Annotated in this window: 50 protein-coding genes and 1 riboswitch (1 of these 51 running past the window's edge); of the genes, 10 read left to right on the top strand and 40 right to left on the bottom strand. The window is 72.9% G+C overall.

Features of this window, described 5'->3' with window-relative positions; genetic code table 11:
• Together ACP4IX_RS25755 and ACP4IX_RS25750 are read left to right on the top strand one after the other, a co-directional pair.
• Window positions 1–126 carry the end of a hypothetical protein gene (locus ACP4IX_RS25755; protein ID WP_426556794.1) on the top strand. It extends 312 nt beyond the left edge of the window, so 126 of the gene's 438 nt are visible here — the last part of the coding sequence; its start codon lies beyond the left edge, outside the window; the stop codon is at window positions 124–126.
• A 238-nt stretch (window positions 127–364) separates the two neighbouring features.
• The gene (locus tag ACP4IX_RS25750) at window positions 365–646 is read left to right on the top strand and encodes a hypothetical protein (RefSeq protein WP_426523103.1); all 282 of its coding nucleotides are present in this window, start codon (window positions 365–367) and stop codon (window positions 644–646) included.
• On the opposite strand, the gene ACP4IX_RS25745 is transcribed toward ACP4IX_RS25750, so the two are convergent.
• The 4 genes from ACP4IX_RS25745 to ACP4IX_RS25730 all read right to left on the bottom strand — a co-directional run bounded on the left by ACP4IX_RS25745 (window position 609) and on the right by ACP4IX_RS25730 (window position 4,577).
• Window positions 609–1,823: an acyl-CoA dehydrogenase family protein gene (locus ACP4IX_RS25745; RefSeq protein WP_426523104.1), complete on the bottom strand. Its 1,215-nt coding sequence runs from the start codon at window positions 1,821–1,823 to the stop codon at window positions 609–611. The two genes, ACP4IX_RS25750 and ACP4IX_RS25745, sit on opposite strands and share 38 nt — an antisense overlap.
• A gap of 312 nt (window positions 1,824–2,135) precedes the next feature.
• Window positions 2,136–2,795, bottom strand: coding sequence for a TetR/AcrR family transcriptional regulator (locus tag ACP4IX_RS25740; RefSeq protein ID WP_426523105.1), 660 nt, complete (start codon window positions 2,793–2,795; stop codon window positions 2,136–2,138).
• An 82-nt stretch (window positions 2,796–2,877) separates the two neighbouring features.
• Window positions 2,878–3,018, bottom strand: a complete 141-nt coding sequence (locus ACP4IX_RS25735) for an SCO1431 family membrane protein (RefSeq protein WP_426556792.1) — start codon at window positions 3,016–3,018, stop codon at window positions 2,878–2,880.
• 185 nt (window positions 3,019–3,203) lie between these two features.
• The gene (locus ACP4IX_RS25730) at window positions 3,204–4,577 is read right to left on the bottom strand and encodes a peptidase C39 family protein (protein ID WP_426556790.1); all 1,374 of its coding nucleotides are present in this window, start codon (window positions 4,575–4,577) and stop codon (window positions 3,204–3,206) included.
• 210 nt (window positions 4,578–4,787) lie between these two features.
• Between ACP4IX_RS25730 and ACP4IX_RS25725 the strand changes: the two genes are divergently transcribed.
• The gene (locus tag ACP4IX_RS25725) at window positions 4,788–5,408 is read left to right on the top strand and encodes a uridine kinase family protein (protein ID WP_426556848.1); all 621 of its coding nucleotides are present in this window, start codon (window positions 4,788–4,790) and stop codon (window positions 5,406–5,408) included.
• Between the two features lie 430 nt (window positions 5,409–5,838).
• Window positions 5,839–7,704, top strand: coding sequence for an AAA family ATPase (locus ACP4IX_RS25720; RefSeq protein ID WP_426556789.1), 1,866 nt, complete (start codon window positions 5,839–5,841; stop codon window positions 7,702–7,704).
• Between the two features lie 69 nt (window positions 7,705–7,773).
• On the opposite strand, the gene ACP4IX_RS25715 is transcribed toward ACP4IX_RS25720, so the two are convergent.
• From ACP4IX_RS25715 to ACP4IX_RS25675, 9 genes are all read right to left on the bottom strand, one after another.
• Window positions 7,774–8,811: a hemolysin family protein gene (locus tag ACP4IX_RS25715; protein WP_426556787.1), complete on the bottom strand. Its 1,038-nt coding sequence runs from the start codon at window positions 8,809–8,811 to the stop codon at window positions 7,774–7,776.
• Window positions 8,808–10,133, bottom strand: a complete 1,326-nt coding sequence (locus tag ACP4IX_RS25710; protein ID WP_426523108.1) for a hemolysin family protein — start codon at window positions 10,131–10,133, stop codon at window positions 8,808–8,810. The genes ACP4IX_RS25715 and ACP4IX_RS25710 overlap by 4 nt, the downstream gene beginning before the upstream one ends.
• 204 nt (window positions 10,134–10,337) lie before the next feature.
• Complete coding sequence (locus ACP4IX_RS25705) at window positions 10,338–10,817, bottom strand: PH domain-containing protein (RefSeq protein ID WP_426523109.1); 480 nt, start codon at window positions 10,815–10,817, stop codon at window positions 10,338–10,340.
• 20 nt (window positions 10,818–10,837) lie between these two features.
• A complete protein-coding gene (hisG, locus tag ACP4IX_RS25700) occupies window positions 10,838–11,713 on the bottom strand; it encodes an ATP phosphoribosyltransferase (protein WP_426556785.1) in 876 nt (291 codons plus the stop codon).
• A 47-nt stretch (window positions 11,714–11,760) separates the two neighbouring features.
• Window positions 11,761–12,033, bottom strand: a complete 273-nt coding sequence (locus ACP4IX_RS25695) for a phosphoribosyl-ATP diphosphatase (protein ID WP_030951748.1) — start codon at window positions 12,031–12,033, stop codon at window positions 11,761–11,763.
• Between the two features lie 34 nt (window positions 12,034–12,067).
• Complete coding sequence (ribH, locus tag ACP4IX_RS25690; RefSeq protein WP_398132049.1) at window positions 12,068–12,553, bottom strand: 6,7-dimethyl-8-ribityllumazine synthase; 486 nt, start codon at window positions 12,551–12,553, stop codon at window positions 12,068–12,070.
• 57 nt (window positions 12,554–12,610) lie between these two features.
• Entirely contained in the window at window positions 12,611–13,900 is a 1,290-nt protein-coding gene (locus ACP4IX_RS25685) for a bifunctional 3,4-dihydroxy-2-butanone-4-phosphate synthase/GTP cyclohydrolase II (protein ID WP_426556783.1), read from the bottom strand.
• Complete coding sequence (locus ACP4IX_RS25680; protein ID WP_426523112.1) at window positions 13,897–14,541, bottom strand: nicotinamide mononucleotide transporter family protein; 645 nt, start codon at window positions 14,539–14,541, stop codon at window positions 13,897–13,899. Before ACP4IX_RS25680 ends, ACP4IX_RS25685 begins: the two co-directional genes overlap by 4 nt.
• A complete protein-coding gene (locus ACP4IX_RS25675; RefSeq protein ID WP_426523113.1) occupies window positions 14,538–15,140 on the bottom strand; it encodes a riboflavin synthase in 603 nt (200 codons plus the stop codon). Before ACP4IX_RS25675 ends, ACP4IX_RS25680 begins: the two co-directional genes overlap by 4 nt.
• Before the next feature lie 149 nt (window positions 15,141–15,289).
• Window positions 15,290–15,420, bottom strand: a riboswitch (FMN riboswitch).
• 214 nt (window positions 15,421–15,634) lie between these two features.
• On the opposite strand from ACP4IX_RS25675, the gene ACP4IX_RS25670 reads away from it, so the two are divergent.
• Window positions 15,635–18,010: a chitinase C-terminal domain-containing protein gene (locus ACP4IX_RS25670; protein ID WP_426556781.1), complete on the top strand. Its 2,376-nt coding sequence runs from the start codon at window positions 15,635–15,637 to the stop codon at window positions 18,008–18,010.
• 259 nt (window positions 18,011–18,269) lie between these two features.
• Here the strand turns inward: ACP4IX_RS25670 and ACP4IX_RS25665 are convergent, their stop codons facing one another.
• Window positions 18,270–19,487 carry an ROK family transcriptional regulator gene (locus ACP4IX_RS25665; protein ID WP_426523115.1) on the bottom strand — a complete coding sequence of 406 codons (1,218 nt, stop codon included), beginning with the start codon at window positions 19,485–19,487 and terminating at the stop codon, window positions 18,270–18,272.
• 154 nt (window positions 19,488–19,641) lie between these two features.
• Between ACP4IX_RS25665 and ACP4IX_RS25660 the strand changes: the two genes are divergently transcribed.
• Window positions 19,642–20,853: an MFS transporter gene (locus tag ACP4IX_RS25660; protein ID WP_426523116.1), complete on the top strand. Its 1,212-nt coding sequence runs from the start codon at window positions 19,642–19,644 to the stop codon at window positions 20,851–20,853.
• Here the strand turns inward: ACP4IX_RS25660 and ACP4IX_RS25655 are convergent.
• Complete coding sequence (locus ACP4IX_RS25655; protein WP_426556779.1) at window positions 20,813–21,271, bottom strand: acyl-CoA thioesterase; 459 nt, start codon at window positions 21,269–21,271, stop codon at window positions 20,813–20,815. The two genes, ACP4IX_RS25660 and ACP4IX_RS25655, sit on opposite strands and share 41 nt — an antisense overlap.
• A gap of 185 nt (window positions 21,272–21,456) precedes the next feature.
• On the opposite strand from ACP4IX_RS25655, the gene ACP4IX_RS25650 reads away from it, so the two are divergent.
• Window positions 21,457–22,869 (top strand): uracil-xanthine permease family protein, encoded by a 1,413-nt coding sequence (locus ACP4IX_RS25650; protein ID WP_426556777.1) that lies wholly within the window; start codon window positions 21,457–21,459, stop codon window positions 22,867–22,869.
• On the opposite strand, the gene ACP4IX_RS25645 is transcribed toward ACP4IX_RS25650, so the two are convergent.
• The gene (locus tag ACP4IX_RS25645; protein WP_426556846.1) at window positions 22,851–24,008 is read right to left on the bottom strand and encodes a glycoside hydrolase family 6 protein; all 1,158 of its coding nucleotides are present in this window, start codon (window positions 24,006–24,008) and stop codon (window positions 22,851–22,853) included. The two genes, ACP4IX_RS25650 and ACP4IX_RS25645, sit on opposite strands and share 19 nt — an antisense overlap.
• Window positions 24,009–24,182: 174 nt before the next feature.
• Between ACP4IX_RS25645 and ACP4IX_RS25640 the strand changes: the two genes are divergently transcribed.
• Window positions 24,183–24,878, top strand: coding sequence for a DUF5995 family protein (locus ACP4IX_RS25640; RefSeq protein WP_426556775.1), 696 nt, complete (start codon window positions 24,183–24,185; stop codon window positions 24,876–24,878).
• 13 nt (window positions 24,879–24,891) lie between these two features.
• Here the strand turns inward: ACP4IX_RS25640 and ACP4IX_RS25635 are convergent, their stop codons facing one another.
• From ACP4IX_RS25635 to ACP4IX_RS25570, 14 genes are all read right to left on the bottom strand, one after another.
• On the bottom strand, window positions 24,892–26,589 hold the full coding sequence (locus tag ACP4IX_RS25635; protein WP_426556773.1) for a flavin monoamine oxidase family protein: 1,698 nt from the start codon (window positions 26,587–26,589) through the stop codon (window positions 24,892–24,894).
• A 57-nt stretch (window positions 26,590–26,646) separates the two neighbouring features.
• Window positions 26,647–27,435 (bottom strand): carbon-nitrogen hydrolase family protein, encoded by a 789-nt coding sequence (locus tag ACP4IX_RS25630; protein WP_426556771.1) that lies wholly within the window; start codon window positions 27,433–27,435, stop codon window positions 26,647–26,649.
• 654 nt (window positions 27,436–28,089) lie between these two features.
• Window positions 28,090–29,301, bottom strand: coding sequence for an MFS transporter (locus tag ACP4IX_RS25625; protein WP_426556769.1), 1,212 nt, complete (start codon window positions 29,299–29,301; stop codon window positions 28,090–28,092).
• A 264-nt stretch (window positions 29,302–29,565) separates the two neighbouring features.
• Window positions 29,566–30,018, bottom strand: a complete 453-nt coding sequence (locus ACP4IX_RS25620; RefSeq protein ID WP_393593030.1) for an Lrp/AsnC family transcriptional regulator — start codon at window positions 30,016–30,018, stop codon at window positions 29,566–29,568.
• Window positions 30,019–30,033: 15 nt separating this feature from the next.
• A complete protein-coding gene (locus ACP4IX_RS25615; RefSeq protein WP_426523123.1) occupies window positions 30,034–31,524 on the bottom strand; it encodes an amino acid permease in 1,491 nt (496 codons plus the stop codon).
• A 488-nt stretch (window positions 31,525–32,012) separates the two neighbouring features.
• Complete coding sequence (locus ACP4IX_RS25610) at window positions 32,013–33,455, bottom strand: GuaB1 family IMP dehydrogenase-related protein (protein ID WP_426556767.1); 1,443 nt, start codon at window positions 33,453–33,455, stop codon at window positions 32,013–32,015.
• A 108-nt stretch (window positions 33,456–33,563) separates the two neighbouring features.
• On the bottom strand, window positions 33,564–33,917 hold the full coding sequence (locus ACP4IX_RS25605; protein ID WP_426523125.1) for a barstar family protein: 354 nt from the start codon (window positions 33,915–33,917) through the stop codon (window positions 33,564–33,566).
• 120 nt (window positions 33,918–34,037) lie between these two features.
• Window positions 34,038–35,081, bottom strand: coding sequence for a sugar-binding transcriptional regulator (locus ACP4IX_RS25600; RefSeq protein WP_426523126.1), 1,044 nt, complete (start codon window positions 35,079–35,081; stop codon window positions 34,038–34,040).
• A gap of 76 nt (window positions 35,082–35,157) precedes the next feature.
• Window positions 35,158–35,844, bottom strand: a complete 687-nt coding sequence (rpe, locus tag ACP4IX_RS25595) for a ribulose-phosphate 3-epimerase (RefSeq protein ID WP_426523127.1) — start codon at window positions 35,842–35,844, stop codon at window positions 35,158–35,160.
• A gap of 215 nt (window positions 35,845–36,059) precedes the next feature.
• Window positions 36,060–37,265 carry an ABC transporter substrate-binding protein gene (locus ACP4IX_RS25590; protein ID WP_426523128.1) on the bottom strand — a complete coding sequence of 402 codons (1,206 nt, stop codon included), beginning with the start codon at window positions 37,263–37,265 and terminating at the stop codon, window positions 36,060–36,062.
• Window positions 37,262–38,200 (bottom strand): hypothetical protein, encoded by a 939-nt coding sequence (locus tag ACP4IX_RS25585; protein ID WP_426556765.1) that lies wholly within the window; start codon window positions 38,198–38,200, stop codon window positions 37,262–37,264. The genes ACP4IX_RS25590 and ACP4IX_RS25585 overlap by 4 nt, the downstream gene beginning before the upstream one ends.
• Complete coding sequence (locus ACP4IX_RS25580; RefSeq protein ID WP_426523130.1) at window positions 38,197–39,654, bottom strand: VWA domain-containing protein; 1,458 nt, start codon at window positions 39,652–39,654, stop codon at window positions 38,197–38,199. Before ACP4IX_RS25580 ends, ACP4IX_RS25585 begins: the two co-directional genes overlap by 4 nt.
• Window positions 39,655–39,705: 51 nt before the next feature.
• On the bottom strand, window positions 39,706–42,159 hold the full coding sequence (locus ACP4IX_RS25575; protein WP_426556763.1) for a tetratricopeptide repeat protein: 2,454 nt from the start codon (window positions 42,157–42,159) through the stop codon (window positions 39,706–39,708).
• Window positions 42,160–42,333: 174 nt separating this feature from the next.
• On the bottom strand, window positions 42,334–44,019 hold the full coding sequence (locus ACP4IX_RS25570; RefSeq protein ID WP_426556761.1) for a trypsin-like serine peptidase: 1,686 nt from the start codon (window positions 44,017–44,019) through the stop codon (window positions 42,334–42,336).
• Between the two features lie 77 nt (window positions 44,020–44,096).
• Between ACP4IX_RS25570 and ACP4IX_RS25565 the strand changes: the two genes are divergently transcribed.
• A complete protein-coding gene (locus ACP4IX_RS25565) occupies window positions 44,097–44,393 on the top strand; it encodes a trypco2 family protein (RefSeq protein ID WP_426523133.1) in 297 nt (98 codons plus the stop codon).
• A 31-nt stretch (window positions 44,394–44,424) separates the two neighbouring features.
• Here ACP4IX_RS25565 and ACP4IX_RS25560 read toward each other — a convergent pair whose 3' ends face one another.
• A complete protein-coding gene (locus ACP4IX_RS25560) occupies window positions 44,425–45,852 on the bottom strand; it encodes an RsmB/NOP family class I SAM-dependent RNA methyltransferase (RefSeq protein WP_426523134.1) in 1,428 nt (475 codons plus the stop codon).
• Between the two features lie 80 nt (window positions 45,853–45,932).
• Window positions 45,933–46,865 (bottom strand): methionyl-tRNA formyltransferase, encoded by a 933-nt coding sequence (gene fmt / locus ACP4IX_RS25555; RefSeq protein ID WP_426523135.1) that lies wholly within the window; start codon window positions 46,863–46,865, stop codon window positions 45,933–45,935.
• A 457-nt stretch (window positions 46,866–47,322) separates the two neighbouring features.
• Between fmt and ACP4IX_RS25550 the strand changes: the two genes are divergently transcribed.
• Window positions 47,323–47,877: a hypothetical protein gene (locus ACP4IX_RS25550; protein WP_426523136.1), complete on the top strand. Its 555-nt coding sequence runs from the start codon at window positions 47,323–47,325 to the stop codon at window positions 47,875–47,877.
• Window positions 47,878–47,952: 75 nt separating this feature from the next.
• On the opposite strand, the gene ACP4IX_RS25545 is transcribed toward ACP4IX_RS25550, so the two are convergent.
• The 8 genes from ACP4IX_RS25545 to ACP4IX_RS25510 all read right to left on the bottom strand — a co-directional run bounded on the left by ACP4IX_RS25545 (window position 47,953) and on the right by ACP4IX_RS25510 (window position 56,629).
• The gene (locus ACP4IX_RS25545; protein WP_426556759.1) at window positions 47,953–50,103 is read right to left on the bottom strand and encodes a primosomal protein N'; all 2,151 of its coding nucleotides are present in this window, start codon (window positions 50,101–50,103) and stop codon (window positions 47,953–47,955) included.
• Window positions 50,104–50,356: 253 nt separating this feature from the next.
• Entirely contained in the window at window positions 50,357–51,565 is a 1,209-nt protein-coding gene (metK, locus tag ACP4IX_RS25540; RefSeq protein WP_398136641.1) for a methionine adenosyltransferase, read from the bottom strand.
• A gap of 240 nt (window positions 51,566–51,805) precedes the next feature.
• On the bottom strand, window positions 51,806–53,008 hold the full coding sequence (gene coaBC / locus ACP4IX_RS25535; protein WP_426556757.1) for a bifunctional phosphopantothenoylcysteine decarboxylase/phosphopantothenate--cysteine ligase CoaBC: 1,203 nt from the start codon (window positions 53,006–53,008) through the stop codon (window positions 51,806–51,808).
• A 132-nt stretch (window positions 53,009–53,140) separates the two neighbouring features.
• Window positions 53,141–53,413, bottom strand: coding sequence for a DNA-directed RNA polymerase subunit omega (rpoZ, locus tag ACP4IX_RS25530; RefSeq protein WP_003977348.1), 273 nt, complete (start codon window positions 53,411–53,413; stop codon window positions 53,141–53,143).
• Window positions 53,414–53,493: 80 nt separating this feature from the next.
• Window positions 53,494–54,087, bottom strand: a complete 594-nt coding sequence (gmk, locus tag ACP4IX_RS25525) for a guanylate kinase (protein ID WP_426523139.1) — start codon at window positions 54,085–54,087, stop codon at window positions 53,494–53,496.
• Window positions 54,088–54,124: 37 nt separating this feature from the next.
• The gene (locus ACP4IX_RS25520) at window positions 54,125–54,448 is read right to left on the bottom strand and encodes an integration host factor (protein WP_003977346.1); all 324 of its coding nucleotides are present in this window, start codon (window positions 54,446–54,448) and stop codon (window positions 54,125–54,127) included.
• 223 nt (window positions 54,449–54,671) lie between these two features.
• Window positions 54,672–55,517, bottom strand: a complete 846-nt coding sequence (pyrF, locus tag ACP4IX_RS25515; RefSeq protein ID WP_426556844.1) for an orotidine-5'-phosphate decarboxylase — start codon at window positions 55,515–55,517, stop codon at window positions 54,672–54,674.
• 5 nt (window positions 55,518–55,522) lie between these two features.
• The gene (locus ACP4IX_RS25510) at window positions 55,523–56,629 is read right to left on the bottom strand and encodes a quinone-dependent dihydroorotate dehydrogenase (RefSeq protein WP_426556755.1); all 1,107 of its coding nucleotides are present in this window, start codon (window positions 56,627–56,629) and stop codon (window positions 55,523–55,525) included.
• Window positions 56,630–56,822 lie beyond the last annotated feature (193 nt).

The following is a 56,822-nucleotide window of genomic DNA, read 5'->3' as shown; positions in this document are numbered from 1 at the left end:
CAGGACACCGCCCTGCTGTTGACGCTCCCCCGGGGCCTCGACTGGCGGACCCAGCCCTTCTCCCACGTCGGCGGGCCGGGCTCGCGCCCGATGCGTGTGCCGAGGATGCGGCGCGAGGCGGCCTGAACCGCCCCGGGCGCCCGCCGTCCGGGGGCGTGGCCCGAACCCGTCGACCAGCCGTGCCACGGCTCGCAGGCCGCCGTGGCGCGGGTCGGCGTGTGCTGTTCCGGGCATCGTGCGGGCCGGTACGGGTGACGCCGTGTCAGGCCCGGTTCGGCAACGGTGACCCGGTGGCGTGCGTCCGCGAACTCACTCTCGATTCCGCGGGCCGGTGTCCAGTCCGCCGTCGCCGCGTTGCCCGGGTATGACCCCCACGTACTCGGCGGCCGGGCGTCGGCCCGGCGTGTTCGTCCCGGTGCCCGCGGGACCGGTTCCGCAAGTCCCGGACCCGCCGATCTACCGTGAGCTGATGCGGGCCTGGGCCGACCGCGGCCGCACCCTGCCCGGGCGCCACGACCCGGAGTGGGTCAGGCTCGCGGCGCCTCCGCGCGGGCAGGAGGACTTCTTCGCCACCGGCGACTTCCGCGTCACCGGCGGCTCCGGCGACTTCAGCGCCCCTCGGGCCCCGCGAGGTGACGGGCGATGACCATCCGCTGGATCTGGTTGGTGCCCTCGACGATCTGCAGCACCTTGGCCTCGCGCATGTACCGCTCCGCCGGGAAGTCCGCGGTGTAGCCGTAGCCGCCGAGGATCTGCACGGCGTCGGTGGTGACCCGCATCGCCGTGTCGGTGCAGTGCAGTTTGGCCATCGCGGCCTGTTTGGCGAACGGCAGGCCGGCGTCGCGCAGCCGTGCCGCCGTCAGGTACAGCGCGCGGCCGGCCTCGATCTGGGTCGCCATGTCGGCGAGCATGAAGCGCAGCCCCTGGAAGTCGGAGACCGGCCTGCCGAACTGCCGCCGCTCGCCCGAGTAGGACACCGCCTCGTCCAGCGCCGCCTGGGCCACGCCGATCGCGCAGGCGGCGATGCCGAGCCGCCCGGAGTCGAGCGCGGACAGCGCGATCGCGAAGCCCTGGCCTTCCTCGCCCAGACGCCGGGCGTCGGAGACCCGCACGCCGTCGAGGTGGACCTGTGCGGTGGGTGAGCCCTTGAGGCCCATCTTCTTCTCCGGCACCGCGGCGCTCAGCCCTTCGGCGTCGCCGGGGACCAGGAAGGCGGTGATCCCCCGCGGGCCGTCCTCACCGGTACGCGCCATCACGGTGTAGAAGTCGGCGATGCCGCCGTGCGTGATCCACGCCTTGGTCCCGGTGAGCACCCAGTCCTCCCCGGTCCCTGCCCCGGCTCCGCTCGAGCGGGAGACGCCCCCGCCGTCCCGAACGGCCTTGGTGCGCAGGGACGCGGCGTCCGATCCCGAGGCGGGTTCGGAGAGGCAGTAGGCGCCGAGCAGGCCGCCGCCGAGCATCGCGGGCAGGTACTCGGCCTGCTGCTCCTTGGTGCCGTAGGCGGCGAGCGCGTAGGAGGCGAGCGTGTGCACGCTGACACCGAGACCGACGGTGAGCCGTGCCGCGGCGAGCTCTTCGAGGACCTGGAGGTACACCTCGTACGGCTGCTCGCCGCCGCCGTACTCGGCGTCGTAGGGCAGACCGAGCAGGCCGGAGTCGGAGAGCAGGGTGAAGACCTCGCGCGGGAACCTGCCGGCGTCCTCCTCCTCGGCCGCGCTCGGGGCGATCTCGCGCTGCGCGATGTCACGGACGAGCGAGATCAGATCCCGTGCCTCGTCCGTGGGCAGTTGCCGGTCCACCGGCTGCGGGGCGCGGTCGGGCATGGCGACGCTCTCCTCCCTGTCGGGCACATCGGCGGATGTGCGCCTTGGGTGGAGGCGGTTCCGCCGGGTCGTTCGGGCCTGGCCGATGCTCGCACTCCCGGGTCGCGGAAGCGGCTGACCAGCGGCTGTGCGCTGTGAGTATGCCCGATCGGAGGCATGGAGTCACCAGTTAACGACCGCTTACTTCGAGAAATGTTCCAGCCGGCACTCCCTGCCGGGAGCCGCACGGTGACACCGCGGACGACGAGCCGACCCGGTGCGCGGAAGCATGCGCGGGACGAAGGGGCCGAGGCCGGCTCGTCTCCTCCGCCGTCAGGCGTCCCGGCGGGCGGGAGCCGGGGCCGGGCACGCGGGGTCGAGCTCCTCGATGGCGCGCAGGGTGCCGCCGAGCGACTTCACCAGCAGGTCGCGCATGGTCTCGCGGGGCAGTTCGGGGCGGCCGATCCAGTCGAGGGTGGCGCCCTCGACGCCGCACACCCAGGAGAGCAGTCCCGTACGGGCCAGCGGTCCGACGTCGGAACGCCCGTACGCCCCTTCTGCGATGGTGACGACGATCGCCTGACGCACCCCGTCGCGGATGGCGTGCACCTCGGCGTCGAAGCCGACTCCGCCGCTGACGATCGTGCGATAGGCGGCCTGGTTGTGTTCGGCGTAGCGCAGATAGCCGTCGACGGCGCGGTGGACACGGTCCACCCGCGACAGCTCGCTGCCGCCCGCCGCGGTGGTGACGAGGTCGGCGACCGAGTCCTGGATGATCGCCAGGTAGTAGCCCCGCTTGGAACGGAAGTAGTAGTAGATCAGCCCTTTGGCGACCTGCGCCTGGCGGGCGATGTCATCCATCGAGAGAGCGTCGTACGACGTGTCGGCGAACAACCGCCGCCCGATGGTGATGAGTTCGGCGCGGCGGGTCAGTGAGCGCTCGGTGCCGCGCGCCCGGGGACGGGCGTCGGCACGCTGTTGACTGATATTCAATTTCGGCCCTGGTCTCCTGCGGGGGGCGGGACATCCGCAGTATGGCAGGCCGGGTCGTGGGGCAGGTCACACGAGTGTCACGTCACAGCAGCCCCAACTGGACCACGAACATCGCGACGACCACGACGAGGGTCCAGCCCATGACGTGCTCGAGGATCTTCGGACCGTCGTCCTTGGGGCCGCCGGTACGGACACGGGCGGCGGTGGCGGTGTGTGCGCTCATGGCCTCTCACTGATCTCGACTGCGTGGACTCCCCCGGCTCCCCTGGCGGTAGCCGCCCTGTCCACCTTGCCACCGCGCGTGGCTTTTGCGGCGGAGACGTCGGTCACAGCGGGCCGGTGGGCCACAGCGGACGGCCCCCGGCCGCGGTGGAGCGGTGCCGGGGGCCGTCGCCGGGTGCGGTGCGGTCAGCGCACGCCCACCGCGGCGAGGGCCTTGCGCTGGCGCGGGCTGGGGTGTGCCGGGAAGTACAGGTAGCAGACACCGCCGGTGCCGGAGGCGACCTTGCCACTGGCGTTGTACCGCTTGGTCCTGAGCCAGATGTTCTCCCACTCGCGCCGCTTGTAGACGCGGCGCACGGCCTCGTTGTCGTCCGAGGCCGGGTCGTTGGCGATCACGTCGCCGTCGGCGGTGAAGCCGATCACGGTCATCAGGTGGCCCGCGGTGCCGTAGCCCGCCCCGGTCAGCTCCTCCTCCAGGAAGGACTGGGACGTGATGGCCGGGATGCCCGCCGCGATCAGCGTCTCCAGGTCGGTGAGGGAGCCGAGGCGGGTGACCACACCCTGGAGGCCCTCGAAGGTGGCCGCGTAGGCGGCGTTGAAGGGCCAGTTGCCGCAGCCCTCGTACTGGTGGTCGTACGTGTACCGGGCCGCGTGGCAGACCTGCGGGTCGGCGTAGGAGGGGTCGACCCAGGCGAGCTGCTCCTCGGTGAGCCGGCCGCCCCAGTACTCGATGATCATCTGGGAGGAGGTGGGGCTGCACCAGGCCTCGCCGCCGTTGTCGTACTCGGGGTACTGGCCCTTGTGGATCTCCTGCGAGTAGCGCGGGACGCGCAGTTCCTGGGCGAGCCCCGGGGTGGAGGCCGGGACGGTGAAGCGGTCGGGCACGTCGGAGCCCATCGCGCCGAGCCGCCACACGGTGGGGGTGGCCTTCGTCCCGGGGCGGCGGTACAGGGTGAGCCGGAGCCGGTAGGAGGCCAGGCGCAGGCCGGTGGAGGCGTCGTCGATGGCGAAGGTGTCCGTCCAGACACTGCTCCGGCCGTCACCCTGGTCGTCGACCGAGGTCCGCTTGATGTCCTGGTCACCGGCCGCCCAGCGGCCCATCACGTACCAGGGGGTGTCCGTGCCGTCGGAGTAGGTGCCCTTGAGCTCGACCTGGAGCCAGGTGCCGCTCGGGGTGTGCGCGTTCCAGGAGGCGATGACCTCCGTCGAGGGCACGGCGAGCCGGTGGACGGGCGAGGTCCAGGTCGCGTACTCCCAGGTCCCGGCCCTGCCGGTGTGCGGGTCGGTGTAGTCGGTGGTGCCGGCCGCGACGCCGATCGCGACACCGGGCCGGGCGCCGGCGACGGGGCGGGCCCCCCGCGCGGTACCGCACCGCCAGTCGCGGAACGTGGTCCAGGCGTGGTGGTCGACCTGCCGGGCGGTCGCGCGGCCCGGCTCCGCGCCGGCGGCGCCCGTACCGGATGCCGCTTCGGCGGTGGCCGGGATCGCGCTGCCCGCCACGGCGGCCGCGACGGCGGCGGTCAGGACGGTTCTGCGGGACGGCTGTTCGGCTCTGCTCATGGGCGGGAGACCCCCAGGTGTCCGAGTCGGGCGGGTCCGTTGCACGGTCGTGCGCCAACTATGACCTCAGGCGCCCGCTCCTGCCAGCACTTCCCCGCACGCCGCGCCACGAATATTGGTGTCGACCAATGGCGTGGGCGGGGACCGGAACGGCGCGGCTAGAGTGCGGGGCGAACGCCGTCCGCCCCTTCGCGCCGCCCAGGACCCGCCATCAACGCCCTCGCAGCCCGGCTCCGCCGGCTTCCCCCCTCCTGCGGGCCCGTGCGCCTGATCGGCGTCGACGGGTACGCCGGCTCCGGAAAGTCCACGTTCGCCGGCCGGCTGGCCACCGAGCTGGACGGCGCACCGGTGCTGCACCTCGACGACATCGCCAGCCACGGCGAACTGTTCGACTGGACGGGGCGGCTGCTGAGCCAGGTGATCGAGCCCCTGCGGCGCGGCGACACCGCGTGGTACGCCCCCTACGACTGGCGGGCCCGGTCCTTCGGAGCGCCCCGCCCCCTGCCGCCGGCCCCGGTGGTCCTGCTGGAGGGGGTCGGCGCCGGCCGCGAGGCGCTGCGTCCGCACCTGGCCCAGCTGCTCTGGATGGAGCTCCCGCGCGAGGAGGCGTGGGCCCGCGGACGGGCGCGCGACGGAGCGGAGCAGCGGGCGTTCTGGGACGGGTGGATCCCGGCGGAGCGCCGGCACTTCGCCGACGACCCCTCGCGCCCCTACGCGCATCTTCTGGTGCGGCAGGGAGAGGAGGGATACGAGGTGCTCCCGGGACCCGCGGGAGCCGCCTCTTCCGCCCTCTTCCTCACGCAGGGTGACGGACCCTCCGCAATGTGCTGAACTCGTGAAGATCACTTCCGGACAGCCGGCCGGAGTGCCTCAACTCCGCTTGACCCGGGGGCCGTACAGGTCTTACGTTCTGAATGTGCGGCCGTGCGAAGCCGCCGACAGACGCGAAGCCCCCCGGTTGTTCCCCCGTGACCGGGGGCTTCGTTCTGCCCTGAGCGCGCTTTCCTGCTGCTCCGTGACGCGATCCGCTCACTTTCGGTGACCGTCCCGGGTGTGCCCCGCTGCCCCCACCTCGCGGAACAGCCCGTCCCGGCACCCTTCGGAGGACCGACCGCCGCGGGTACGATGCCCTCGGTGCGACCTACGGGCGGTTGCCGCGCGCACCTTGCAACTCCGGTCCACGGCAAAGCCGTTGACCGAGGCGGTCGGCGGGCGACGGCTCGCCGGCATACCGACGGGGGCACGGTACGTGGGGGACGGGATGGACTTCGGCGCGCGGGGCCCGCAGGCCCCGGCCGACCTCGCCTGGCTGCGCGGCGTGGACGCCTACACGATGGGGGCCTATCCGCAGGCGGAGGAGGAGTTCCGGGCCGCGGTACGCATCGATCCGGCGATGGCCGACGGCTGGCTGGGGCTGCACGCGCTGCGCGTCGACACCACCAACGCGCTGCTCAGGATGTTCCGGCACCGGGAGCGCTTCGGCGAGCAGCGCGCCCGCCACCGCCGTACGCTCAACTCCTGGTACTGGCTGGGCTGGTGGGTACAGCCGGTACTGGAGAGTCCTCGCGATCTGCTGCTGGCCCACGCCTCCCACTGGCTGGACGGCCGTCACGTCCCCGAACTCGACCGGGCGCTGGCCGGACTGCCGCCCGTGGACACCGACGCCCAGGTCCGTTTCCTGCACGCCTGCCGCGCCTACCTGGTCAAGGACTGGGAACAGCTGGTCCGGCACACCGACCCGCTGCTCGGCGATCCCCTGCTGGGCATCGAGGCCGGCCTGTTCAGCGGCATGGCCCGGGTACGCCTGGAGATGTACGGACAGGCCGAGCCGCTGCTGTCGGCGGCCCTCATGCGGTGCCGCAGCGAGCAGCCGCAGCGCAAGGAACTGCGGTACTGGCTGGCGCGGGCACACGAGGGAACGGGGCGCAGCGCCGCCGCGCTGCCGCTGTACCGGGCCGTGCACCGCGTCGACCCGGCCTTCATGGACACCTCGGCCCGGTTGGCGGCGATCGCCGAGAGCGACGGGTACGACGACTCCACCGACCTCGCGGGGCTCCAGCAGGCCGGTACGGGAGTGGACGGCCTGGACGGCGCCGCCGGACTCGACCCTCTGTTCGGCGCCGAGGAACGCGGCCTCAAGCTGTCCGCCCCCGAGCCCCCGCTGACCACCCCGCTGCCCTCACTGACCGGACCGTCGGTACGCGAGAGGGCGGGCAGGCCGGACCCGTCCCTGCCCACCGGGCCCACCGACCCCGCGTTACTGGAGGAGGCACTCGCCGAGCTGGAGCGCATGGTGGGCCTGGAGCCGGTCAAGCGGCAGGTCAAGGCCTTGTCCGCACAGCTGAACATGGCGCGGCTGCGGGCCGGTCAGGGCCTGCCGGTCCAGCCGCCCAAACGGCACTTCGTCTTCTCCGGCCCCTCCGGCACCGGCAAGACCACCGTGGCCCGCATCCTGGGCCGCGTCTTCTACGCCCTCGGTCTGCTCGGCGGCGACCACCTCGTGGAGGCGCAGCGGGCCGACCTGGTCGGCGAGTACCTGGGCCAGACCGCCGTGAAGGCCAACGAACTGATCGACTCCGCACTCGGCGGCGTCCTGTTCGTCGACGAGGCGTACTCCCTGTCCAACTCCGGGTACGGCAAGGGCGACGCGTACGGCGACGAGGCACTCCAGGTGCTGCTGAAGCGGGCCGAGGACAACCGCGACCACCTGGTGGTGATCCTGGCCGGCTACCCGGAGGGCATGGACCGGCTGCTGGCCGCCAACCCGGGGCTGTCCTCCCGCTTCACCACCCGGGTCGACTTCCCGTCGTACCGGCCGTTGGAACTGACCTCGATCGGTGAGGTCCTCGCGGCCGAGAACGGGGACGCGTGGGACGAGGAGGCGCGTGAGGAACTGCGCTCGATCGCCGGGCACGTGGTGGACCAGGGGTGGATCGACGAGCTGGGGAACGGGCGGTTCCTGCGGACGCTGTACGAGAAGAGCTGTGCGTACAGGGATCTGCGGTTGTCCGTGTGTCCCGGAGTGCTGACCCGGGACGATTTGGCGACGTTGCGGTTGCCGGATCTGATGCAGGCGTACGGCGAGGTGCTGTCGGGGAGGGGGCCGCAGGCCCCTCCGGGGCTGTGAGGCGCCGGCGTTCGGGACCGGCGCCCCAGAAGATCCGCGGACCGCGCCGACGGGTGGGCGCGGCCGGGGCTAGGTAGCCAGCGTCACCTCTCTGTGGGCCGGGTCCTTCACCTCGCCCACCAGCAGCTCCAGTACGTCCTCCAGGGCGACCAGTCCCAGCACCTTTCCGGACGCGTCCGTGATCTGGGCCAGGTGGGTCGCTGCCCGCCGCATCACGGTGAGGGCGTCGGAGAGCGGGAGTTCGGGGCGGAGCGTCGTCATCGGGCGCCAGAGGTGCTGCGGGACTGCCCGGTCGGAGTCCTCCAGGTCGAGGACGTCCTTGACGTGGAGGTACCCCATGAACGCCCCCTTCCCCACCGCGACCGGGAAGCGCGAGTACCCGGTGCGGGCCGTGAGCCCGACGACCTCGCCCGGCGTGACCGAGGGACTGACCGTGATCAGGGACTCGCGTCCGAGGAGTACGTCGGTGACCGGACGGGAGCCCAGTTCCAGGGCGTCCTCCAGGCGTTCCTGCTCCTCCGGGTCGAGCAGGCCCGCCTGACCGGCGTCCTCCACCAGCCGGTTGAGCTGCTCACTGGTGAAGACGGCCTCCACCTCGTCCTTGGGTTCGACGTGGAACAGCCGCAGAATGCCCTGGGCGCAGGCGCCGAGCGCGGCGGTGATCGGCCTGCAGAGGCGGGCGAAGGCGACCAGGCCGGGGCTCAGCCACAGCGCGGTCCTCTCGGGGGCGGCCATCGCGAGGTTCTTCGGGACCATCTCGCCGATGACGAGGTGGCAGAAGACCACGGCGGCCAGCGCGATCACGTAGCCGAGGGGGTGGATGACGCCGTGCGGCAGGTGGATCCACTCGAAGAACGGCTCCAGCAGACGGGCGACCGTCGGCTCGGCGACCGCGCCGAGCGTCAGCGAGCAGACGGTGATGCCGAACTGGGCCGCGGCCATCATCTGCGGAAGCCGTTCCAGTCCGTACAGCACCTGCCGGGACCGGGCGGTGCCGACCGGTTCGATCTGGCTGCGGCGCACCGAGACGAGCGCGAACTCGGCGCCGACGAAGAAGCCGTTGGCCAGCACGAGCAGTGCGGCGAAGAGGAGTTGCAGGACGCTCATCGGGCGGCCTCCGGCACGGGCGCCGTCCGCACCAGTCGTATCCGTTCGGCGCGGTAGTGGCCGACCTGCCGGACGGAGAGCCGCCAGCCGGGCAGTTCCGCCCGGTCACCGACGGCGGGGATGCGGCCGAGCAGGTCGGCGACGAGCCCGGCCACGGTCTCGTACGGCCCCTCGGGCGTCTGGAGGCCGATGTGCCGCAGGGCGTCGACGCGGCAGCTGCCGTCGACGTCCCAGGCGGGCCGGCCCTCCTCGGGCGGGGCGGGGGCCAGTTCGGGAAGGTCCAGGCCGTCGTGCTCGTCGCGGACCTCGCCGACGATCTCCTCGACGATGTCCTCCAGGGTGACGACGCCCGCCGTGCCGCCGTACTCGTCGACGACGACCGCGATGGGCTGCTCGCTGCGCAGGCGGGTGAGCAGCGGCCGGACGGGCAGCGTCTCGGGGACGAGCAGCGCCGGACGGGCGATCCGGCCGGCGGAGGTCCGCAGCCGGTCGTGCGCGGGGACCGCGAGGGCGTCCTTGAGGTGGACGATGCCGACGATCTCGTCGATCTTCTCCCGGTAGACGGGGAAGCGGGACAGGCCGGTGGCGCGGGTCAGGTTGACGACGTCCTGGGCGGTGGCCGAGGCATGCAGGGCGCTGACCTTCACGCGCGGGGTCATGACGTGCTGCGCGGTCAGTCCGCCCAGGGACAGGGTCCGCACGAAGAGCTCGGCGGTGTCCTGTTCCAGGGCGCCGGCCCGGGCGGAGTGCCGGGCCAGGGAGACCAGTTCGCCGGGGGTGCGGGCGGAGGCCAGCTCTTCGGTGGGTTCGATGCCGAGCGCGCGGACGAGGCGGTTGGCCACCGCGTTCAGCGCGGCGATCACCGGGTGGAACAGCCGGGCGAAGGCGTGCTGCGGGCCCGCGACGAAGCGCGCGACCTGCAGGGGCTTGGACACCGCCCAGTTCTTGGGCACGAGCTCGCCGATCACCATCTGCACCGCCGAGGCCAGCAGCATGCCCACGACGACACAGACACCGGGGACCGCGCCGTCGGGGATGCCGGTCGCCGTGAACGGGCCGTCCAGGAGCTGGGCGAGTGCCGGTTCGGCGAGCATGCCGACCACCAGGGAGGTGATGGTGATGCCGAGCTGGGTGCCGGAGAGCTGGAAGGACAGCTCCTTGAGGGACTCGACGACCCGGCGGGCACGCCGGTCGCCGTCGGCGGCGGCCCGCTCGGCGTCCGCCCGTTCGACGGTCACCAGACCGAACTCGGCGGCGACGAAGAACCCGTTGGCGAGAATCAGCAGGAACGCGGCTGCCAGGAGCAGCAGGGGGAGGGTCATGATGCCGCCGCCTGCGGGGTGTCGCGGCAGGGGGCGGCGCAGGTACTGCAGGACGGTCCGTCCATCGCCGGAGGGAGTCACTCCTCGGGTAGCGGGAACCCCCGCGCACCGGGCGGAGCGACAGGGGCGAGGACGCGACGGCCGCGTCCTCGTTCCCAGATTAATCACGACAAGGGTGCCCGCGGCAGGGTCGCCGCACCCGCGTCAGGAGCGGGGCGCCTCGGGGGCGGCGGCGGAACGGGCCTCGACGAGCGCGCGCAGAGCACGCGCGTCCTGGATGGCGCGCTGCCGGGCGATGCCCGGCTGGATCCCGAGCGCGGGGAGGCTGGTGCCGTCACTGAGGTCCAGGAAGGCCCAGGGGTCGCCCTGCCGGAGGTTGACCCGGAGAACCTCGGCCCAGGCGAGGCGCCGCTTGGTGGTGAGGTTGACGACGGTGACGCCCGCCTCGTCGGCGGTGACCCGGGGCCGGGCCAGCACGAGCAGGACCCCGGCGAGGAGGAGGGCCGTCAGCACGAAGCTGAGGCGCTCCCCCGTGCCGAGGCCGCCCAACAGCATCCCGACCGCCGAGATGGTCACGAACGTGCCGGCGGCGAGGACGGACAGGACCACCCGGGTGCGGCCCGGCCGGAAGGTCACGGGCAGTGCGGGCAGCTCCGGTGTGGCGTCCGGCGTGGTGTCGGGCATGGCGTCGCTCCGGGTCGTGCTCAGAGACGGCAGGCGTGGATGGCGGTGGTCAGGATGGCCCGCGCGCCGATCTCGTACAGATCGTCCATGATCCGCTGGGCCTCCTTGGCCGGGACCATCGCGCGGACGGCGACCCAGCCCTCGTTGTGCAGCGGGGAGACGGTCGGGGACTCCAGGCCGGGCGTGAGCGCGACGGCCTTCTCCAACTGCTCCACACGGCAGTCGTAGTCCATCATCACGTACGTCCGGGCCACCAGGACACCCTGGAGGCGGCGCAGGAACTGCTGCACCTTGGGCTCCTCCGCGTCCGCGCCGGAGCTGGGGGCACCCCCGGACGGAGTCTGGGGGAGGATCACGATGGCCTCGGACTTCATGATGGGCTCGCCGAAGACCTCCAGGCCCGCGTTGCGCAGGGAGGTCCCGGTCTCGACGACGTCCGCGATGACCTCGGCGACGCCGAGCTCGATGGCGGTCTCGACGGCGCCGTCGAGGTGGACGACGGAGGCGTCGACACCCCGGTCGGCCAGGTGCGCCGCGACGATGCCCTCGTAGGAGGTGGCCACGGTCCGGCCCTTGAGGTCCTCGATGCCGTTCGCGGTGCCCGGCTTGGCGGCGAAGCGGAAGGTGGAGCGGGCGAAGCCGAGCGGGAGGATCTCCTCGGCGTCGGCGCCGGAGTCGATCAGCAGGTCGCGGCCGGTGATGCCGATGTCGAGCTTGCCGGAGGAGACGTAGATCGCGATGTCGCGGGGGCGGAGGTAGAAGAACTCGACCTCGTTCGTCGGGTCGACGATCCGCAGTTCCTTGGACTCGCGGCGCTGCTGGTAGCCGGCCTCATGCAGCATCTCCCCCGCGGGGCCTGACAGGGAACCCTTGTTGGGGACGGCGATGCGCAGCATGAGATCGGCTTCCTTCGTGTGGAGGGGTGAGAAAACGGGTCTGGGTTTTACAGGTGGGCGTAGACGTCGTCCAGGGAGATCCCTCGGGCGACCATCATCACCTGGACGTGGTACAGCAGCTGGGAGATCTCCTCGGCCGCCGCCTCCTTGCCCTCGTACTCGGCGGCCATCCAGACCTCGGCGGCCTCCTCGACGACCTTCTTGCCGATGGCATGGACGCCCTTGTCGACCAGCTCGGCGGTGCGGGAGGTGGCGGGGTCGCCGTTCGCGGCCTTGTGCTGGAGCTCGGTGAAGAGCTCCTCGAAAGTCTTCTTGGACATGGTGGCGCCCACTTTACGCGTAGTGCCGGGCGGGCTAACGCCACGGTTCGGATACCGAGCGGAGCGTGGCCGCCGTGGCGACGGCCGCGGTCACCGCCTCGTGGCCCTTGTCCTCGCTGGAACCCTCGATGCCGGCCCGGTCCAGGGCCTGCTCCTCGGTGTCGCAGGTGAGCACGCCGAAGCCGATGGGGACGCCGGTGTCGACCGAGACCTGGGTGAGGCCCTGGGTCACTCCCTGGCACACGTAGTCGAAGTGGGGGGTGCCGCCGCGGATGACGACGCCGAGGGCGACGATCGCGTCGTAGCCGCGGCCCGCGAGGACCTTGGCGACCACCGGGAGCTCGAAACTGCCGGGGACCCGGAGCAGGGTCGGCTCGTCGATGCCCAGCTCGTGCAGGGCGCGCAGGGCGCCGTCCACGAGTCCGTCCATCACCTTGTCGTGCCACTGTGCCGCGATGACGGCGACCCGCAGGTCCCCCACGTTGCGTACGGACAGCTCCGGTGCACCCTTGCCGCTCACGTCTCTCCTCGGATTCCTTGCCTACTGGGCTAGCTGGGTTTGCTGGGTCTACTGCGTCTACTGGTTGCCGCAGGTGGACACGGGCGTCGTGTCCAGCCAGGGCAGGTCGTGTCCCATCCGGTCCCGCTTGGTGCGCAGGTAGCGGAGGTTGTGCTCGCCGGCCTGGACGGGCATCGGCTCGCGGCCGGTGACCTCGATGCCGTGCCGGACGAGGGCGTCGCTCTTGTCCGGGTTGTTGGTCATCAGGCGGACCGTGCGCACGCCGAGGTCGCCCAGGATCCGGGCGCCGGCGCCGTAGTCGCGGGCGTCGGCGGGCAGGCCGAGTTCCAGGTTGGCGTCGAGGGTGTCCCGGCCGCGCTCCTGCAGTTCGTAGGCGCGGAGCTTGGACATCAGGCCGATGCCGCGTCCCTCGTGGCCGCGCAGGTAGACGACCACGCCCCGGCCCTCGGCCTGGATGCGGTCCAGGGAGGCGTCCAGCTGGGGGCCGCAGTCGCAGCGCTGGGAGCCGAAGACGTCGCCGGTGAGGCACTCGGAGTGGATGCGGACCAGAACGCCGGTGCCGTCGCCGATCTCGCCGTGCACGAGGGCGACGTGTTCGACGCCGTCGACGGTGGAGCGGTAGCCGTACGCCGTGAACTCGCCGTGCCGGGTGGGCAGGTGGACCTCGGCCTCGCGGCGGACGGTGGGCTCGGCGCTGCGGCGGTAGGCGATCAGGTCCTCGATGGAGATGATCGTCAGGCCGTGCTTGCGGGCGAACGGGATCAGCTCGGGCAGGCGGAGCATGCGCCCGTCCTCACCGGCGATCTCGACGATGGCGCCGGCCGGGCGCAGGCCCGCGAGGCGGGCGAGGTCGACGGCGGCCTCGGTGTGGCCGTTGCGCACGAGCACGCCGCCGGAGCGGGCGCGCAGCGGGAAGATGTGGCCGGGCCGGACCAGGTCGGCGGGCTCGGCGGTGCCGCCGGCCAGGAGCTGGAGGGTGGTGGCCCGGTCGGAGGCGGAGATACCGGTGGTCACGCCGTGAGCGGCGGCGGCGTCGACGGAGACCGTGAACGCGGTCTTCATCGACTCGGTGTTGTCGCCGACCATCTGCGGGAGCTGGAGGCGGTCGAGTTCGTCGCCCTCCATGGGGGCGCAGATCAGGCCGCGGCACTCGCTCATCATGAAGGCGACGATCTCCTCGGTCGCCTTCTCGGCGGCGATGACGAGGTCGCCCTCGTTCTCGCGGTTCTCGTCGTCGACGACGACGACCGGGCGTCCGGCGGCGATGTCCGCGATCGCCTGCTCGACGGGGTCGAGGCCGAGGTCGTCGATGCCCTCGGTGCTGTAGAGGATCGGTGCCGTGCTCATGCCGGCGCTCCTTCCGGGACGGGCCGCGCCGCGGTGCGGGAGCGCAGCCACCAGTCGCGCAGGCCCCACAGGACGAGCGCGCCGTAGATGACGTAGACGAAGCCGGAGAAGGCGAAGCCGTTGGCGAAGTTCAGCGGGACGCCGACCAGGTCGACCAGCAGCCAGGCGAACCAGAACTCGACCATGCCGCGGGCCTGGGCGTACATGGCGACGACGGTGCCGACGAAGATGTACGCGTCCGGCCAGGGGTCCCAGGACAGGGTCGGGAAGGCGGTGAACAGGCCGCCGACCGCGAGGGTGCCGACGGCGGCCGCGGCGAGCAGGGCGCCGCGTTCGCGCCAGGTGGCGAACCGGACGGCGATGGAGCCGTCCTGGGTCTGCCGCCGGCCGCGGTTCCACTGCCAGAAGCCCCAGGCGGCGACGACCATGACGACGATCTGCTTGCCCGCGCTGCCGGAGAGGTGGGCGGTGGCGAAGGCCGTGAAGAGGACGAGCCCGGAGACGAACTGCACGGGCCAGGTCCAGATGGAGCGTCGCCAGCCGAGCGCGAGGCCGAGCAGACCGATGACGTTGCCGATCATGTCCGACCACTTGATGTGCTGGTCGAAGAGCGTGAACGCCTCGGAGTTGAGCCAGTTCACCGGGTGCCTCCCTGGGCGCCGAGCAGCCGCTCGACGTACTTGGCGATGACGTCCACCTCGAGGTTGACCGGGTCGCCGGGCTGCTTCCGGCCGAGCGTGGTCAGGGCGAGGGTGGTGGGGATGAGGCTGACGGTGAAGAAGTCGGGGCCGGCGTCGACGACGGTGAGGCTGATGCCGTCGACGGTGATGGAGCCCTTCTCCACGACGTACCGGGTGAGGTCGGCGGGGAGGGAGATCTTCACGAGCTCCCAGTGCTCGGAGGGCTTGCGCTCCAGGATCTCTCCGGTGCCGTCGACGTGGCCCTGCACGATGTGCCCGCCGAGTCGGGCGCCGACGGCGGTGGGGCGCTCCAGGTTGACGCGGGAGCCGGTGGTGAGGGCGCCGAGGCTGGAGCGGTTCAGGGTCTCGGCCATCACGTCCGCGGTGAACTCGTCACCCTCGTGGTCGACGACCGTGAGGCAGACACCGTTGACGGCGATGGAGTCGCCGTGCCGTGCCCCTTCGGTGACCACGGGGCCGCGCACGCGGAAGCGACAGGCGTCGTCGAGGGTCTCGACGGCGGTGATCTCGCCCAGCTCTTCGACGATTCCGGTGAACACTTCCCGGGTCCTCCTGCCTCTTCGGGCACGGACTCCGGGGCTGTCGAGAACGACAGAGATCGCGAACGAGGGCACCGGGAACGACGCCGGACGGGCCCACCCGTGACGGGCGGGCCCAGAGATCGGCGGCGCGCACGTGTGCTCGCCCGCGGCGCACTGCCTCCCATCCGGACTTTAACCGTCGGTCCAGGAATTTCACCTGGTCAACCGGTCGCTGGAGGCGACCGGGTCGCGGACTGTAACCGCCGGTTCGGACTTTCACCGACCCCGGAGTGCGCTGCTTCTGGTACACGGCCAGTGTGCCACGACTGATCCCGGTCCATGCGGACGCAGTGTGTGGAGTGGCTCACAGAGCGCTCGCTTCGGGGCCGCTCGCGCCGCGACCGCCCCCAACCGAGGTGCCGCCACCCCGCCTTGAGATTGGTCCATACCTATTGACTCACTGGTCTAGTCCTCTCTAGGGTCTGCGCAACTTCCGTGGAGAGGAACCGACTGTGCCTTCCCCGTCACGCTCCAGAACCCGCCACAGAGCGGGACCGGCCCTGTTCGCGGCGGCGGCCGCCGTCGCCGGCCTCCTGCTGGCCGGCCTGCCGGCGACCGCGTCGCAGGCCGCCGACCAGGAGACCTGTCGTCCCGACGGGCTCTACCGGACCCCGGGCGTCGATGTCCCCTACTGCTCGGCCTACGACTCGGCGGGCCGGGAGAAGATGGGCGCGGACCACCCGCGCCGGGTGATCGGCTACTTCACGGGCTGGCGCACCGGCAAGGACGGCAAGCCTGCGTACCTGGCCTCGGACATCCCGTGGAACAAGATCACACACATCAACTACGCCTTCGCCCACGTCGACGGCGGCAACAGGCTCTCCGTCGGCCCGGACAGCGCGACGAACCCGGCGACCGGCATGACGTGGCCGGGGGTCGAGGGCGCCGAGATGGACCCGGACCTCCCCTACAAGGGCCACTTCAACCAGCTGAACAAGTTCAAGAAGCAGCACCCGGACGTCAAGACGATGATCTCCGTGGGCGGCTGGGCCGAGACCGGCGGCTACTTCGCCGACGACGGCACCCGCGTGGACTCGGGCGGCTTCTACTCGATGGCCACCAACGCCGACGGCTCGGTCAACCAGGCCGGCATCGACACCTTCGCCGACTCGGCGGTCGACTTCGTGCGGAAGTACGGCTTCAACGGCGTCGACATCGACTACGAGTACCCGACGACGATGAAGGACGCGGGCAACCCGCTCGACTGGTCCTTCGCGAACGGCCGCCGGGCCGGGCTGGTCAAGGGCTACGCGGCCCTGATGAAGACGCTGCGCGAGAGGCTCGACCGCGCCGGCGCCGCGGACGGCAGGCACTACCTCCTCTCCGTCGCCGCGCCCTCCTCCGGCTACCTGCTGCGCGGCATGGAGACCTTCCAGGTCCAGAAGTACCTGGACTACGTCAACATCATGTCCTACGACCTGCACGGCGCCTGGAACGAGCACGTCGGCCCGAACGCCTCCCTCTTCGACGACGGCAAGGACTCCGAACTCGCCGCCGCCAACGTCTACGGAAGCGCCCAGTACGGCGGCATCGGCTACCTCAACACCGACTGGGCCTACCACTACTTCCGCGGCTCCATGCCGGCCGGCCGCATCAACATCGGCCTGCCGTACTACACCCGCGGCCACAAGAACGTCCAGGGCGGAACCGACGGCCTGTGGGGCAAGGCGTCCGCCTCCTCCTGCCCGGCGGGCTCCGGCCTGACCAAGTGCGGTGACGGCGCCGTCGGCATCGACAACCTCTGGCACGACCTCGACGCCAACGGCAAGGAGTCCCCGGCGGGCTCCAACCCGATGTGGCACGCCAAGAACCTCGAGAAGGGCATCGTCGGCGACTACGTCACCGACTACGGCTTCCCGGCGGACACGAAGCTGACGGGCACCTATGCCCGCGCCTACGACCCGACGCTGGTCGCGCCCTGGCTGTGGAACGCCGAGAAGAAGGTCTTCCTCTCCACCGAGGACGAGCAGTCGGTCGGGGCCAAGGCCGACTACGTGGTGGACCGCGGCATCGGCGGCACCATGATCTGGGAGCTGGCCGGCGACTACGGCTGGAACGCCGCCAAGGGCCAGTACGAGACGGGCGACACGCTCACCTCGCTGATGTACGACACGTTCAAGTCGGCCGCGCCGTACGGCGCGAAGAAGTCGAACGCGGACCTGCCGGCGGAGGCCGTGGACGTGGACGTGGAGTTCACGGACTTCAAGCTGGGCGACTCCAACTACCCGATCACGCCCAAGCTGCGGATCACGAACAACACGAAGACCGCGCTGCCGGGCGGTACGGAGTTCCAGTTCGACTACGCCACCTCGGCCCCGGGGAACGCCTCCGACCAGTCCGGTTTCGGCACCAAGGTCATCAGCAGCGACCACACGGGGGGCAACGTGGGCGGCCTGAAGGGTGACTTCCACCGGGTGTCGCTGAAGCTGCCGGCGTGGCAGTCGCTGGCGCCGGGCGCGACCGTCGACCTGTCGTTCAACTACTACCTGCCGGTGTCGACCCCGTCGAACTGGACGGTGACGATCGGCGGCAAGGCCTATGCCCTGGCCGGCGACCTCGCACGGGGCACGACCGTGGTGGACCCGGGAACGCAGACACCGACCCCCACGCCGACGCCCACGGGCACGGAGACTCCCGGCCCGAGCCCGAGCCCGACGGACGGCACCGGGCAGTGCGCGGCCCCGGCCTGGGAAGCGGCCACGGCGTACGGCGCCGGCGTCACGGTGTCCCACGAGGGGCGCTCGTGGAAGTCCAAGTGGTGGACGAAGGGCGAGGAGCCCGGCACCACCGGTGAGTGGGGTGTCTGGCAGGACCTCGGCGCCTGCTGACCCCGACGAGACCGGCCCGGCGGCGGTGACGAAGGCCCTTGCCCGCCGCCGGGCCTCCCAGCGCGCCCGCCACGTGTCGCCGACGGGAGCGACCGGCCCGGCGGCACGCCGCCCGCAGACCGTCCTGCCGGGATGTCCGCTTCCCTCACGGGGCCGGGGCGACGGGCCACGCCGGACTGCCGGGAGCGGATGACGCGCGGCCCGGCGCCACGGGGCGCGACCGCCCGTCGTCACGGAGATGGCGTCGAGCGCGCCGCGGCTACCGCTCCGGCGGGGCGAACAGCTCGTCCTGGGCGCGGTCGCGGGCGGTCAGCAGGGCCCCGCGCAGTACGGCACCGCCGCCCAGCGTGCTGGGCCGTACCTCGGTGGCGAGCGGTGACATCCGGGCGAGGCGGTGCTGGACACGGGCGGCGAGCGTGTCGGCGCCGGCCCGGCCGACCTCGCCGGCCAGCACCAGGCAGCCGGGGTCCAGGACGGAAACGACGGCGGCGGCTCCGAGGGCGACCCGGTCGGCGAGCTCGTCGAGGAACCGCTCCGCGGCGGGGTCCGGGGCCGGGCGCCGGTCCTGGGACGTATCCGCCCGGCGCACCGCCTCCCGCACCAGCGCGGCGGCGTGCGGCTCGGGCCCCTCGGGCACTGCCGTCACCCCGTGCCGCGCCGCCAGGGCGGTCACCGCCGCCGCACCGGCCACGGAATGGAAGCCGCCGTCGCAGTCGGTGGCCGACGGCAGGCCCCGGGTGCCCGGCACCGGCATGAAGCCGATCTCGCCGGCGCCGCCGGAGACACCCCGCCGTAGCGTGCCGTCGAGGACGACCGCGGCGCCGATGCCCAGGCCGAGCCAGAGCAGGACGAACGTGTCCCGGTCCCGGGCCGCCCCGTCGCGCTGCTCGGCCAGGGCGGCGAGGTTGGTCTCGTTCTCGACGCCGATCCGCGCCTCGGGGAACTTCTCCTGCAACGCGACCATCAGCCGGCGGTGCCACTCGGGCAGTCCGGTGGAGTCGCGCAGCTCACCACTGGCCGGGTCGATCAGGCCGGGCGCGCCGATACCGACGCTGTGCAGCCGGTCGGCCCCGGCCTCCTTCGCCGCGCCCACGACCAGGCCCACCGCCTGTTCCACCGCGGGGCCCGTCCCGGTGTCGTCGCCGATCGGCACGGACGCCTCGGCGAGCACCCGGCCGAGCAGGTCGGACACCAGCACGGCGACGCCCTCGGTGCGTACGTCGAGGGCGGCGAGGTGGGCGCGTCCGGCGACGATGCCGTACAGCTTGGCGTTCGGCCCCCGGCGCTGCTCGCCCGACTCTCCCGCCACCTCGACCAGGCCGGAGGCGGTGAGGCGTTCGACGAGGTCGGCCACGGTGGGCCGGGACAGGCCGGTCAGTTGCTTCAGCTGCCCTGCCGTCAACGGGCCCTCCTGCTGGAGCAGGTGCAGGGCGAGCCGGTCGTTGATGGCCCGGGCGGTGCTCGGGGATGCGGGCATGCCGGGATCCTTCCAGATCGGCGGCGCGGGGGCCCGCGCCCCTATTTCCCTATCTATCAGGCAGGGTTCCTGATAGTTTACGCGACGCGGTGAGCGCAGTGAGCGCAAGGACGCCGGGCAGTCGAACCGGTGCAGACCCGACGGAGGGCAGGGAATGAGCGCAGTGGTCTACGAGCAGCACACGGTGAGGCGCGCCCGGTACGCCGTGGCGGCCGTGTTCGCCGTGCACGGCGCCGTCACCGGCTCGTTCGCGACACGCGTGCCGTGGATCCAGGACCATGCCGGGGTGAGCGCGGGCCAGTTGGGTCTGGCGCTCGCGTTCCCGGCGATCGGCGCGTCGGTCGCCATGCCGCTGGCCGGCAGCGTCAGCCACCGCCTCGGCGCCCGCACCGCGCTGCGCGGTCTGCTGGCCCTGTGGACGCTGGCGCTCGTCCTGCCTTCCCTCGCCCCGAACCTGCTCACCCTCTGCCTCGCCCTGTTCGTCTACGGCGCCACGGCGGGCATGTCGGACGTGGCGATGAACGCGCTCGGCGTCGAGGTCGAGAACCGGCTCGACAAGTCGATCATGTCCGGGCTGCACGGCATGTGGAGCGCGGGCGCCCTGATCGGCTCGGCGGCCGGCACGCTCGCCGCCCACCTGGGCTCGGACGCCCGGCTGCACCACGCCCTCGCCGCCGCGGTGCTGACCGTGGCGGGCCTGGTGGCCTGCACCTGGGTGCTGGATCTCCAGCCCGCCGAGGACGAGGACCCGCCCCCGAGGTTCGCGCTGCCGCCCAGGTCGGCGCTGCTGATCGGCGCGGTCGGGTTCTGCGCGGTGTTCGCGGAGGGTGCGAGCCTGGACTGGTCGGCGGTCTACCTCCGGGACCAGTTGGAGGCCTCGGCCGGTCTGGCGGCGGCGTGCACGACGGGCTTCACACTCACCATGGCGCTGGCCCGGTTCGCCGGTGACAGGGTGGTGGACCGGTTCGGCGCGGTGCGCACGGTCCGGGTGAGCGGGGTGCTGGCCACCCTCGGCGGTCTGCTCATCGTCCTCGGGAGCCACCCGGCGGTGGCGATGACCGGCTTCGCGCTGATGGGCCTCGGCATAGCCGTCGTCATCCCGCTGTGCTTCGCCGCGGCCGGCCGTGCCGGCTCCAACCCCAGCCTGGCCATCGCGGGCGTCGCCACCATCACGTACACCTCCGGACTGGTCGCCCCGAGCGCGATCGGCGGTCTGGCCCAGGCGACCAGCCTGGTGGTGTCGTTCGGTCTGGTGACGGTGCTGGCCTGCTGCCTGGTGGTGTTCGCGAAGGTGCTGCGCGCCGGGGACCGGGAGCGCCCGAAGATCAGTCCGTCGAGCGCAGGAGTTCCCGACCGGCAGCCCTGAAGGCGTCGCTCCACGGCGCCGGGCGCAGCGTCCGGGAGTCCAACCGGACCAGCACCCGGCTGCCGTGGGCGTACGTGGTGGTGCCGTCCGCCGAGCAGAAGCGGAAGCCGTACGTCAGCCCGGTCGTGCCGAGCCGGTCCAGCCAGAGGTGGACGGCGTACGCGCCCGGCCGGGTGACCGGCGCCTCATAGGTGATCGTCAGTTCCCTGACCGCGTTGCAGGCGTCGCCGGCCGCCGCCCAGTCGCCCTCGAACCGGAAGCCGTGCTCGGTCCACAGCTCGGCCCAGGCCCGCTCGGCCATCACCGGGTAGCGGGCGTTGTGCAGCAGGCCGAGCGCGTCCAGGTCGTCGAAGTGGACGGTGACGGGGACGAGGCGGCCGTAGGAGAGGGCGGGGGCGGCGGGGGCTTCGGCGGTCACGGGCGGGCTCCTGGTCCTGCTCGGCTGTGCTCACGTACGGCGGATCCCCTCCATCCTAAGCGGACGCTCAGCAGCTACGGCCGGGGGAAGGCGCTGGTCAGCGGGGGGCGCGGGACGGAGGACCGTCCGGTACCCCTGACAATGGTCCGGACAGTCCTCACGTACAGAGAAAGCGAAACCTCACCATGGACCTCGGCGTGCGCTGGAAGCTGCACGGTGACGGGCGCACGCCCGCACCCGGAGCGGTGGTCCGCCCCGACGAACGGCTCTCGTGGCCCCGCACGGCCGGGCTCGGCGCCCAGCACGTGGTGGCCATGTTCGGGGCGTCCTTCGTGGCTCCGGTCCTGATGGGCCTGGACCCCAACCTCGCGATCATGATGTCGGGCGTGGCGACCGTCATCTTCCTGCTCGCCACCCGCGGCCGGGTGCCCAGCTACCTCGGCTGCTCGCTCTCCTTCGTCGGCGTCGCCGCGGTGATCCGGGCGCAGGGCGGCACGAGCGCCACGGTGACCGGCGCGGTGCTGGTCGTCGGTGCCGCGCTGTTCCTGGTGGGTCTCGCCGTGCAGCGGTTCGGGGCACGGATCATCCACGCCGCGATGCCGCCGATCGTCACCGGCGCGGTGGTGATGCTGATCGGCTTCAACCTGGCCCCCGTCACCGCGTCCACCTACTGGCCGCAGGACCAGTGGACGGCGCTGCTGGTGATGCTGTTCACCGGTCTGGCCGTGGTGTGCCTGCGCGGTTTCTGGTCCCGGATCGCGATCTTCCTGGGCCTGGTCTTCGGCTACGTGCTCTCCTGGGTCCTCGACCAGGTCTTCGGCAAGATCCACTCGGTGGACGGCAGCGGCAAGCTCACCGACCACTGGCGGCTGGACTTCTCCGCGGTGGGCCGGACCGACTGGATCGGCCTGCCGTCCTTCCACGGGCCGAGCTTCGAGTGGTCGGCGATCCTGGTCGCCCTGCCGGTCGTCATCGCGCTGGTCGCGGAGAACGCCGGGCACGTCAAGGCGGTCGGTGAGATGACCGGCGACAACCTCGACGACAAGCTCGGTACGGCGATCTCCGCGGACGGCGTCGGCTCGATGCTGTCCACCGCGGTCGGCGGCCCGCCGAACACGACGTACTCCGAGAACATCGGCGTGATGGCCGCCACCCGGGTCTACTCGACGGCCGCGTACTGGGCCGCCGCGGGCTTCGCCCTCCTCTTCGGCCTCTGCCCGAAGTTCGGCGCGGTCGTGGCCGCGATCCCCGGCGGGGTGCTGGGCGGCATCACGGTCATCCTCTACGGCATGATCGGCCTGCTCGGCGCGCAGATCTGGATCAACGCCAAGGTGGACCTGCGCAATCCGCTGAACCTGGTGCCGGCCGCCGCGGGCATCATCATCGGCGTCGGCAACGTCAGCATGGAGTTCACCGACACCTTCTCCCTCAGCGGCATCGCGCTCGGCACCGTGGTCGTCATCACCGGCTACCACGCCCTGCGGGTCTTCGCCCCGGCCCACCTCAAGACGCAAGCGCCGCTGCTGGACGAGGGCACGTCGTCGTACGACGAGCAGGCCGAGGACGGTGACGACGGAGTTCAGCGCGCCAAGTCGTAGGCGTAGGACGGCGTGAACGTGCCCGGCTTCCCCTTGCAGCCGTCCGACTCCCCGGGCAGCTTGACCCAGAGGTAGGCGTCGATGCGCCCCATGCCGGTGCTCAGGGTCGGTGCACGGCCGAGCGTGCGGCCCTCCGGGTCGCACCACTCGCCGTCGGCCGGGGCGCCGCTGCCGTTGCGGCTGGTGTCGATGACGGCGCCCAGGCCCGGGGGGCCGCCGAGGGCGTCGAGGACCGCGCGGTCGTAGGCGACCTCGTCGGCGGTGACGTGGAAGTTGGAGACGTTGCTGAAGATGCCGTCGGAGGAGTCGGCCGAGGCGGCGCCCGCCTGCCTCAGCCAGCCCGCCTGCTTGGCGGGCGCGTGCCAGCCGGAGTGCCCCGCGTCGTAGTAGACCCGGGCCTTGGGGTTGGCATCCTTCAGGACCCGGCCGGCGCGGGCCAGGGAGGCGAAGCGGTCGGCGCGCGCGCCGGCGGAGAGGCAGTCGGCCTGGGCGACCGAGTCGGGCTCCAGGACGACGATGACGTCGCCCGAGCCGAGCCCGGCGGCGAAGCGGTCGATCCAGGCGTCGTACGCGTCGAGGTCGGGCGCCCCGCCCTGGGAGTGGCCGCCGCAGTCGCGGTCGGGTATCGCGTACGGCACGACGACGGGCACCCGGCCCGCCTCGGCACCGCCCGAGGTGACGGCGCGGACCCGGGAGGTGATCGTCCCGGGCGCGTAGTCGGCGAACCACACGGCGGCCGGGTGATCGGCGATGCGGGACTGGATGAGGTCCTGGCGCGGGTCGTCGGGGTGGGCCCGGACCCAGTCGAGGACCTGGGACTCGGGGTGCCGGTAGAGCAGGGTCGAGGCCGGGGCCGTCCGGGGCTCCTTCTTCTGGGACTTCTCGGGCTCCTCGGACGTGTCGGGCCTCTTCGTCGGCGAAGGGCCGGGACTCTCCTTCTGCACCGGGGCGGAGGCCGAGGCGGAGGCGGACGGTGTCGCCGCCGACGGGGACGGCCGGACGGGCAGGGACTGCAGCCGCGGCGACCACGTCACGTCCGGACGGGCCTCGTCCGCACTGCCGCCGTCCTCGTCGCCGAACGCGGACAGCATGCCGGTCGCGGTGCCCACCGCGACCACGACGGACGCCGCCGCGACCATCGCGTTGCGGCGGGCGGCACGCCTGCGCTCGGCCCTGCGAGCGGCCAGGCGCCGGGCACGAAGGCCTGACACGTGTGGTTCCCCCTCCCCCGCACGGCGGGCGCGTTCCCCCGTTCTGGGGAAGCGTCGGGCCCGCCGGCACTCCCGCCAGCCTAAAGCTGCGACGCTGCCGCCATGGCGCACAGCGAACAAGTCACAGCGGCCGTCCGGACGGTGGACGCGGTCCTCTCCCGGATGCGTGCCCTCGGCACGACGCTGCCGGCCCGGGACGGGGTGGCGGTCTTCAACCGCGTCTACCTGACCGTCACCGAGGCGGTCGACCGGCACATCGACGGCGGTCGCTTCACGGACTCCCGGGCCGCGATCGCGCTGGATGTGCGGTTCGCGGAGCGCTATCTGGCCGCCGTCGACGCGCTGGAGGACGGGCACCGTCCGCCCGCGTGCTGGCGGCCCCTGTTCCAGTTCCGCCGCCATCCCGGCGTACGGCCGTTGCAGTTCGCGCTGGCGGGCATCAATGCGCACATCGGCCACGATCTCGCGCTCGCCGTGGTGGACACGTGCCGTACGCTCGGCTGCGAACCCGTCGACCTGGAGGATGAGTTCGACCGGGTGGGTGATCTCCTCGTGTCGCTGGAGGAGCGCGTCCGCGACGAGCTGATGCCGGGTCCCGACCTCCTGAGGATCACCGACCCGCTGGCCCATCTGCTCGGCTCCTGGAGCCTGGAGCGTGCCCGCGACGCCGCCTGGGCGGCGGCCCGCGCGCTGTGGGCGCTGCGCCGGCTGCCCGACGTCGCCGGGGAGTTCACCGAACGGCTGGACGAGGCGGTGGGCTTCGCGGGCCGCATGCTGCTCACGCCGCTACCGGACTGATCCGCCGGGTGTTCTAGTCCTCGGGGAGCTCGACCGGTGCGATCTCGTCGTAGACGTCACCCGGGCCGGGGTTGGCCGCGTCGGTCTCACCGCCGAAGTGGTGCATGACGCCCCAGACCGCGTTGAGCGCGGTCTGGACGGCTCCCTCGGCCCAGCCGGCCGTCCAGGAGATGTCGTCGCCGGCGAGGAAGATGCCCCGCTTGTCCTCGGGCAGTTCCTCCTGCATGAAGTGCGTGAACAGGCGCCGCTGGTAGCGGTAGTGGCCGGGGAGGTTGGCCTTGAACGCGCCCATGAAGTAGGGCTCGTTCTCCCAGGAGACGGTCACCGGGTTGCCGATGACGTGCTTCCTGATGTCGACCTTGGGGTAGATCTCGCCGAGCGACTTCAGCATGACCTCCATCCGCTCGTTCGCGGACAGCGGCAGCCACTTCAGGCTGTCGTCGCACCAGGTGTAGGAGAGGCAGATGACAGCGGGCTTGTCGGGGCCGTCGTCCAGGAGGTAGGTGCCGCGGGTCATGCGGTCGGTGAGCGTCATCGACATGACGTCCCGCCCCGTGTCCTCGTCCTTGTCCAGCCAGAAGGGCCGGTCGACGGGCACGAAGAGCTTGGAGCTCTCCATGTAGTGGGTGCGCTCGATCGCGGTCCAGTGGTCGATCGGGAAGAGCGAGTCGTCGCACGCGATCTTCGACAGCAGCATCCAGGACTGGGCGGTGAAGACCGCCGCCCGGTACGTGCGGATGTCGCCGTCGGCGTCGGTCACGGTGATGCGGTTGCCGGCGGTGCGGGTGAGACGGGTCACCGCCGGGCGCGGGTCGCCGCCCACGTGCAGGGACTTCAGCGAGGTGCCGTGGGGCCAGTGGACGATCTTCTCCGGCTCGCGCTCCCAGAGCCTCAGCGGCAGTTGCTGGGAGCCGCCGACGATGCCGCGGTGGTGGTCGTCGGCCTCGGTGTAGACGACGCGGAGGATCTCCAGGATGGAGTTGGGGAAGTCGGTGTCCCAGCCGCCGGTGCCGAAGCCGACCTGACCGAAGATCTCGCGGTGCCGGAAGGACTTGAAGGCCTCGGAGTCGCAGAGGAAGCCGTAGAAGGTCTGGTTGTCGAGCTTCTCGACCAGCTTCGCCCAGATCTCGCGGATGCGCGGGACGTCGCGCTCGCGCAGGGCGCGGTTCATGTCGGAGAAGTCGGCGCCCTCTTCGAGGCACTTCGCCCAGGCGTCCGCGACGTCGCGGTAGACCTGGGGGAGGTCGTCCAGGGTCTCGGCGTAGTGCGACTCGCCCTTGAGGTCGACGACGGTGGAGGGCGTGGCCTCGGCGAGCGGGTTGGGGAAGGGGCGGGTCTTCAGGCCGACCAGGTCGATGTAGTGCTGGAGGGCGGTGGAGGAGGGCGGGAAGCGCATCGCGCCCATCTCGGCGGTCAGGGACTCGTCGCAGCCGTCGAAGCCGACGGTCCGCAGCCGCCCGCCGATCTTGTCGGCCTCGTGGACGACGGGCTTGAGGCCCATCTTCATCAGCTCGTAGGCGGCGACGATGCCGGACAGGCCGCCGCCGATGACGGCGACCTCGGTGCCGTGCTCGGTCGCGGGTATCTGGCCGAGGCCGGCGGGGTGCGCGAGGAAGTCGTCGTACGCGTACGGGAAGTCCGGCCCGAACATGGTGATCGGCGGCTGCTGCTGGTCTGCGTGCTCGATCGCGTTGGGCACGGTGGACGTCATGGGGTACGGACTCCTTGCACAGGTGGAACGGGGGGGGCGTGGCGGTGAGGGGGGAGGTCAGGCGAGGGACCCGTACAGGCCCGGCCGGCGGTCCTCCAGGTACGGATTGGTCTCGCGGGACGCGGCGAGGAAGGCGGAGTCGACGTCGGCGAGGACGAGTTCCTCGGCACGCCCGGCGCGGGCGCGGGCGGTCCCGTCGGGACCGGCGAGGGTGGAGAGCCCGACGAACTCGAACTCGCCTTCCCGGCCGACGCGGTTGACGTACGCCACGTACATCTGGTTCTCGAAGGCCCGCACCGGCACGACGGACTCGGCGACGAACTGGAACGGGTGCATCTGCGCGGTCGGGACGAGCAGCAGGTCGGTGCCGGCCAGCGCGTGCGCGCGGACGTTCTCCGGGAACTCCACGTCGTAGCAGATCATCAGGCCGACGGTCAGCCCGTCGAGCTCCGCCTGGACGACCGGCTGTTCGCCCGGCGTGAAGTGGTCGCGCTCGAAGCAGCCGAAGAGGTGGGTCTTGCGGTAGCCCGCGAGGCGGGTGCCGTCGGCGGAGATCAGCTGGACGGAGTTGAAGACGCTGGCGCCGGCCCGCTCCGGGTAGCCGTACGCGACGGCGAGGCCGTGCCGCCCGGCGATCTCCGCGACGGCGTCGGCCGAGTCGCCGTCGGCGGGCTCGGCGAGGACGGCGATGTCGTCGCCGATCGCGTACCCGGTCAGGAACAGCTCGGCGGTGACCAGGAGCCCGGCACCCGCTGCGGCGGCCCGGCCGGCGGCCTCGTCGAGGACCTTGAGGTTCTCGACGGGGGAGCCGGGCCGGCCGGAGCTCTGGAGCAGGGCGGTGCGCATGCGTGTTCCTCACCGGGTGGGAAGGGGGCTGGGGGGTCAGATAGACGGTACGGTCGGCGCCCCGGCCGGACAAGAAGGACCCGTTGCGCGTCCGTGGGCGGATCGTTGCGTCCGGGGCGCTTCCTGCGGCGATTCGTTGTCCGTCCGGGCCCGCTCCGGCGGCCCGGTGGCACGCCGTCGGTCAGGGGTCGAGCCGTGCACGCGGTACGGAGGCGCCGCGGTGGCGGACGGCGGGTCGGTCTGCCGCCCGCATCCACCCGGCGATTCGTTGCGCGCTCGCGCCCCGGTCCTGTGCCCGGCTCCTCCCTGGGGGCACGCACGCGGCCCTGCCCCGGCCGGCGGCCGAGGACGACGACGCGCTCGGGGCCACCGGTCCGTTCGGACTCGGCCACTGCGTGAACGGCCGGGCGCCAGGGGGACGCCGAGCGTCGACTCCCTGGCGCCCGGCGGTGCCGTGGCCGTCGTCTCCGCCGTCATCACCGGCTCCGACCCGCCCGGCGCCGGGGGCGGGCGGGCCGGCGTCACGGTCCACGGCCGCGGCCGCCACGACCGGGCCGGCCACGGCTGGGCGCGTCGGGCAGCGCCGCGGAGGGCGGGGAGCTGCCCCGGTGCGTGAGTCCGGCGGCCTTCGGGGGGCGAGAAGGGGACCGGCGGCTATCGGGGTCGTGCCCTGTCAGCCGCCGCGGTACGGGCGACGGTGACCAGCAGCAGGGCCGTCAGCAGGTACGGCACCGCGGACCACACGAAGGCGGTGCCGTGCCCCGTCACCGTGGCCGCCGCCGCGTAGGCGCCGAAGGTGACGAGGGTGCCCAGCTCCGTGCCCAGGCCCGCGACCGAGGTCAGCGTCGCCCGCCTGGCGTCGTCGATACGCCGCTGGAGGCGCGCGTCGGCCAGCACGGTCGCCAGCTGGAAGCCGCCGAAGGCCAACGCGACCAGGACCAGGGCGACCGGGGTGCCCGCCGCGGCACCGACCGCCAGTGCGAGCGCGGAGCCGGTGAGCAGGGCGGCGAACCCGGTCGTGGTCAGGCGTTCGGCCGTGCCGGCGAGCAGGCTGCCGACCGTGGCGCCGGCCCAGATCACCAGCAGCAGCCAGGGGACGGTCTCCTGCGCGACGCCGGTGTCGCGCACCAGCAGCGGCGTGTACTCGTCGAGCGCGCCCCACACCGCCGTCACGGCCGGTACGAGCAGCAGCGCGCCGCGCACGGAGCGGTCGTCGCGGGCCTCGGCGAGTCCGGCGCGCAGAGTCGCGGTCCAGCCGTCGCCGGCGGCGGACGGTTCGCGGTGCTCGGGGAACCGTGTCGCCACGGCCGCCCCGGCCAGGCAGACCAGCACGCTCGCCGCGCCCACCGTCTCGTAGCCGCCCCGGTCGAACACCGGACCGGCCAGGCCCATCGCGGTCATCGTCGCGGCGATCCCGATCGCCCGCGCCCGGCCCATGACGCGGGCGTACCGGTCGGCCGCGCCGGCCCGGTCCAGTTCGTCGTGGACCAGCGCCTCCAGCGCACCCGAGCCGAGCGCTCCGCCGGCGCCCCACAGCACGAAGCCGAGAGCGAAGGCACCGTAGGAGGGCACGAGCACCCACAGGGCGAAGCCGGCGGCGGTGAGCAGCGGGCCGAGCACCAGCAGCAGTCGCCGGGAGACGGCGTCGGCCCAGACGCCGGAGGGCACCTCCAGAACCACGTTGGTCAACGACCACAGGGCGAACAGGGAGGAGATCTGCCAGACCGACAGGCCGGTGTCGCTGAACAGCAGCGCGTACACCGGGTAGAGCAGGACGAACTCGTCGCAGAACGCGGAGGCGTACAGCGTGCGCGTCAGCCGCCGGGTACCGGCGGTGGCGGGGGCACGCTCGGGTGAAAGAGTCATGAGGCCTTCCCGAGGGGGCGGATCGGACACCGGTGGTACGGCGTCCGCGGCGGCCCTCGGGAGGAGGCACGGCTGGTGGATCAATGTCGCCAGGTCATGCCCCGATGCTAGCCGGGAGACCGTGTCCCGGTCTCCCGGTTGCGGGGACCGGCCCGAACGCGGGGGCGGCCCGATCGCGGGAGACGGGCCCGACCGCCGGAGACGGGCCCGACCGCGAGGAACGACCCGATCGCGAGGCGGTCCCGCGTGTGCAGGCGGCCCCGTTTACGTGGGCGACCCCGACGAGAAGCGGCGCAGCAGCGGCGAGAGCACCAGCACCGACTTGGTCCGCTCCACGAACGGCTCCCCCGCGATGCGCTCCAGGACCCGCTCGAAGTGCCGCATGTCGGAGGCGAAGACCTGGGCGACCGCGTCCGCGTCCCCGGTGACGGTGGACGCGGCCACGATCTCCTGGTAGCGCTCCAGGCCCCGCTGGATGGTCTCCGGCGAGGTGTTGCGGCGGCAGAAGATCTCGACGAACCCCTCGGTCTCCCAGCCGAGCGCGGCGGGGTCGACCCGTACGGTGAATCCGGTGATGGCTCCGGTGGCGCGCAGCCTGTCCACGCGCCGTTTCACGGCGGGGGCGGACAGGCCGACCGACTGCCCGATGTCCGCGTAGGAGCGGCGGGCGTCCTCGGCGAGGGCGTGCACGATGCGTTCGTCGAGATCGTTCAGCACTGCGGGTCGTTCACTTCACTTCTGGTGCGTCTGGACTGCTGAGCTGTCCGGCGTGGCGAGCCGGGAACGGCGGTGGCCGTATACGAAGTAGAACACGAGCCCGACCGCCATCCAGACACCGAAGACCACCCAGGTGACGGTGGACAGGCTGCCCATCATCCAGACGCAGAAGGCGAAGCCCAGCGCCGGCAGGACCGGCGACAGCGGCACCCGGAAGGTGCGGCGCATGTCCGGACGGGTCCGGCGCAGCACCACGACGGCCACGTTGACCAGGGCGAAGGCGAAGAGGGTGCCGATGCTGGTGGCGTCGGCGAGCTGCCCGAGCGGGATGGCGGCGGCGAGGACGCCGCAGAACAGGGAGACGATCAGCGTGTTGGCGCGGGGCGCGCCGGTCTTCGGGTGGACCCGGGAGAACACCTTGGGCACCAGCCCGTCGCGGGACATGGCGAACAGGACGCGGGTCTGGCCGTACAGCACGGTCAGGACGACGCTCGCGATGGCGACGACCGCGCAGAAGGCGAGCAGGGTGCCCCAGAAGTCCTGGCCGGTGACGTCGGTCATGATCTGGGCGAGGGAGGCCTCGGAGTCGGTGAAGGTCCGCCAGGGCCTGGCGCCGACGGCGACGGCCGCCACGAGGACGTACAGCACCGTGACGATGACCAGGGACAGCATGATCGCGCGGGGCAGGTCGCGCTGGGCGTTCTTGGCCTCCTCGCCGGCGGTGGAGGCGGCGTCGAAGCCGATGTACGAGAAGAAGAGCGTCGCGCCGGCCGCGCTGACGCCGGCCATGCCGAGCGGCATGAAGTTCTCGTAGTTGCCGGAGCGGAAGCCCTGCACGCCGATCGCGCAGAACAGCACCAGTGCGGCGATCTTGACGACGACCATGACGGTGTTGGCCCGGGCGGACTCGCGGGCGCCGCCCAGCAGGAAGGTCATGGCGAGGAGCACCACGATCAGCGCGGGCAGGTTGAAGATGCCGCCGTCACCGGGCGGGGCCGACAGGGCGGCCGGGATGGTGACGCCGATGGTGCCGTCGAGGAGCTCGTTGAGGTACTCGCCCCAGCCGACGGCGACGGCGGCCACCGACACGCCGTACTCCAGGACCAGGCACCAGCCGCAGACCCAGGCGACCAGCTCGCCCATCGTCGCGTAGGCGTAGGAGTAGGAGGACCCGGCGACCGGGATGGTGCCCGCCAGTTCGGCGTAGGACAGCGCCGAGAAGAGCGCCGTCAGGCCGGCGATGACGAAGGAGAGCGTGACGGCCGGGCCGGCCTTGGGGACGGCTTCGCCGAGGACGACGAAGATGCCGGTGCCGAGCGTGGCGCCGATGCTGATCATCGTGAGCTGCCACAGGCCGAGGGAGCGACGGAGGGTGCCGCCCTCGCCCTGGCCGCCCTCCGCCACCAGGCGTTCGACGGGCTTGCGGCGCATGAGGCGCGCGGCCAGGCCCGGGGACGTCGGGGTGGCCGATGTGTCGTGGTGCGAGGGTGCGCCTGGGTCGAGCACGCGTTGACTCCTTTGTCGCTGCCGGTCGCCGCCGGTGGTGGTGAGCGGACGGGCTCCCGGCGGGCTTCTGGAGCGGCGGGGACCGGCGGCGTTCCTCGCGGAAGCGGGAACCCACCGAGCGGGGTCCCCGCCACGCCACGTACAGCGCAGAACACTACGAGCGGGGCGGTGCCCCGGTAATGCAGCAACCTTGCGCGTGTCCGCACGATCGTTGCGTTGACCGGGGCCGGGCGCGTATTCGTTGCGCGGAGGCTGCGCAGCGTTGCGTACGGGGTCGGCGAGCGGTGGATCGCCCTGGTCAGCGGCTGTCCGGCCGGCCCGCGACGGCTCGCGCCCCGGCGGCCTCCCGCCGGGTCGGGCCCGGTCTCTCCGGGCCGGCCCGGGCGGGATCCGGTGGTCCCGGCGCGGTGCGCCGCCGGGAACGGCGCACGGCCCCTGGCCCTCCCGGGGGACGGGACGGTCAGGGGCCGTGCGGAAGGGGTGGGGGCTCAGATCCAGCTGGCGTGCAGCGGCTTGCCCTCGGCGTAGCCGGCGGCGCTCTGGATGCCGACGACGGCCTTCTCGGCGAATTCCTCCAGGGAGGCGGCACCGGCGTAGGTGCAGGAGGAGCGGACACCGGCGATGATCGAGTCGATCAGGTCCTCGACGCCGGGGCGGGTCGGGTCGAGGAACATCCGTGAGGTGGAGATGCCCTCCTCGAAGAGCCCCTTGCGGGCCCGGTCGTAGGCCGACTCCTCGGAGGTGCGGTTGCGCACCGCACGGGCGGAGGCCATGCCGAACGACTCCTTGTAGGGGCGCCCGTCGGCGTCGTGCTGGAGGTCGCCCGGAGACTCGTAGGTCCCGGCGAACCAGGAGCCGACCATCACGTTGGACGCGCCGGCCGCGAGGGCCATCGCCACGTCGCGCGGGTGCCGGATGCCGCCGTCGGCCCACACGTGCTTGCCGTACTTCTTCGCCTCGGCGGCACACTCCAGGACCGCGGAGAACTGCGGCCGGCCCACGCCGGTCATCATGCGGGTGGTGCACATCGCACCGGGGCCGACACCGACCTTGACGATGTCGGCGCCCGCCTCGATCAGGTCGCGCACGCCCTCTGCGGAGACGATGTTGCCCGCGACGATCGGGACCTGCGGGTCGAGGTCGCGCACCAGCTTGACGGCGCTGATCATCGACTCCTGGTGGCCGTGCGCGGTGTCGATGACGAGGGTGTCCACGCCCGCGGCCAGCAGCTGCTCGGCCTTGCCGGCCACGTCGCCGTTGATACCGACGGCGGCGGCGATGCGGAGCCGGCCCCGCGCGTCGACGGCCGGGGTGTACAGCGTGGCACGCAGGGCGCCCTTGCGGGTGAGGATGCCGGCCAGGCGGCCGTCCTCGTCCACGGCGGGCGCGTAGCGGCGGTTGGCGGCGTCGAGGGTGTTGAAGGCCTCGCGCGGGTCCATGTCCGCGTCGATGAGGATGAGGTCCTTGGACATGACCTCTTCGAGCTGGGTGAAGCGGTCCACGCCGCTCAGGTCGGCGTCGGTGACCACGCCGACCGGCTTGTGGTCCCCGTCGACGACGACACCGGCGTTGTGCGCGCGCTTGGGCAGCAGGGACAGCGCGTCGGCGACGGTCTGGTGCGGGGCGAGCACGATCGGGGTGTCGAGGACGTGGTGGCGGCTCTTCACCCAGGAGACGACGTCGGTGACGACCTCGATCGGGATGTCCTGCGGGATGACCACGAGGCCGCCGCGGCGGGCCACCGTCTCGGCCATGCGGCGCCCTGCGATGGCGGTCATGTTGGCGACGACGAGCGGGATGGTGGTGCCCGTGCCGTCCGGGGAGCCGAGGTCCACGCCCTGCCGGGAGCCCACGGCGGAGCGGCTCGGCACCATGAACACGTCGTCGTACGTCAGGTCGTACGAGGGCTGGATGTCATTCAGGAAACGCACGTGCTGCACATCCCAGTCGATCAGAGGTGGCCCCCGGACAGGTCAGCCAGGGGGAAAGAGCACGTACTTCATTCTCCCATGACCGATGGCCGGTAGGCCCCGGGCAGATCATCCAGGCCGGTCGGCGCCCTGCTTGGAGGATCCTCCAGGGCCGAGGGTCACGAAGAGCCCCGGACCGCGGTCCGTCGCCTCGGCGAAGACCTCCTCGGCGACGGCCCACTCCTCCGGCCGCTCCCGCGCGTACGCGCCCCATCCCCGCACGACGAGCAGCAGCCCCTGGTCCGCCGCGCCCTCGGGCCAGACGGAGGGGTCGGCGAGGGAGTCGGCGAGCGCGTCCCAGTTGCGGCCGAACCAGTCGGGCAGCGCCAGGTCACGGGCGCAGCGGTCCATCAGGCCCGCCTTGTCCGTGACCCCGTCGAGGTCCAGCGTGATCACGAGCCGCCCTGCGGGGTCCTCGGTCATGTCGCCCTCTTCTCTTCCTCTCCTGCCCCCCGACAGTGCCCCGGCGGTTCCCCCTCGCGCCCCCGATGGCCCGATCCGGTTGCCCGATCCGGTTGCCCGATCCGGTTGCCCGATCCGCCGTCAGATGCCGTCCGGATCGGTCCGGTTGAGCGTCGACTTCGGTGCCGAGCCGACCGTCATCAGGTAGTCCGCGGCCGACGTGTCCGTCACCAGGCTGGTGACCAGCCCGGAGCGCAGCACCGCGTCGATGGCCGCCGCCTTGCGCTGCCCGCCCGCGATCGCCACGACCTCGGGGATACGGCGGAGCTGGTCGGCCTTGACCGTGATGCACCGCTCCCCCAGGTCCCGCCCGACCCGGCGCCCCTCGGCGTCGAAGAGGTGCGCGGACATCTCGGCGGCGACGCCGAGCGAGGCGTAGTGCGCGCGCTCCTCGTCGCTGAGCATGTCGTGCACCGTCGAGATGCCCGGCTCCCAGGAGCCGATGGAGACGCAGGCGACCGTGACCTTGTCGAAGTACTCGAAGGCCCGGGCGATCCCGGTCTGGTGGCGCAGCGCCTGCGCGGTGGCCGCGTCCGGCAGCAGCATCGGCGCGTAGATGGGGTGGGCGTCGCCGCCCGACACCTGGGCGGCGCGGCGCACGGCCTCCACCGAGCCGCGCTCGGCGGTCCCGGCGTCGTACACGCCCGTCAGCTGCACCACCGTGCACGGCGGCAGCCGGTCGAGCGCCGCCGCCATGTGGATGGTGGACCGGCCCCAGGCCAGCCCCAGCACGTCACCCTCGTCGACCAGCTCGCCGAGCAGGTCGGCGGCCACCTCTCCCAGGTTCTCCGGGTCGGGCGTCTCCTCGGCGTCGGCCGGGGACTCCACCACGACGGCGTGCCTGAGGCCGTAGCGGGCCCGCAGGGCGTCCGAGCGCTCGGCGTCCAGCTCGGCCGGCACCCGGATCTCGATTCGTACAAGGTCTCGCTCGAGGGCTGTCTCAAGGACCCGGGCCACCTTGAAGCGGCTGACGCCGAACTCCTCGGCGATCTGGATCTTGGACTTGCCCTCGAGGTAGAAGCGGCGGGCCATGGCCGCCGCCTGGACCAGCTCAGCGGGTCCCATCCGCATGGCTGAGCGGCCCGCCGACATACCCGACACGGCGATCTCCTCACTGCTGTTCACACTCTGGATTCGCCGTCATCCTTGCAGATTCGGCGGACTTGATCAGCCCTGATGGGAGCCGTTCACGTTCTGTTCCTCAGTGGGCACACACCCAGGACGCCTTGGCGGTCGCCGCCTCGGCCTGCGTGCGCAGTGCACGTACCGCCTCGGCCGGGTCGGACGCCCCGTACACGGCGGAACCCGCGACGAAGACGTCCGCGCCGGCGTCGGCGCACTGCTCGATCGTCGACGCCGACACCCCGCCGTCGACCTGGAGCCACAGCTCCAGACCGTGCTTCTTGATCAGCTCACGGGTGCGCCGGATCTTCGGCAGCATGATGTCGAGGAACGCCTGCCCGCCGAAGCCCGGTTCAACCGTCATGATCAGCAGCATGTCGAGTTCGGGGAGGAGATCCTCGTACGGCTCGATGGGCGTCGCGGGCCGCAGCGCCATGGACGCGCGGGCCCCCTTGGCCCGGATCTCCCGTGCGAGCCGCACCGGCGCGGCGGCCGCCTCGACGTGGAAGGTGACGGAACCGGCGCCCGCCTCCACGTACTGGGGCGCCCAGCGGTCGGGGGCCTCGATCATCAGGTGGCAGTCCAGCGGGGTGTCCGTCGCCCGGGCCAGGGACTCCACGACCGGCACGCCGAGCGTGAGGTTCGGGACGAAGTGGTTGTCCATGACGTCGACGTGGAGCCAGTCGGCTCCCTCGACCGCCTTGGCCTCGTCCGCGAGGCGGGCGAAGTCGGCGGACAGGATGCTGGGGTTGATCTGCGCGGCCATGCCCCAAGACTGCCATGCCCCGCGGGGCGGGGCGGCAGGGGTCCCGGATGGTCGGGGTCGTTCGTCGACCGCGGGCCGGTCGTGGGGTGCCCGCGCCCCGGCGGAGCCGCGTAGGTCACCGGCCCCGCGGCGTGGCACCACCCCGCGGCACGGCACCGCCCGGCGCACCTCCGGGGCGCGTCCGGCGGACGTGGGCAGCGGGTGCCCCAACCGGTTCAGTCGGTGCCGCACACCGGTAGGTCCTGTTCCTCGCGGAGGCGTTCCAGTTCCGCCAGTCGCTCGTCGAGCTCCTCAGGAGCCGCGAAGTGACGCAGCACCGCCTGGTGGAAGGCGTCCCGGGTGGTACGCGGCATCGCGTCGGAGGCGTCCCAGCAGCGGGCCCGGCCGGGCTCGCGCAGGACGGCCCCGATCGCACGCTCGGTCGGGTCCTGCTCACCGTCCGTCTTCGCGGCCCTGTTCGCCGTGTACTCCGGCAGAACGGTGCCGGGGTCGGCCAGGTAGCGGATCAGCCGCTCGGCCTCCGGGGTGGGGTTCAGGACGGCCGCGAGGTCACCGGAGACCTCCCAGGCGCCGGCGTCCGGCCCGGCCCCGGGCACGACCTCGGAGAAGTGGACGTGGTCGCCGCCCGCCTGCCGCCAGTGCCCGGCCCGGAACGATCCCTGGTGCTCCAGGCGGCCCGGCGCGCAGTCGGCGCCGAACCCGGTGGTCAGCGCCTGCTCCACACGCTCGCCGGAGCCCGCGCCCACCATGTCGGCCCAGGTCGTCCAGGCCTTGCGCACGGCGTCGTCGGTCCACGGCAGCCTGCCGTTGGCCCACTCCTCGTACACCCGCGGTCCGGCCTGCTGGAGCAGGATGTCCTCCACCCAGTCGGTGCCGGGCCAGCCGGAGGTCGCGCCGGACTCCATGCCGAGGCACCAGCGGCCGGGAGACGCCGCCGACTGCACGGTGGGCCGTTGCCCCGTGTACCACACCATGCTCTTCAGGCCGGTCTTCACGGGCAGCCAGTACGTGTGGGGGGCCTGCCCCGGCACGGTGACCTCGGGGGCCCAGAACCGGTCGTAGTGCCCGGGGTCGAACAGCCCGTCCAGCGGGTGGAGCCGGTCGTCGACGGCGTAGGCGAGCAGTTCGCCGGGCCCGGGCAGCACCGCCACGTCGGGCGGGTTGCCGGCCGCTATGTCGGCGGCCAGCACCTGGCTGAGCGCGGAGCTGCCCTGGTAGACGACGTCGATCCGGTACTCCTCCTCGAACGGCTCGATGACCTGCTCCTCGAACTGCTCACGCTCCTCACCGCTCCAGTTGGCGAGCAGGGTGACGGAGCCCTGCCAGTCGCGCGCCCAGCGCACCCCGGCGAACACTCCGGCACCGAACAGGACCAGACAGGCGCAGAGGATGCCGAGCGTCCGGGCCCCGGGGCGGGTCATCGCTGCCCCCGGAACCGGTACTCGGCGATACGCGGCCACAGTCCCCACACCGTCAGCGCCACCACCACGGCTCCTCCCAGCAGTATCCAGTCGGACAGCGAGGCCCAGAACCCGGCGTCCGCGAGCGCGCCCTGCACCTCGTCGGCCACGTCGGGGATGGTGTCCGGGTCGGCGCGCGGCACCCGTACCTCGGCGAGGGAGCCGGTCATCGCGCGGTGGGCCGAAACCGTGTGCCAGGCCAGCACCGGCACGCCGAGCGCGCCCACCGCGGTGGCGGCCAGCAGCCGCAGCTGCACGGGCCGCCGGAAGCGGCGCCGTACGAACCGCTGGGTCTCCAGCAGCGCACCGGCCAGCACCGCGTACAGCACCGCGACCGTGCCCCAGCCCAGCCACAGCTGCCAGGGGAAGGCGGCCTGCCGCCCGGCTTCCTCCAGTTGTTCGGCCCGCAGGGCGTCGAGGCGGCTCATGATGTCGCCGTCGGTTCCCGGTTCTGCCTGGTGGCCGAGGACCTTCTCGGCGTAGTGGAGGTAGGCGGCGTGCAGCGGTGAGTCGTCCGGTTCGCGGCCCCGGCGCTCCACCCAGGCCGAGTAGACGGCTATCAGCCCGGTGACGGTCTGGAGGTCGTGCCGCCCCGTCAGGCCGGTGACGTCCTCGGACGCGGCCAGGGCGAGGCTCTGCTGGGCGACCGAGATCTGGGTGTGGAACTCGCCGCTGATGTCTCCCTCGAGGCCGCTGTCACGGACCACCTGGTGAGCCTCGCGCATCGCGCTCTGCGCGGTGTCGACGGCCAGGATGCCGGGCGTGCTCGCGGTGGACAGCGGCACGGTGTCGTCGTGCACGCCCCGGTAGGCGAAGAACAGCACGAGGGTGGTGACGGCCTGGAGGACCAGCAGCAGCCTGAGTCTCCGGGTCAGGTCCCGGCCGGTGGTGCTCACCGCCGCTCCTCGAAGCGGTGGCGGCAGCTGGGGCAGAACCGGGCGGCCGCCGGCGCCTTGCGCGAGCAGGCCGGGCAGGACACGGTGGCCCCGCCGCCCGGCGCGGCGCCCGCCGCGCTGCCGGACGCGGGGCCTGACGCGGGGCCGTAGGTGCTGTGACTGCTCGCGGTGATCAGATGCTCGAAGTCGACGGCCGCGACGTCGGGGCGCAGGGTGACCCGGCCCGCCTGCGCGTCGTCGATGTTCACCAGCCGGCCCAGTCGGGCGAGCTGCTCGTCGGCGCCCATCTCGTGGGCGAGTTGCGCGGCCCGGCCGAGCTGCTGCTCGGCCAGGTCGCGCTGTCCGCGCCGGTGGGCGTCGGTGGCGGCGGCGACGGCCTCGCCGAGCCGCTGGTGCCGCTCGAAGTGGTCGACCTGGGCGTCGGTGTACCGGGACAGGGCCGGGTTGTCGGTCCAGTGCACCAGGCAGGGCTGTGGCGGCGGCAGCCGCACCTCGCCGCCCGGTACGTCGACGGCGACCACGGCGAGCTGGAGGTCCTCACGGTGCGGGCGGCCGGACGGGTCGGCGGACAGGCACAGCTGGTAGCGGCGGGTCTCGTCGCCCCAGGCCCGGGTGACGAAGCGGCCGGTGCCCTCCTGCGCGGTCAGCTCCGCCTCGGTGGGGAAGACCTGCTTGAGATAGCGCACCGCGCCCCCGGACACCGCGGTCACCGAGATCGCCAGTTCGGGAACGGTCTTGGTGAGGAGCCGGCTCATCAGCTGCTCGTACTCCGCGGGCAGGGCCGCCTCCTCACGCACCGAGGAGGCGCTGCCGTGCAGCCGGCGGGTGATGCGCAGCAGTTCCCGGCCGTCCCAGCCGTCACCGATGCCCCAGGCGTCGCAGACGAACCGGCCCGCGCACTGCTCCAGTACCTGTGCGAGCGGCATCTCCTCGTCGTGCTGGTTCTTGCCGTCGGTGAGCAGCAGGACGTGCCCGATGGGCGCGTCCTGTTCCGTCAGCAGCCGGCGGCTCAGGTCCAGCCAGGCGCCGATGCAGGTGCCGCCGCCCGCGACCAGCCCGTGCACGGCCCGCTCGGCCCGCGCCCGGGTGCGGGCCGAGGCCCGGGCCATGCGCGGGGTGTCCGGGTACGCCATGGCCGCCCGCTCGCTGCCGCGGACCACCGCGAACGGTGTGCCGTCCGGCAGTTTGCGGATCGCCGCGACCGCTGCCTGCTGGGCGGCGTGCAGCTTCTCCACCGGCCAGGTCATCGAGCTGGAGCAGTCCACGGCGAGGACCTGCGCCAGGACCGGGCCGCGCGGGCGGCCGCCGCGCCCGGTGCCGTCCACCCGCACGCTGAGGATGGCGTGCATCTGCGGGTCGCCGGCCTCGCTGGACAGGTACTTCTCCTGGCTGATCTCCAGCCCGACGGTGACCCGGCCGGCCGCCTCGCCCGTCCGGGGTTCTCCTGTCTCCACGCTGTCCGTGCCCCCTCGGTCTCGTCGTCGTTTCCCCGCACCGCCGCGTGCTCACCCCGTACGCCGCCACCCCCGCAGCAACTCCCCGAGACCTGCCGGCTCCGGCAGCACCGCGTACGCCCGGTCCAGCAGGTCGCCGCGCTCGCCGGGGCTGCCCGCCTGGTCGGCGAGCCGCTTCAGCGACCCGGACAGCAGCCTGCGCAGTGCCGCCTCGGTGTCCTGCGGGCCGAACAGTTCACCGGCGGGGAAGCCGCTCCCCCAGCCGCCGGGCGGGCGGCAGGCGAGCGCGTGCTCCCGCAGTTCGGTCTCCAGCCGGTCCCGGGCCTCGCTGCCGTCCAGGTGCAGCCCGGCCAGCCGTTCGGCGGCCTCGTGCAGGTCGGCGGCGAGCGGCGCGGGCCGGCCGGGCAGCCGGCCGGCCAGCACCCGCACCGCGGCGACGCGCGCGGCGTCGTAGTGCCGGGAAGTGGTCGGCACCTCGTCCAGTACGGCGACGGCCTCGCGGCGACCGCCGCGGCGCAGCCGGATGCGGGCCAGCCCGAAGGCGGCGCTGCCCTGCGTGGGGTCGCGGCGCCGTACGGCCTCGTAGTACTCCTCGGCCTGCAGCTCGCGCGCCTGCGCCCGCTCCGCCTGCTGCTGCCCGGCGCGCCGGATCCGCGCCGGCGCCGGACCGGCCTCGCGCAGACCGGTCCGCCGTACGACGGCGGGCTCATGTACCTCGGTCTCGCGTACGCCGGACTCGCGCAGCCGCTCGGCCAGGAACTCGGCGCAGTACCCGAGCGCCAGCTTCGGTGCCGCCTCGCCGGGCAGCGCGGCGTAGGCGGCGGAGAACTCGTCCTCCGCCTCGTCCACCGCACCGCGCACGAGACGGACCAGGCCCTGGTGCCAGAAGATCCGCCAGTCGTAGTCGCCGCTCCACCCCTTGGCCCGGGCCACCCACGCCTCGGCCCGCGCGGCGTCCCCGGCGTCCAGGTAGGCACGGCACAACCACAGCGCGGTCTCCACGGTGCGCAGCGCCGGGTCGCCCTCCGCTCGGGCCGCGATGCGGTCGGGGGTGTCGGCGGCGAGTCCGCCGAGCAGTACGGCCGCCTCGTCGGAGGCTTCGGGCAGGGGGACCGGCAGCGCGCGGGCCGCCGCCCGGGGGTCCGGGGCGCCGGCCGGCAACTCCGGTGCCTCGGTGCCGAAGCGGTGCGTCCACCTGTCCAGCGCGGGGACCGTGCCGAGGGCGGCACCGAAGACCGCCGCGGTCGGCTCGAACCGGGTCGAGCGCTCCGGGTACGGCTCGTGTCCGCCGAGCGCCTGGTGCTCGCGCAGCACCTCCCACAGCTGACGTGACATCTCCGCCGCGGAGTGGAACCGGGCTGCGGGCTCCTGGTGGGTGGCGCGGCGGATCAGCGCCTCGAAGGAGCGGGCGGCCAGCCCGGCGGGCGGGGCGGCCCGCTCCGCCATCACCTTCAGGGTCCGGCCGACGGTGTAGAGGTCGCTGTCGACGTCGAGCCCGCGTTCGTCGCGCTCCTTCTTCGGCGGGGAGTATCCGTGGGTGTGGACGAGCCCGGAGGAACGGTCGTCGATCCGGCGGATGGCACCCAGGTCGATGACCTTGATCTCACGGCCGTAGTGGATGACGTTCTCGGGTTTCATGTCGCAGTAGAGCAGGCCCTGGTCGTGCAGGTACTCCAGGGCGCCGAGGATCTTGCAGCCGTACGTGATGACGTGGCCGAACTCGAAGCCGCCGTCGCCGAACAGCCGCGCCAGCTCCTCTTCGGGGGCGAACCGGATCCAGGCGAGGGAGCGGCCGCCGACGTACTCCATCACGATGTACCCGGTCGGTTCGGCATCGCCGGGCGCTTGGTGCTGGACGTGGGTGACGATGCGGACGATGTCCCGGTGGTGGAGTGTGGTGAGTGAGCGACGCTCCTCGACGGCCGCCCGCCGGGCCATGGCGTCCCCGGTGTTGATCAGCCCCTTGAGGGCGACGCGCAGACCCGGCACCCGGGTGTCCTCGGCCAGGTAGACCCAGCCGTGGCCGCCGACCGCGAGGTAGCCGAGCACCTCGTAGTGGCCGCCGACCCGGTCACCGGGACGCAGTTTCGGCCGGAAGGAGTACTCCGCGCCGCACAGCGGGCAGAACCCGTGGTCGGGCGCGGGGCCGCCGTCGTACGAGACACCGATGGTGCCGGTGCAGTTCCCGACGCCGCAGCGCCGGCCGCCGGTGGGGGGACGGGCGGTGGTGGCGGCGGACTCGGAGGGGTCCGGCGAGGGCAGGTGGGGCAGCACCAGCAGCCCGTCGCGGTCCAGTTCGCCGGCGGGATGGGTGACGGACCGCTGCGAAGGCGGCGCCGGTACGCCGGAGGTGCCCGAGTCGGCGGCGGGAGCGGGCGAGGAAGGGCCGGGCGGGGAGGGGGAGGGCTCGGGGGTGAGGGGGCGGCGCGAGCAGGTGTCGCAGAAACCGGTGACCATGATGCGGCCGCCCTGGCAGCCGGGTCTGACGCAGGCCGTCTCACTCATACCGGGAGCTCCCTGTCGGGGTCGGGCCGTGGGGTCGCCGGGGACTCCCCGACCGGCCGCGGGCTCGGCCGGGGGTGTCCGTCCGGCGGTGGAAACGTTCGGAACGCCCCGTCGGGCCACGAGACCGTACAAAGCACCCCGTCGGGCCACGAGACCGTCCAGGCGTTCTCGGCGTCATCGCGGGTCTCCTCCTCCCCGGCCGTCGACGCGGCGGATGTAGGCGTCCACCGCCGCTTCCGCCGCGCGCACGTCGCACGGCCTCGCCCGGAGCAGGTCGTGGGCCCGGACGTAGAGGGCGTCCACCGCCGGGTCCTCCTCGCCCTGCGTGGCACGCTGGTGCAGCACGCGGTAGCTGCGCAGGCGGCCGGTGAGTTCGTCGCGCCGGTCGCGGAGCCGGTCGAGCCGGCCGACATCCGCCGCCAGCCGGTCGGCGACTCGGTCGGCCAGCCGCTCGTACCGGGCCGGGTCCGGGCCGTGACCGGGGTCTCGGTCCTGTGCGCGCAGCAGGTCGGCCAGTGCGGCGTGCGCGGCCACCAGGTACGGGTCGACGGACCTCACGCCCTCCGGCAGCACGGCCGCGCGGCGTTCGTACAGCGTCCGGGCGAGTGGCCCGGTGATCTCTCTCAGCCGCTCGACGAGCCGGGCGCGGCGCTCCCGCGCGGGCCGGACGAGCAGCTGGTCGCGGGCACGGCGGTAGCAGTCGTCGGCCGCGCGGAAGACCAGCAGCAGGCGGCTGCCGCCGGCGCGCAGCATGTCCAGCAGATCCAGCAGCGCCGGCGGGTCGGCCGCCTCGTCGACACCGACGACGACCAGATTGAGGGTGACCTTCGCGGCGCGGATGCGGTCGAGCGGGGGGTCCTCCGGGTGCTGCCACAGCCCCATGCGTTCGGCGATCCGCTCGGCGATCTCGGCGGCGGTCAGCCCGCCCGTGTGCACGGCGAGGTCGTGGCCGCCGGCCGACGGGACGGTGCCGGGCGGATCGAGGGAGGCCCGGTCGACGGAGACCGGAGTGCGTAACTCCCGGTCGGCGAGGGTGATGGCGCGAAGCAGCGTGGCGTCGCGCGCGGCGTCGTCGTGCCGGACGACGCTGATCTTCACCTGGCTGCCGTCGTCGCGCAGCCAGGCGGCGAGGCGCTGGGCGAACGGCTCGTCGAGCAGGGCCTCCGAGGCTGCGTCGTCGGAGGGGAGCAGCCTCTCGTCGACGGCGGTGGGCCCCACGATGTACGGCTTGAGCCGGGGCAGATGGCGGGCGATGGTCTCGGCGGGGCTGATGAAGGAGAACCGGTTGCCGTGCTGGTCCCGCTGACCGCTGAGCACCATGCCGATGACCTCGCCGGTCAGGCTGTCGGCGACGCCCGCGCCGCTGCATCCGGGGGTGGCCAGTTCACCGGGGGCGGCCGGGCTGAGCTGCAGCTGTCCGTCGCGTCCGCAGCCGCCGACGACGTCGGCCCGGAACCATATGCCGCCGTTGTGGTCGTACGGGAAGCCGTACATCCGCACCTCGCGGTGGGCTGCGGACAGCCGGTGGAGCCGCACGGTTTCCTCCACGGGCCGGGGCCGCTCCAGCCGCAGCAGCGCCACGTCCCCGCTGGGGTCGCCGTCGGCGTCCCGCGTCTCCGGCACGTAGGCGTCACCGTCCACCCGGGCGGGGACCGCGGGCACGCTGTGGCCGGGCGCGCCGACGAACTCCGCGGTGATCCGGGCCGCCGCACGGTCCACCACATGCGCGCAGGTGAGGACCTGGTCGGGGCTCAGCAGAATGCCGGCCCCCGCGATCTCACCATCCGCTCCCCGGATGCGCACCGCCCAGCACGGCGTGCGCGTCAGCGAGGCGGCCAGGACTCCCCCGCCAGCAGCCATGGACGAAACTATACGGACGTGTGCTCCTGCCGCATACTGATGCGGCAGGAGACGAACGAGCCTTGTGCGGAGGAGACTTGACGAACGAGCCCGACTTCGTGGGGCTGGCCGAGGTGATCCGTCAGATCCGGGGCGAACTCGAGGAGGCCCGCGCCGAGGCAGCGGGCCGGGCCCTCGGTTTCACCGTGGAGAACGTGAGCCTGACCTTCACGGTCCAGGTCCACCGCGCCGGCAGCGGCCGCGGTGGCGTCCGGATCGGCGTGGTGACGGCCGAACTGGGCGGCAGCGTCGACCACCAGACCGTCCATCAGGTCCAGGTCGATCTCACGCCGGAGCTGGCGGGCGGGGAACGCGTGCGGGTGAGCCGGGGCTAGGTTCCGGCGGATCCGCCGGAACGGGCGCCCGTCACGCGGTCCGGCGGACGAGTGCCAGATACATGGCGTCGGTCCCGTGCAGGTGCGGCCACAGCTGTACGTCGGGGCCCTCGCCCAGGTCCGGTACGCCGGGCAGCAGCGGCCGGGCATCGAGGAGCTCGGTGCCGGGGAACTGCTTGAGCACGTCGGCGACGACGGCCCGGGTCTCGGCGAGATGCGGCGAGCAGGTCGCGTAGCCGACGACGCCGCCGATCCGGACGGCCTCCAGGGCGCCGCGCAGCAGCCCGCGCTGGAGCGGGGCGAATCCGTCGAGGTCCTCGGGACGGCGCCGCCAGCGTGCCTCGGGGCGGCGGCGCAGCGCGCCGAGCCCGGTGCACGGCACGTCGACCAGGACACGGTCGAAGCTGCCGGGCCGCCACGCCGGGCGGGTTCCGTCGGCCGCGATCACCTGGTACGGCCCCGGGTTCCCCTCCAGTGCCCTGGCCACCAGACCGGCCCGGTGCGGCTGCTTCTCGGAGGCGAGCAGGAAGGCCCCCCGCTCGGCGGCCAGCGCGCCGAGGAGCGCGGCCTTGCCGCCCGGCCCGGCGCACCCGTCCAGCCAGCGCCGGTCCGGCCCCTCCAGGGGCGCGTTGGCGAGGGCGAGCGCGACGAGCTGGCTGCCCTCGTCCTGTACGCCGGCCCGGTTCTCGCGTACGGCCTCGACGGCGCCGGGCTCGCCGCCCTCGCTCAGGCGCACGGCGTACGGCGACCAGCGCCCCGGGACGGCGGCCTCCTCGTCCAGCAGTTCGCCGGCCGTGGCCCGCCCGGGGCGGGCGACCAGGGTGACCTCGGGCCGCTCGTTGTCGGCGGCCAGCAGTTCCTCGATGCCGGCCCGGCCGCCGCCGAGCGAGTCCCACAGCGCGGAGACGACCCAACGGGGGTGCGAGTGGACGACGGCGAGGTGGTCCTCGGGGTCCTTGTCGTAGGGCGGGGCGACCCGCTCCAGCCACCCGTCGAGATCGTCCCGCGCGACCTTGCGCAGCACGGCGTTGACGAACTTGGCCCGCCCGTCGCCGAGCACGACCCGCGCCAGCTCCACGGATGCGGAGACGGCGGCGTGGGTGGGGATCCGGGTCCCGAGCAGCTGGTGGACGCCGAGGCTGAGCACGTCCAGCACCGGCGGGTCGACCTCCCGCAGCGGCCGGTCGACGCAGTCGGCGATGATCGCGTCGTACGTCCCCTGGCGGCGCAGCGTCCCGTACACCAGCTCGGTCGCGAGGGCCGCGTCCCGGGCGTCGAACTTCTCGGGTCCCTCCTTCTCCCGGGCCTTGCGCAGCAGCGGGGGCAGGACGAGGTTGGCGTACGCGTCCCGCTCGTCCACGGCCCTGAGCGCCTCGAAGGCGAGGAAGCGGACGGGGTCCTTCTGGGGCCTGCGGTAGGGCTTGCCGGGTTTGCGGGGACGACGAGGCTGATCGCTCACGAAAAAGGTGCTCCGGATGTGGGGTGAAGTGCGCTCACCAGCGTACGCCGAACCGGTGAACGGTGGCACGGAGGCGCAGGTCAGCCGCCGAGCAGCTCACCGTCGGTGATCCGCACGCCGCGCGCCCAGTCCGCGGCCCGCATCGGCTTCTTGCCCTGGGCCTGTACCCACAGCAGCTCGACGGCGTACGAGCCGGTGCCGACGTACACGTTGTTCTTGCCGGCGGCGAGCTGCCCCGGGGCGAGATCCGTCCGGTCGGGCACGGGGCGGGCCTGCACGAGCTTGAGCCGCTCGCCCCGGAAGGTGGTCCAGGCGCCCGGGGCCGGGGTGCAGCCGCGCACCACGCGGTCGACGCGCAGCGCCGGGGCGGCCCAGTCGACCCGGGCGTCCTCGACGGTGATCTTCGGGGCGAGGGTGACTCCGTCGGCCGGCTGCGGTACGGCCTCGAGACTGCCGTCCTCGATGCCGTCCATGGTGGCGGCGAGCAGCCCGGCGCCGGCGAGGGCGAGCCGGGTCAGCAGGTCACCGCTGGTGTCGGCGGACCGGACGGTCTCGGTGACCGTCCCGTAGACGGGGCCGGAGTCCAGGCCCTCCTCGATGAGGAAGGTGGAGGCGCCGGTGATCTCGTCCCCCGCCATGATCGCGTGCTGCACGGGGGCGGCCCCGCGCCAGGCGGGCAGCAGTGAGAAGTGCAGGTTGACCCAGCCGTGGGCGGGGACGTCCAGGGCGACACGGGGCAGCAGGGCCCCGTAGGCGACGACGGGACAGCAGTCGGGTGCGATCTGGCGCAGCCGCTCCAGGAACTCGGGGTCGCGCGGCTTCGCGGGCCTGAGCACCTCGATCCCGGCCTCCTGTGCGCGCTCGGCCACGGGAGAGGCGACCAGCCGGCGCCCGCGCCCGGCCGGAGCGTCGGGCCGCGTGACGACGGCGGCCACCTCGTGGCGCCCGGAGGCGATCAGGGCGTCCAGGGCGGGAACGGCGACCTCGGGGGTACCGGCGAAGACGAGCTTCATGGGTGGGACGGGCCTCTCGGGCGGGGGCGGATGCGGGCGACGCACCAGTCTACGAGCCCGCGCGCGACGGAAAGCCGCCGCCGGCGCGGCAGCCCCGCAGCAGAGCCCCGCGCGGGCGGGGGACCCCCGGGGCCGCAGACCAAGGGGCCACCAGGCCAAGGGGCGGTCAAGAGGCCACAGGCCGAGGGCCACAGATCGAGGGGGCCATGTCCGAGGGGCCGCAGACCGAGGGCCACAGACCAAGCAGACCCAGAGGACGCAGGACGCAGGACGCAGGACGCAGGACGCAGTCCAGCAGCACGCAGCCCATGAGGAGCAAACCAAGGGGCGCACGCATATGCCGCCACGCCCCCACCCCGTGACCAGCGGAGCGCCCACGCGTTGGTCAAGGAAGAGTTGACCACCGGGCCGCCCGCGCGGCCCGATTCCTTTCAACGCCGGTTCGAGAGGCTTGTTCATGGCCGACCACGCAACCCACGACGCCCAGGCTCGGGCCAGCCTGCACTTGCTGGTGCGGGACATCGAGCGGGTCCGCCGGCAGGTGGACGCACTGCGCACCCTCACCGCCCAGCTGGGCAACGTCTACCGCCCGCGCCGCTCCGGCCCCTCCACGGGCTTCGTCGTCTACGGACGCGCCCCCGCCCCGACGGTCCGTCTCGCCCAGGAGCTGCGGGACAGTGTCGAGACCCTGGTCACGGCCGCCGTGGACTTCGACCGTTCGCTCGGCTTCTCGTGGGACGCGGTGGGCTCCGCACTCGGCGTCACCAAGCAGGCGGTGCACCGTCGCTACGGCTCGCGCCGCGCCACTGCCCAGGTCGCGCCCGCCGCCGCCGAGTCCCCCGAGCACGCTCCGGAGCCGACGGGCCCCCGCGCGGTCAACGTGGGATCCGCCCTGCCCGCCGTGCCCACGGTCCCGGCGGCCCGTTCCATGCCGACCCAGCCGACGGCGGGCAGTCCGGCCCTGCGCGACGACGTCCGGCCGACGGCCTTCCCCGGCCCGCGCAACGGCTGAACCGCGACGGCCCCGAGGCTCGCTGTCCCTCCCCGGCGGACCGGGAGGGACAGCGAGCCTTGGGGCCGTACACCCTCACCCGATGTCGGGCGGATCGATCCGCACCCACACCGCGGCGTCACTCCCCCGCGCCGTCCGGGCCGCCTGAGCGGCCTTCAGCGCACCGGCCAGCGCGGCCCCGCGCCCCGGCGGCACCCGCACCAGCGCCCGCTCCCAGTGCTCCCCGGGCGGCGGCGCGCCCACCCGCCGAGGCCGCCCCGCGGTCGTGACCGGAAGCGGCACGGGACCCAGTACCTCGGCCTCCCGGGGCAGCTCGACAGCGCGGAGGAACCCGGCCACGGCCTCCGCCGGCCCCGCCACGGCCGCCATCCGCGACACCGGCGGGAAGCCCAGCTCGGCCCGCTCGGCCAGCTCCCGCACCGCGTGGCCGACGGGGTCCCAGCGCACCAGCGCCTGCACCGGCCGCAGCGTCGGTTCGGCGACCGCGACGACGGTGCCGCCGGCGCTCTGCGGGCGCACCAGGGCGGCGGCGGCCAGCCAGCGCCGCAGCGCGTCCTCGCCGGCGCGCAGGTCGGGACGGCCGAGCATCGCCCAGCCGTCCAGCAGCAGGGCCGCCGCGTAGCCGCCCTCGGCGACGGGTTCGGCACCCGGGGTGCTCACGACCAGCGCGGGGGCCTCGGACACGGTGTCCAGGACGTGCTCGCGCCCGGACGTGCGCACCGGGACCGCCGGGAAGGCGCGCCCCAGTTCCTCGGCGGTGCGCCGCGCCCCCACGACCTGGGCGCGCAGCCGGAAGGCCCCGCACTCCGGACAGTGCCAGCCGCTCTCCTCCCGCCCGCACCATCCGCACCGCAGCGCGGACCCGGACTCCTGGCCCTCCAGTGGTCCGGAGCAGTGCCGGCACCGCGCCGGCGTCCGGCACGCGGCGCACGCCATCCGCGGTACGTAACCCCGCCGGGGCACCTGTACGAGCACCGGTCCCTGACGCAGCCCCTCCCTGACGGCCTGCCAGGCCAGGGTCGGCAGCCGTGCGGCCCGGGCGGCCTCGTCCCGGGCCAGGTCCTGGTCCCCCACGGTCCGGACCAGCGGGGCGGCGGCCCGGACCTGCTCCCGCGGGGCGACCAGCGGCCGGGCCCAGCCGGTCTCCACGAGCTGGGCGGCCTCCACGGTGCAGTTCCAGCCGCCCAGCAGGAAGGCGCACCTGTCCTGGGCGGCACGCAGCAGCAGCACCTCGCGCGCGTGCGGTTGCGGGGCGTGCGGCTCGCTGTGGCTGTCGTCGCCGTCGTCCCAGAGGGCGACCAGGCCGAGGTCCCGCACCGGCGCGAACATGGCGGCGCGGGTCCCGACGACGGCCCGTACGGCCCCTCGGCGCACCGCGAGCCACTGCGCGTACCGCTTCTCGGGGCCGGCGTCGGCGGTGAGCACCGCGTGCCGTCCCTCGCCCAGCAGGGCGGTCAGTGCGGCGTCGGCACGGGCGACGGCCCGCCCGTCCGGCAGGACGACCAGCGCGCCCCGGCCGGAGGCCAGCGTCGCCGCCACGGCCCGCGCCAGTTCCTCGCTCCACCGCGGGCCGGGCAACGCGTTCCACACCGCGCGCGGCGCTCCCCCCGAGGCCAGAGCCGCCACGAACGCGGCCCCCTGCTCGTACCGGATCCAGGATCCCGGCTCGGGCACGGGCGGCGGCGGCAGCGGCTCCGGTGACGCCCGCTTCTCGGCGCGCGCGTTGCGCGGCGGCACGGCGAGCTGCAGCACGTCGGCCAGGCTGCCCGCGTACCGGTCGGCGACCGCCCGCACGAGTCCCAGCAACTCCTCGTCCAGCACCCGCTCCGGCGAGACGACCTGGGCCAGCGCGGCCAGGGGACCCGCGTAGTCGGACTCGGCGAGCCGCTCGACGAGGAACCCGTCGATGAGCCCCCCGCCCTCGCGCCGCCCGTCCCGCACCCGGTGCCGCCCGGCCCCGAACCGGACCCGCACCCGCACGCCGGGCTGGGCGTCGGCGTCGAGCTCCTCGGGCACGGCGTAGTCGAAGTACCGGTCGAGATGGAGTACACCCTTGTCGACGAGCACCCGGGCGACGGGCAGCTCCTTGGCGAGCGCGGCTCCGCGCCAGGTCCGCGGCTTGGCCCGCGGCGCCTTCGCCTTGCGCACGCTCTCCCGGATGAGCGCGAGCTGCTCGGGCGGCGCGTCCTTCGCGCCACCGCCCGCCGGTTCGTTCTCGCTGCTCACGCCTGCATTCCTACCAAAGACCACTGACAATCACAGGGGTGCGCGGGTCCCTGTGATCGCGGTTCCCCCGCCGGCCGACGTGCCGCTGGAGTCTCTTCCGGTTGTCCTGTCCGGCCGCCGGGGCCGATCGGCCGGCGGAGCCCGGGGGCGGACCGCTGCGCCCGGCACCGGCCCCGCCCGCCCGCGGACACGTCGCGGCCCGGCGCCCCCCGTGGGGACGCCGGGCCGCGCGCGTGCCGTCGGGCGGGGTGCCTTACAGCCCCGCCGCCTGCCGCAGCGCGTCCACGCGGTCCGTGCGCTCCCAGGTGAAGTCGGGAAGCTCACGGCCGAAGTGGCCGTACGCCGCGGTCTGGGCGTAGATCGGGCGGAGCAGGTCGAGGTCGCGGATGATGGCGGCCGGGCGGAGGTCGAAGACCTCGTCGATCGCCTTCTCGATCTTCTCGGCGTCGATCTTGGCGGTGCCGAAGGTCTCCACGAAGAGACCGACCGGCTCGGCCTTGCCGATGGCGTAGGCGACCTGGACCTCGCAGCGGGCGGCGAGGCCCGCGGCGACGACGTTCTTGGCGACCCAGCGCATCGCGTACGCGGCGGAGCGGTCGACCTTGGACGGGTCCTTGCCGGAGAAGGCGCCGCCGCCGTGGCGGGCCATGCCGCCGTAGGTGTCGATGATGATCTTGCGGCCGGTGAGGCCGGCGTCACCCATCGGACCGCCGATCTCGAAGCGGCCGGTCGGGTTGACCAGGAGGCGGTAGTTCTCCGTGTCGAGCTTGATGCCGTCCTCGAGCAGGGCCTTCAGCTCCGGCTCGACGACGAATTCCTTGATGTCGGGCGCCAGCAGGGACTCGAGGTCGATGTCGCTCGCGTGCTGGGAGGAGACGACGACCGTGTCGAGGCGGACGGCCTTGTCGCCGTCGTACTCGATGGTGACCTGCGTCTTGCCGTCCGGGCGCAGGTAGGGGATCGTGCCGTTCTTGCGGACCTCGGACAGGCGCTTGGACAGGCGGTGCGCCAGGAAGACCGGCAGCGGCATCAGGGTCGGCGTCTCGTCGGACGCGTAGCCGAACATCAGGCCCTGGTCACCGGCGCCCTGCCGGTCCAGCTCGTCCTCATCGCCCTCGACCCGGTTCTCGTAGGCCGTGTCGACGCCCTGCGCGATGTCCGGGGACTGCGCGCCGATCGAGACCGAGACACCGCAGGAGGCGCCGTCGAAGCCCTTCTTCGAGGAGTCGTAGCCGATCTCCAGGATCTTGCCGCGGACCAGCGTGGCGATGTCCGCGTAGGCCTTGGTCGTGACCTCACCGGCCACGTGCACCAGGCCGGTGGTGATGAGGGTTTCGACGGCGACCCGGGACGTCGGGTCCTCCCGCAGAAGCGCGTCGAGAATGGTGTCGCTGATCTGGTCAGCGATCTTGTCGGGGTGGCCCTCGGTCACAGACTCCGAGGTGAACAGGCGACGGGACACAACGCTCCCTGGGGTTGCAGCGGCTGCTGGCTGATCATTGGTGGACGGCACGGGGAGCTGCACCCGGCGACGTCCGAGAACAGTTTATCGGTCGCGCTCCGCCACGGGCCCACCCGTCTCGCCTCTCGGAAGGGCTGTGACCTGCGGCACGGGCATTCTGCCCGGAACGCAGCGCCCTTGGCCAGGGCCGCCACGCTCGAATGCGCGGGCTTCACGGTACGGGCGGAGTGGGTGAGTCATTCAGCCGAGCCGTTCCGCCACGAGGTCCCACACGGTCTCGGCCAGTGCTTCCTTCGGGCCGTGCGCGACCGGGGTCTCGCTGCCGTCGGCGCCGAGGATCACGGCCTCGTTCTCCTCGGAGCCGAAGGTCTTGCGCTCCCCCACCTCGTTCACCACGAGGAGGTCGCAGCCCTTGCGCTTCAGCTTGGCCCGGCCGTTGGCGAGGACGTCGTCGGTCTCCGCGGCGAAGCCGACGACCACCTGGCCGGAGCGGGCCCGCTCGGCGGAGACCTCCGCGAGGATGTCCGGGTTGCGCACCAGGGCGATCGGCGCGGGCTCCTGGTCGTCCTTCTTCTTGATCTTCCCGGCGGCGTACGCCGCCGGGCGGAAGTCCGCGACCGCAGCGGCCATGACGACGGCGTCGGCGTCCGCCGCGGCGCGCAGCACCGCCTCGCGCAGCTCCACGGCCGTGCCCACCGGGACCACGTCCACGCCGGCCGGGTCCGGCAGCGACGCGTTCGCCGCGACCAGCGTGACGCGGGCGCCCCGCGCGGCGGCGGTGCGGGCGAGGGCGTAGCCCTGCTTGCCCGAGGAGCGGTTGCCGAGGAAGCGGACCGGGTCCAGGGGCTCCCGGGTGCCGCCGGCGCTGACGACGACGTGCCGTCCGGCGAGGTCCGGCTCGCTGATACCGCGGGCGAGCACCCGGCGGCAGACCTCGAAGATCTCACCCGGATCGGGCAGCCGGCCCTTGCCGGTGTCGACGCCGGTGAGGCGGCCGACGGCCGGCTCGATGACGACCGCGCCGCGGCGGCGCAGCGTCGCCACGTTCTCCTGGGTGGCCGGGTGCTCCCACATCTCGGTGTGCATGGCGGGGGCGAAGACGACCGGGCAGCGGGCCGTGAGCAGCGTGTTGGTGAGGAGGTCGTCGGCGAGGCCGTGGGCCGCCTTGGCGAGCATGTCGGCCGTGGCCGGGGCGACGACGACCAGGTCGGCGTGCTGGCCGATGCGCACGTGCGGGACCTGGTGGACGTCGTCCCACACCTCGGTCGACACGGGGTTGCCGGACAGGGCGGACCAGGTGGCGGCCCCGACGAAGTGCAGCGCGGAGGCGGTGGGGACGACCCGGACCTCGTGCCCCGTCTCCGTGAACCTGCGAAGCAGCTCACACGCCTTGTAGGCGGCGATGCCGCCGCTGACCCCCAGAACGACCTTGGGCTTGTCCACCGTCTCTCCCCGACTCGGATATCGCGTACGCCCCATCACACACCACAGGCCCGGCAGTCGGACTGCCGGGCCTGTGGATACGTCAGCTTTAGGCTGAAAATACTACCGCTGATGCGGTCGGTACTCCTGCTACTACTGCGCCGGACCTTCGATGGCCTCGGAGGTCAGCAGTCCCGCGTTGATCTCGCGGAGGGCGATCGAGAGCGGCTTCTCGTGGACGTGGGTGTCGACGAGCGGACCGACGTACTCGAGGAGGCCCTCGCCGAGCTGCGAGTAGTACGCGTTGATCTGGCGGGCCCGCTTGGCCGCGTAGATCACGAGGCTGTACTTCGAGTCCGTGGCCTCGAGGAGCTCGTCGATCGGCGGGTTGATGATGCCCTCGGGCGCGGAGATGGAAGAGGACACGCTCTACCTTCCGATGGATGGGAAAGATTCAGTCGGGTGACCGGTCGGCCGATCGGTCGGGATCAGCGGACCAGTGACGATCACACGACGTTCGTCAAGGCTAGCAGCTCACGCGCCACGTCCTCGACGGAGGTGTTGACCAGGGTCTGGTCGAACTCCGGCTCGGCCGCCAGTTCGACCTTGGCCGCGGCGAGGCGACGCTCGATCACCTCCGGCGGTTCGGTGCCCCGGCCGGTGAGCCTGCGCACCAGCTCCTCCCAGGAGGGCGGAGCCAGGAACACCAGCCGGGCCTCGGGCATGGAGTCGCGGACCTGCCGCGCGCCCTGGAGGTCGATCTCCAGGAGCACCGGCTCACCGGCCTCCAGGCGCTCCAGTACGGCCGCACGCGGTGTGCCGTACCGGTTGCCCGCGAACTCGGCCCACTCCAGCAACTCGCCGTTGGCGATCAGCTTGTCCATCTCCTCGTCGGTGACGAAGAAGTAGTGGACACCGTGCTGCTCGCCGGGGCGGGGCCGGCGGGTCGTCGCCGAGACCGACAGCCATACCTCGGGGTGTTCCTTGCGCATATGGGCGACGACCGTGCTCTTGCCGACCCCCGAGGGGCCGGAGAGCACGGTCAGCCGCGGACGTGCGTCCGGGGGTACGGGGGACGTCCCCCGGGGTGTTGCAGCCATGCTGCGATTATTCCAGCAAACCCGGAGTGCTCCGGACTCAGCTGCCGGTGCTGCCGAACTCGCGCTCCAGGGAGGCGATCTGGTTGGAACCGAGCCCACGCACGCGGCGGCTCTCGGAGATGCCCAGTCGCTCCATGATCTGCTTGGCGCGGACCTTGCCCACGCCCGGCAGGGACTCGAGGAGGGCGGAGACCTTCATCTTGCCGATGACGTCGTTCTCCTGGCCCTGCTTGATGACCTCGTGGAGGGAGGCGCCGGAGTGCTTGAGTCGATTCTTGACCTCGGCCCGCTCCCGGCGAGCCGCGGCGGCCTTTTCGAGCGCGGCTGCGCGCTGTTCAGGGGTAAGGGGCGGAAGAGCCACGCCTACGTCACCTCGGATGTCGAACTGTCGGATACGGACCGGTGAGGAACCTAGTCGCCCCACACCTGGGGAGCCACGAGCAACACGCTCGCCCGTTGACTCCTGTCGGAGACTAGCGGTCAAGTCCGCCAGAGTCAGCGAGAACAGCGGAAAAGTCCTGGTCAGCCTTTGTCAGGTCGGGCATTTTGGACATATTGCCTCGGATTTGTGGGTGGATCCGGAGTCAGGTCGCCGCGAGCGCGGTCCTGATCTCCTCCGCGAAGCGGTCCGCGGCCGTCCACAACGCGACCGGGTCGGGACCGTGACGCAGAACACCCCGGCTGACGTTGGGAACGACGTTGCGCACCGTGTCGCCGAAGACCCGCGGCAGATCCGCGGGGGTGGCGCCCTGCGCGCCGATGCCCGGCGCCAGGAGCGGGCCGTTGATGCCCAGGTCGTACGACGACAGGTCGCCGAGGGTGGCGCCGACGACCGCGCCGAAGGAGCCGAGGGGCGCCTCCCCCGCGTTCTCGGCGGCCAGGTGCGCCAGCATCGTCGCGCCGACGCTGCGCCCGTCGGCCCGGACCGCGTGCTGGACCTCGCCGCCCTCCGGGTTGGAGGTCAGCGCCAGCACGAACAGGCCCGCGCCGTTCTCGCGCGCCATGTCGACGGCCGGTCCGAGGGACCCGTAGCCGAGGTAGGGCGAGACGGTCAGCGCGTCCGAGAAGAGCGGGGAGTCCCGGTGCAGGAACGACTCGGCGTACGCGGCCATGGTCGAGCCGATGTCGCCGCGCTTGGCGTCCATGACGACCAGCGCGCCGGCCGCCCGCGCCTGTTCGACCGACGTCTCCAGGACGGCGACGCCGCGCGACCCGAAGCGCTCGAAGAAGGCGCTCTGCGGCTTGAGCACGGCCACCCGGTCGGCCACCGCCTCCACGACGGTGCGGCTGAACCGCTCCAGTCCGGCCACGTCGTCGTTCAGGCCCCACTCGGCGAGCAGGGAGGCGTGCGGGTCGATGCCGACGCACAGCGGGCCACGCTCGTCCATCGCGCGGCGCAGCCGGGCGCCGAAGGGCTCGAGTACCGTCATGCCGCTCATCGGGGCTTCCTCACATCGGCGCCGACGGCGTCGGCGAGGGTGGCGTACGGGCTCTGCCGCAGGCGTGCGGCGAGCCCCTTGTGGAGGTCGCGAGCGTGGAACGGGCCTTCGTAGATGAACGCGCTGTAGCCCTGGACCAGCGTGGCCCCGGCCAGAATGCGCTGCCAGGCGTCCTCGGCGGTCTCGACGCCGCCGACGCCCACCAGGGTGATCCGGTCGCCGACGCGCGCGTAGAGGCGGCGCAGCACCTCCAGGGAGCGCGCCTTGAGGGGCGCGCCGGACAGACCGCCGGTCTCCTGCACGAGGGCGGGCGAGGACGTCAGGCCGAGTCCCTCGCGCGCGATGGTGGTGTTGGTGGCGATGATGCCGTCCAGACCCAGTTCGACGGCCAGGTCGGCGACCGCGTCGACGTCCTCGTCGGCGAGGTCCGGTGCGATCTTGACGAGGAGGGGGACGCGCCGGGCGGTGACCGCGCGGTCGGCGGCCTCACGGACGGCGCTCAGGAGCGGACGCAGTGCCTCGGTGGCCTGGAGGTTGCGCAGCCCGGGCGTGTTCGGGGAGGAGACGTTGACGACGAGGTAGTCGGCGTGCGGGGCCAGCCGTTCGGCGGACTTGACGTAGTCACCGACGGCCTCCTCCTCCGGCACGGCCTTCGTCTTTCCGATGTTCACGCCGACGACGGTCCGGAAGACGGGCGTACGGGAGGCCAGGCGGGCGGCGACGGCCAGCGAGCCGTCGTTGTTGAAGCCCATGCGGTTGATCAGCGCCCGGTCGCTCACGAGCCGGAACAACCGCTTCTTGGGGTTGCCGGGCTGCGGCTCCCCGGTCACCGTGCCGATCTCCACGTGGTCGAAGCCGAGCATCGCCATGCCGTCGATGGCGACCGCGTTCTTGTCGAAGCCTGCGGCGAGCCCGAAAGGCCCGTGCATGCGCAGGCCGAGGGCCTCGGTGCGCAGCTCCTTGTGGCGCGGCGCGAACGCGGCGGCGACGAAGGTGCGCAGCACGGGGACGCGGGCGGCGCCACGGATCCAGCGGAAGGCCAGGTGGTGGGCCTGCTCCGGGTCCATGCGGGAGAAGAAGAGCTTGAAGAAGATCTTGTACATGTGTCCTCGTAAGGCCTGGGTAGAGCCCCTGGGGCCCCAGGGCTCATGGGCTCATGGGCTCATGGGCTCATGAAGAGGGGGACACCGTTTCCGGTGTCCCCCTCGGGGCTGCTAGTCGCGGGCCGCGGTGAGGAATGCGGCGTGTTCCTGGAGGGAGCGGACTCCCACGTCGCCGTGGGTGAGGGCGTCGATG

This window comes from Streptomyces sp. WG5 (genome assembly GCF_049974565.1).
In the GTDB taxonomy this organism is placed as follows: domain Bacteria; phylum Actinomycetota; class Actinomycetes; order Streptomycetales; family Streptomycetaceae; genus Streptomyces.
The sequence above is the reverse complement of the archived record's forward strand: the minus strand, read 5'-3'. Positions and strand labels throughout refer to the sequence as shown.

What these genes read in the sequence shown, in the direction of transcription:
- ACP4IX_RS25750 (WP_426523103.1), top strand. Translation starts at nt 365, where the DNA reads ATGACCCCCACGTACTCGGCGGCCGGGCGTCGGCCCGGCGTGTTCGTC.
- ACP4IX_RS25745 (WP_426523104.1), bottom strand. Translation starts at nt 1,823, where the DNA reads ATGCCCGACCGCGCCCCGCAGCCGGTGGACCGGCAACTGCCCACGGAC.
- ACP4IX_RS25735 (WP_426556792.1), bottom strand. Translation starts at nt 3,018, where the DNA reads ATGAGCGCACACACCGCCACCGCCGCCCGTGTCCGTACCGGCGGCCCC.
- ACP4IX_RS25730 (WP_426556790.1), bottom strand. Translation starts at nt 4,577, where the DNA reads ATGAGCAGAGCCGAACAGCCGTCCCGCAGAACCGTCCTGACCGCCGCC.
- ACP4IX_RS25720 (WP_426556789.1), top strand. Translation starts at nt 5,839, where the DNA reads ATGGACTTCGGCGCGCGGGGCCCGCAGGCCCCGGCCGACCTCGCCTGG.
- ACP4IX_RS25715 (WP_426556787.1), bottom strand. Translation starts at nt 8,811, where the DNA reads ATGAGCGTCCTGCAACTCCTCTTCGCCGCACTGCTCGTGCTGGCCAAC.
- ACP4IX_RS25710 (WP_426523108.1), bottom strand. Translation starts at nt 10,133, where the DNA reads ATGACCCTCCCCCTGCTGCTCCTGGCAGCCGCGTTCCTGCTGATTCTC.
- ACP4IX_RS25705 (WP_426523109.1), bottom strand. Translation starts at nt 10,817, where the DNA reads ATGCCCGACACCACGCCGGACGCCACACCGGAGCTGCCCGCACTGCCC.
- hisG (WP_426556785.1), bottom strand. Translation starts at nt 11,713, where the DNA reads ATGCTGCGCATCGCCGTCCCCAACAAGGGTTCCCTGTCAGGCCCCGCG.
- ACP4IX_RS25695 (WP_030951748.1), bottom strand. Translation starts at nt 12,033, where the DNA reads ATGTCCAAGAAGACTTTCGAGGAGCTCTTCACCGAGCTCCAGCACAAG.
- ACP4IX_RS25685 (WP_426556783.1), bottom strand. Translation starts at nt 13,900, where the DNA reads ATGAGCACGGCACCGATCCTCTACAGCACCGAGGGCATCGACGACCTC.
- ACP4IX_RS25665 (WP_426523115.1), bottom strand. Translation starts at nt 19,487, where the DNA reads ATGCCCGCATCCCCGAGCACCGCCCGGGCCATCAACGACCGGCTCGCC.
- ACP4IX_RS25660 (WP_426523116.1), top strand. Translation starts at nt 19,642, where the DNA reads ATGAGCGCAGTGGTCTACGAGCAGCACACGGTGAGGCGCGCCCGGTAC.
- ACP4IX_RS25650 (WP_426556777.1), top strand. Translation starts at nt 21,457, where the DNA reads ATGGACCTCGGCGTGCGCTGGAAGCTGCACGGTGACGGGCGCACGCCC.
- ACP4IX_RS25645 (WP_426556846.1), bottom strand. Translation starts at nt 24,008, where the DNA reads ATGGTCGCGGCGGCGTCCGTCGTGGTCGCGGTGGGCACCGCGACCGGC.
- ACP4IX_RS25640 (WP_426556775.1), top strand. Translation starts at nt 24,183, where the DNA reads ATGGCGCACAGCGAACAAGTCACAGCGGCCGTCCGGACGGTGGACGCG.
- ACP4IX_RS25635 (WP_426556773.1), bottom strand. Translation starts at nt 26,589, where the DNA reads ATGACGTCCACCGTGCCCAACGCGATCGAGCACGCAGACCAGCAGCAG.
- ACP4IX_RS25630 (WP_426556771.1), bottom strand. Translation starts at nt 27,435, where the DNA reads ATGCGCACCGCCCTGCTCCAGAGCTCCGGCCGGCCCGGCTCCCCCGTC.
- ACP4IX_RS25625 (WP_426556769.1), bottom strand. Translation starts at nt 29,301, where the DNA reads ATGACTCTTTCACCCGAGCGTGCCCCCGCCACCGCCGGTACCCGGCGG.
- ACP4IX_RS25605 (WP_426523125.1), bottom strand. Translation starts at nt 33,917, where the DNA reads ATGACCGAGGACCCCGCAGGGCGGCTCGTGATCACGCTGGACCTCGAC.
- rpe (WP_426523127.1), bottom strand. Translation starts at nt 35,844, where the DNA reads ATGGCCGCGCAGATCAACCCCAGCATCCTGTCCGCCGACTTCGCCCGC.
- ACP4IX_RS25590 (WP_426523128.1), bottom strand. Translation starts at nt 37,265, where the DNA reads ATGACCCGCCCCGGGGCCCGGACGCTCGGCATCCTCTGCGCCTGTCTG.
- ACP4IX_RS25575 (WP_426556763.1), bottom strand. Translation starts at nt 42,159, where the DNA reads ATGAGTGAGACGGCCTGCGTCAGACCCGGCTGCCAGGGCGGCCGCATC.
- ACP4IX_RS25570 (WP_426556761.1), bottom strand. Translation starts at nt 44,019, where the DNA reads ATGGCTGCTGGCGGGGGAGTCCTGGCCGCCTCGCTGACGCGCACGCCG.
- fmt (WP_426523135.1), bottom strand. Translation starts at nt 46,865, where the DNA reads ATGAAGCTCGTCTTCGCCGGTACCCCCGAGGTCGCCGTTCCCGCCCTG.
- ACP4IX_RS25550 (WP_426523136.1), top strand. Translation starts at nt 47,323, where the DNA reads ATGGCCGACCACGCAACCCACGACGCCCAGGCTCGGGCCAGCCTGCAC.
- gmk (WP_426523139.1), bottom strand. Translation starts at nt 54,087, where the DNA reads ATGGCTGCAACACCCCGGGGGACGTCCCCCGTACCCCCGGACGCACGT.
- pyrF (WP_426556844.1), bottom strand. Translation starts at nt 55,517, where the DNA reads ATGACGGTACTCGAGCCCTTCGGCGCCCGGCTGCGCCGCGCGATGGAC.
- ACP4IX_RS25510 (WP_426556755.1), bottom strand. Translation starts at nt 56,629, where the DNA reads ATGTACAAGATCTTCTTCAAGCTCTTCTTCTCCCGCATGGACCCGGAG.